Below are 57,671 nucleotides of genomic sequence, written 5' to 3' on the forward strand. Positions count from 1 at the left end.
GGGTTGAGCGCCTGGGGCACGCCAGTCATCAGCACCCGAAGTACCCGGATACTTCCTGGGGCCAGGTGATTTTGCGGTAGGTGCTGCCAACGGACTCGGCGGTGAAGGCACCGGCAGTGATCAGGCCTTGTTTTTCGGCGGTGGCCGGCATGTACGCAGGTGTTGCCACGGGATGCTCTCCTTGCTTGAAAATGACAAACCAACGGGCTCAATTGCTCGCCCCGATAGCAATATGCTATCAAAAAACATGCCAACTATTGTAAAGGCTATATAAATCAAGGCCTCCAGCGTATTAACCCAATGCTTCTGGCTCCTCTGCTCTCATAAAACAGCAAAAAGTGCGCAACTTCTTGCGCACCACTGCGCAAAAAGTTGCGCACTCGCCTACAAGCCCTTATTCACATGACTTGTAGAGATGTATCCACACAGTTATCCACATTTGACTGCGCAACTTCTTGCGCACTTGGCAATCCTCGCAGCTTGAGTAGCAAGGCATGGACTCGGGATACGTTCTGCAAAACCTCCCCCCTCACCCCCCACCCGCCCTCAACTACCCTTGAACCACCGCAGGAAGCGGCCCGCCACTTCAAGGAACCAGCATGTCCCTCGCCATCGTCCACAGCCGCGCCCAGGTCGGCGTTGAAGCCCCTGCCGTTACCGTTGAAGTGCACATGGCCAACGGCTTGCCGTCGCTGACGCTGGTGGGCCTGCCCGAAACGGCTGTCAAGGAAAGCAAGGACCGCGTGCGCAGTGCCATTCTCAACGCTGCGCTGCAATACCCCGCCCGGCGCATCACCCTCAACCTTGCCCCTGCGGACTTGCCCAAGGACGGTGGGCGGTTTGATCTGGCGATTGCCCTGGGGATTCTGGCCGCCAGCGCCCAAGTGCCTGCGCTGATGCTCGATGACGTGGAGTGCCTGGGTGAGTTGGCGTTGTCCGGTGAGGTACGGGCGGTCAAAGGGGTGCTGCCGGCCGCCTTGGCGGCGCGCAAGGCCGGGCGCGCCTTGATCGTGCCCAGCGCGAACGCCGAGGAGGCTTGCCTGGCCTCGGGCCTCAAGGTGATTGCCGTGGATCACCTGCTGCAAGCCGTGGCGCACTTTAATGGTCAACAGCCCATCGAACCGTTTGCCTCCAATGGGTTGCTGTACCAGAGCAAGCCCTACCCCGACCTTAGCGAGGTGCAAGGCCAACTGGCCGCCAAGCGCGCGCTGTTGATTGCGGCGGCAGGCGGTCACAACCTGTTGTTCAGCGGGCCGCCCGGCACCGGCAAAACCCTGTTGGCCAGCCGCTTACCGGGGCTGTTGCCGCCGCTGAGCGAGCAGGAGGCGCTGGAGGTGGCCGCCATTCAATCGGTGGTCAGCCTGGCGCCACTGAGCCATTGGCCCCACCGCCCGTTTCGCCAGCCGCACCATTCGGCCTCGGGCCCTGCGCTGGTGGGCGGCGGTTCCAAGCCCCAGCCCGGCGAAATCACCCTGGCCCATCACGGCGTTTTGTTTCTCGACGAATTGCCCGAGTTCGACCGCAAGGTCTTGGAAGTACTGCGCGAACCCCTGGAGACTGGCGGGTGGTATTCTCACACTTTCTAAAACGTCACAGGAAGCCCGGAATGCCTACTGCCTACGCTTATATCCGCTACTCATCTAAGGCCCAAGGTGAAGCCGGTAGGGACTCCGTAGACCGTCAAATGGCTTCAATCCAAGCCATTACAAAGCAACAAGGTATTGAGTTGCCGCCTGAGAATATCTACTCGGATACGGGCATATCTGCACACGATGGAAGCAACAAACGAAAAGGAAAACTAAAAGAACTCATTGATATGATTAGCGATATGCATATCAAAGAGGGCGATTATATATTCGTTGAAAGTATCGACCGGCTTAGTCGCCAAAGACTTCTACAAGCAAAAGAATTAGTCAATGGCATCCTTGAAAAAGGGGTTATTTTAATAACCACCATTGATGGTCAACGGTATGAAAAACCAAACGAAAAAAACCGTATTGATGACTTACAGCAAGATATCCTTTTAAGTGTTATCGCAAAGCGAGCATACGAAGAAAGTAAGACAAAATCAGTTCGCAGAAAATCCGCATGGAATAGAGCCAAAAAACTAGCGGAAGAAGAAAAGGTCATTTTTAACGCCCATAACCCACCCTATGGCATCCGATACAATACAGAGCTTAACTGCTTTGAAATCGAGGAAGAAGAAGCTCAGGAAATAAGAGACTTCTTTGAGAGCTTGAAATATGTTGGCGTGTCGCTGTCTATTAAAAAGCTCAATGCTTATTCAAAACGAAAATGGTCAAATAGAAATATAAAGCATCTAATAGATACGAAATACGTTCTCGGTGCCTACATGGCTCAACGAAGAGACGAAAACAAAAAGAAAGTATTTGAGCGATACATTGAAAACTATTACCCGCAAATTGTTTCATACGAGCTATTTAATGAAGCAATAGCCGCAATGAAAAACAGAGCACATAGAAAAAATTACGGCAACCAAAGTGTTGGAAGCTTGAACATTTTCCGCCATAGCATCAAGTGCGATTGCTGTGAAGCATCTATGCTTTTTGAAAAACAAACAAACCCCAAAGGTATTGTTTATCCGTATTTTCATTGCTACACACGCAAAGAATTAAAAAATGGATGTAATCAACCACGTTTTCGTTTTGACCTAGCTTTTGGGTTATTTCTTGAACTCATATATCAATCAACAACAAATGAAGACTTCGACGTTCACCCATGGCAAAACGAAGACCCGAATCCCGAACGTCAATATGAATGGATAACTCGTGAAAGCGGGATGACTTATCGTCTCCCAACACAAGAAGACATTGATGGAGAGGAACGGGTAGAGAATTTTAGAGAATTATTAATCAAGCTTCTGTCGAACAGAGAGAGCCAAACCAAAGACAACAAGAAAATTGTGGAATTGAACAACCTTTTGCTTGAACAGAAAAGTTATAGAGACAACCTAATGAAATCTTTTGCCGGTTTCACTAGCGGTATTATCCCAAAAGAATTCTTAGAGGTAGTTAGCAAAACAGAAGCGAATATCAATGACATTGAACAAAACCTTGCAGAATTACAAACACAAATAAATATCAAGAAAACCACCATAAACATTTACTCGGAAAACGACATAATTGATTTGTATAAAACAGAAGATGGCCGTTTAAAAATAAATCAATTCTTTGTTGCTAATGACATCACTTTCAAATTCAACTTCGACAAAACCACAAGAACTTTGTTCGCTAAGATTTTCCAGAATGGCTTTGAAATTGACCGAGTAGCAAAACAGTTCAGCCTACACAATCCACTTAAAGAGTTTGGCATCAACAATCTCAACGAATACTTTAATTGATACCATCACAATCAAAGTAGGCTGCCTAATCAGGTGGCCTTTTTTGTGCTCGCTTGAAAATAAAACAATTCATGGTAACTTGTAGTTAAACAACTCAAATACTTAAAGTATGAGTTTTTATCAACCCGCTGATGAAATCCTCACACTTTCCTGCGGAAAGACGCTTCGCTTGCGAGTATTTCACGGGTTCCTGCCGGAAGGGCAGAAGCAAACAGCAAAATACAACAACCTATGAGGACTAAATGAATGAATTAAAAAATACCACTATGCTATGGAAGAGAATGAACTACTCCGCCCAGCAGGGCAGAGTAAAAAAGACTGCCGGATTGTCTCAATTAAAGAGTTCACTTAATCACAGCCTCCGCACTGTGATGAAGAAAGAGCTCGAATTCAATCAAGACCTGTCTCACCGCAATTTCATCATCCACAACAACAAGATGATTAGACTTGACAGTCTCACTCTTGAAGACAGGCAGGGGCTTGTCAATGAGATAATGTCATCGGTTCAGAGTGACATAGGCACACATGAAGACCTATCAAAACTCAAAGACGACCGTTCAAAATACGCCTACAAGCTTAAAAAGCTGTTAGCCAAGGCTGACGAACCGGAAGCCCTCAAAAACCTTCTAACGAGTGTTCTGGAGGCCCAAAGCAGTCCCCTTTCCCCTTCCCTTGTCGATCAAATTGATTTGATAGGCGTTAAGCGAGCAAGTGACAAAAAGAAGGCCATAGGTACCTATATAGAGCTACACAATAAGATTATTGCACTCGGCAACAACTCATTACACAAAAGCAAAACAGTTGTGCAGGAATGCTTTTTCAAATTCCCAACAAGAAACAACATAAACGAAGTTAGGCCGGTTGACTATTTACGTATAATTTACGACTTCCACAAGAAGCACCTACCTGAATACGACATAAAAACCTGTGTATTTCATGGCGATGAAGTATTAAGTCAGAGCCAAATAAATACTGGCGTGCACCCACACATCTTTATATCTGGAAAGAACTCAAAGACTGGTCAATATGACTTGGTGCAAGCTCAGCTTGATTTAGTTAATAGATATCTAAAAAGCAAGGGAGAGCCAGCAATTGAAAATAGCTCATTCAAAGCATCACAGAAAATAGGCGAAACTTACCAGTGTCTTGTCTATGGATATGTTAACAAAAGGTTGAAAGAATTTGGCTACAACATCGAAGCGTCCATACATGAGAAAACAAAGGAGCACAAAGAAAAACTTGAAGCAATAGCAAAAGACGCTCACAAGGCCAAGATAATGAGGGGCTTTAATTTATTATCACAAACTGAGTCGGCGATTGCTGACGCTGAAAAACACATACAAGAAATAAAACCTATTCTGGAAGAAAGCAGAGCGGATAACAAAACACTTCAAGAAGATAATGAAAATCTCAAGACCGAGGTTAAGGCGAACACTACAACACTCAACAAACAGAAAAGAGAAATTGAGAAGGGCGTCAATGAGCTAAAAAGCCTTGATGATAGATGCAAAAAAACTTTGAAAAACTACCAAAAACTTGAAGAGGCAATCAAGAACAGCCAAGACAAATATCAAGCAATCCAAGATGTTGACATAGCTATTGATGTCATTGCTTTCCGACAAAGTGAGAAAAGGGACATACGAATGGCCTTTTATGCTTACAAAGAAAAGAATTTAGACGCATTGAAGCAGATGACACGAAAGGAGAGGATCGACTTCTTAGAAGCGAATGCCGAACGTTTTAAACGTGAACAACTGGATGCTTTAATATCTACACGCCTTACTTTTGGAGAAAAAACAAGCCTTGCGATTCACGACACTACGCAGGCTATTAAATCTGCTACTAATAAGGTTAGTGCAAGGGTTTTCGGCCCTTGATTTGACTTTATCAAAAAAAATGATACAACATAAGAAAAGGTGAACCCCGAATGTAGTTGCATTCAGGGTTCGGCGTTGATACTGATAGCAGCAGTTTCAACTTGTAATTTAAGTTATATCACATAATTTCATATCTTCAAGTCTCTCCTGCGTAAAAATCACATAACCATAATAAATTCAGTATTCACGCCTGCGTTCAATGTAGGAAATTCAAGAGATTGTTCCGTTGTAGCAGCCTAGATGAATAGAACGGGGATGTTAGGCAATTCATCAGCCCACTAGCCGTGTATGAAAATACATGTTGAACAGGGTGCCAGCGTGGCGTAAATAGCTTGTATAGCCACTAAGTGTTCAATGCTTAAACTTAGTATTTGAGAATTTAAGCCCTGAGAGTAAAACTCAAAAATCAGGTAAGGCGTCACTTGTTTTTTAGACAAAAACGAGGAAGACTAGCTTTGCCTGAGAAAGCAAAGGCGTAGCCTGCTTTCGCAGGCAATGCTGGAATTAAAAAACAAAGCGAAAACCCCCTAGGGTTTTCAAGACACGCACATATACACACACACACACACACACACACATACACACACATACACACACACCCACACCCACACCCACAGCCACAGCCCCCACGAATACACATCCGCCAAGCCAATACTATCTAAAACCTTCAAAATCGGCTCATTATCGAGTGCTTAACATTTGCTTGGCACTTTGGGTATCAAAAACTAAAACAGAACTTTAAATGACCCATTTTGATTATCACATCAATCTAAAAGTACCGCTTCTTTTAAAAATATTTTGTCCAAAACTTCTTGGCTGTTTTTTGATGTTTTTTTAGATAGTGGAAAAATGGCAACTCAAAAAAAGGCCGTTTTTAGAGGGGGTAATATTTTTCCTTTACTATAGTTCACAAGAAACATAATCGGCGGTTTTTGACCTAATTCCACGAACGCACTAAAAAAGTGCATGCTATTTTTTATATGTTTTCATATCATTTTTTTGATATTTCAATTTTCGAGAAGTTTGTTTTATGGCTTAAATTCAACAAAAGAACGTGTCAATAGTGAGGTGAAAATATTTTTTAGGTCGGACGATAATGATGATTTATGGTTGGACCTTAATCAAGTGCTTTATACTAAAATTTATATAGGCTCATTTTTAACGCTTGGACAAGTCCAACCGTTAAAAACAAGCTTGACGACAGACCACTATCCTAACGATTTTTTCTCCGGGCAGTTTTTTGTTGCTTATTACTTTTTTTCTTCTGCCTTCTTAGCTTCGACAGCTCAGTTTCTTCGGTCTTAATCGTGTATTTCAAAATAGCTGATTTAATGTTTTTCAAAAGCCCCAGTTCTTCTCGCAAGAACCTTGCATTCTGGAATTCTTCTTCTGTCCACTCATTCGTATGGACATAAATCAACTCTTCGCTTGCACCCTTATTATTAACTGCGTCCACTGCGATTCCAACTATCGTCTCAAACTGTGGAAACGCATCTTTGCAGGCCATGCAATAGGATGTAATCATCGCTTTGCGATGCTCACGGTATTCGGCATAATCCTTTTGCAGCTCTGAAAATTTAAGAACTAACCATACATAACCTATTTCCGGGTTCGTGGGCGACCCGCAAACTCGAACTCTCGGGCGTGTCTCACTGGATGGGAATGGCTTCCGGGTAACATCCAAAAATGCGTCAGACAGGGTGGCACGAGCCATTCGGCTTTCGGCTGCCATATATTTTAATACTGTAATTTCCTCATCATAATTTTTACCATTTGTTTCGTGCCATTTTCCAGTGAACGCGGCACCACCCATCAACTCAATACATCTATCCCAGAAGTAGGAGGTTCGGCCTATCTCCTTCAACAGCTTATATTCTTCTGTTTTCCTATGCCCTTCATAAAATCCAGTTTGAACGGCTAAAATCTCATCTTTCCGTTGTTTTGGTATTATGAACTTAGGGGAACTGATGTGTTCCGAGTCCTCTCTACTTGAAAGGTAATAACCCAATAGCTCATCTTCTCCCGGAGCGACTAAAAGCATTCCGGCGTTTATTAAATCTTCTTTTTGTGACAAATAATCCGTAAAGTCTTTGATGGTGTCTAGTTCATCGAAAACCTTATCGATACTTTCCTCATCAAAGAAATGCACGTACCCTTTTTTTGAGTCCGCTGTCCCAATCATGAATGGGTTTTCAAAATGGTCCTTACCAACAATATCGGGCCTAATGAATAAAGTCCCGCTATCATCTTTGTAATACTTTTTTGAATGCTCTGTGATTCCGCGTGCCACAGCAATTCTATGGACTTTCATCGTATTTTTATCAGGTATAGCTATAGGGAATTTCTCGGAACATTCTTTATCGAGAAATATCCTATGCGGCATTTGCTTGATCCATTTTTCAGCCCGATAGGTAGAATAAGCCGATTTCAAAAATGCCCGATCTACCCAACGACGCCAGCCCACCTTAATATCATCCGTTGGCCTATATTCAATCTGTCCTTTATCCGAAAAAATAAGAACGTGATTGCCAAACACAACCAACAAGTCACACAGCTCTTCTCCTTGACCCTTTCGCTGACCTTTTTCATCTATCTTTAAACCTTCATCGGTATAAACATTTGCAAAAGACCAGAGTGACAAAAATGCTTTATCACCTAATTTAGCAAGGAGCTTTTCAGACTTATTGAATGTTTCCGATTTCTTTATATTTCTCATGAAGGTCTCAATCCATAGAGGTCTGCTTCATCTTACCAGTCAAGCAGCTAGGCAACATCATTGAGCCAGTATAAATGTGTGATAAATACCCCTACCATTCGAGTCGGGCCATATCGTGATTTCCCGCGCCCGTGACCGGGTGAGTTTCCCGGCGCGCTTTCAATTGGTCGCCGCCATGAACCCCTGCCCCTGCGGCTACCTGGGCGACCCCACCGGGCGCTGTCGCTGCACGCCCGAGCAGATCCAACGCTACCGCAACAAACTCTCCGGCCCCTTGCTGGACCGCATCGACCTGCACCTGACCGTCGCCCGCGAAACCACCGCCCTCACCCCGCCCCGGCAACAAGGCGACGACACCGCCAGCGCCGCCCGCCTGGTCGCCAGCGCCCGCGAGTGCCAGCAACAACGCCAGCATTGCGCCAACGCCTTCCTCGACCTGCCGGGGCTGCGCCAGCACTGCGCGTTGACGCGCGTCGACGAGCACTGGCTGGAAGCCGCCTGCGAACGCCTCACCCTGTCGTTGCGCGCCGCCCATCGGTTATTGAAAGTCGCCCGCACCCTGGCAGATCTGGAACAGGCCCACGCCATCCGCCGCGAGCATCTGGCCGAAGCCCTGCAGTACCGCCCCGCCACGCAATAGCCCAGGCCTCCGCCCGTTTCCCGCCAAACAGCGCGCCTACGACGAATGTCAGATTGACGGCGACATCAGATTGACATTAAGGTCGCCAGCTTAATCATGGAGCGAACACAGGTGTACTACGCCTGTCATTTCGCGCACAGGGATATGGAGTTGGGATGCGCGCGGCACTTCTACGCAGCGGTAAAAGCGGTTCTTTCACGGCCCTTGGCGAAGCCGGCCAGCCGGTTTACCGGGCAGCGCTGCAACTGCGCGAGGCCATTCGCCGCAAAGACCCCGAACTGGTCAAACACCTGGCCATCGTGCAAACCGACGAGTTTGGTGACCAGATCGACTGGTACAGCGAGATCGAGGGCGACGCCGTGCCCTGGAGCAACGCCAGCGAAGCCGAACGCGCGCCCGCACGTGAACAGCTCCAAGCCCTGAACACCCTGCTCAACGACCTGATCCAGCGGTTCGTCGGCCCTGACGGCGACGCGCCCACCGGCGACAAGGCGGTGTTCGCCAAGTTGCTCAAGCACGTCATCCACTTCCCGGATGAAACCTTCGTGTACCTGGTGCAAGGCCAGCCCGTACTGACCTTCTGGGGGTTCGAGCACGCCAACGCCCTACCGGGGCGCGACCCGCTGCAATGCCTCTATCCGCTCAAAGCCGCAGCCCTCGGCGGCCGCGGGGCCTTGCTGCGCAGCGGTCAACGCAGCGCCTTCACCGCCCTGGGCGAAACCGGCCAGCCGGTGTACCGGGCCGCCCTGCAACTGCGCGAAGCGATTCGCCGCCAAGACCCGGAACTGGTCAAGCACCTGGCCATTCCGCAGAGCGACGAGCAAGGCAACCAGATCGACTGGTACAGCAGCGTCGACGGCGATGTGATTCCCTGGAGCAGCGCCACCGAAGCCGAACGGGCACCGGCGCGCCAGCAGCTTGAAGCCCTGAAAACCGCGCTCAAGGACCTGAGCCAGCGCTTTATCGGCCCTGAAGGCCAAGCGCAGACCGGCGACAAGGTGGTCTTTGGCAAGCTGCTCAAGCGCGCCATCCACTTCCCCGACGAAACCTTCGTGTACCTGGTCAACGGCAAGCCGGTGCTGACCTTCTGGGGCTTCGAGCACCCCGACGCCCCCCCGGGCCGCGACCCGCTGCTGTGCCTGTACCCGCCAAAGGGCGCGCCGCTGGACTTCCGCTTGCCGCCCGCCGAACCCGTTTCCCTGCCGACGCCCCAGGTGCCGGTTGCCGTACGCCCCTGGTGGAAAAACGGCTGGTGGTGGCTGCTGCCGTTGCTGCTGCTTCTACTGCTGTTGCTGCTCGGCTTGCGCGGGTGCATTCCCGGGATCGCGCCACACCTGCCGCTGTTCGGCACGCCTCAGGTCGACGTCCCGGCAGGGGAGCCGGTGCAAGTGCCGGTGGTCAACGGCGCGGACGTCACCGGCACCGTGGTCGGTCATGGGGTCACCCACACCGGCGGCGCCGTGAATGGCAGCGCCGTAGCGCCCGTGGCCGGTGAGACCGGCGATGCTGACGCCGCCGTCGCCCCGGGCACCGAACCCGCCCAGCCCTCTGCACCTGCCGCCGAGGCCCCCACGCCGCCCGGCGAAACACCCGCTGCACCTACGGCCCAAGCGCCTGCACCTGAACCGGCGCAAACCCCGGCCACGCCCCAGGCGCCCGGTGCCGGGCTGAGCATCCCGCCTGCCGCCGCCGATGGCGCCGCCGACTTCCTCAACGGCCAGTACCGCGCCGGTGCGGGCATCCAGGACGTCAAGACCGGCAAGCCCCTGCGCCTGGAATACACCTTCAAGGACGGCAAAGGCGACGTCACCGTGCACCGCGCCAACGGCGTGAGCTGCACCGGCCCGGTGTCTGCCGCCATGAAGGGCGGCAGCCTGTCCATCAACAGCCAGGGCCAGGCCGTGTGCGGCGACGGCAGCACCTACGACATGCCCAAAGTCAACTGCCGGCCAGGCGCGACCCGCGTCGCAGACTGCGCCGGCGCGTATGGCAATGACACATTCCCCATGTCCATGCGGCACGCGGGCGAATAAGACTGGAAACCCCTGACAATGCTGCCTGAAGTCACGCAATTCGAAGATACCGTCACCCTCGTCAGTGACACCGGCATCCAGTTCATGGACTTCGCCCTGCGCCTGGACCCCCGCAAGGAACCGGCAGGCGAGTTCGCCCCCATGAACCTGGGCCTGTGCCGCCTGCTGTACAACGAAGAGAAAGACTTCTACTTCTACCAGCCCACGCCCGACAAAATCGAAAAGGCCCGGCCGGTCTTCAGCCTCGACATGAAAAGCAGCCTGGCCCTGCTCGACGGCCTCTGGCTGCCGCTGCCGTTCCTGCGCTTCATGCCGCCGCACCGCTTCGACAACGGCCCGGTCAACTGGTCGCGCATGCGCCTGGTCAAACTGCCCGCCCCGGACATCGACGGCAACACCCACCGCCTGACCCTGGCGTTTGACAGCCGCATCATGCCCAAGCGCAACGGCACCGCGTACCTTGCGCCCAACGAAGAAGACGTCAGCGCAGGCGTGGCGTTCAAGCTCGCCACCCAGGCCACCCAATTGCAGGAATTCCTTGCCCTGCCCTGGGTGAACGAGTGGCTGCAAGAGCTGTTCTGCGAAGGGCACCCGCACCTGTCCCGCGATGAACTGGACGCCGACCTGCGCACCCACTACCACCTGGCGCACTACCTCAACGTGCTGAGCCTGCTGGCCAAGCCGTCCGCGTCCCAGCAGAGCCACTTGACCGCCAAGGTCGAGATCCCGGAAGTCAAGGTGGTGGCCAACGACCGCAACGGCCAGGTCAAGCCAATCCCCGTGGACCTGGTGCTCGACGTCGGCAACTCGCGCACCTGCGGCATCCTCATCGAGAACCATGGCCAGACAGGCTCGGGCCTCAAGCAGAACTACGTGCTGGAACTGCGTGACCTGATCACCCCCGAACATACCTACAACCAGCCCTTTGAAAGCCGCGTGGAGTTTGCCCAGGCCTACTTCGGCAAAGACCACTGCTCGGTCAAGAGCGGGCGCCACGATGCGTTCCAGTGGGCCACCATCGCCCGCGTCGGCAGCGAAGCCGCGCGCCTGGCCAGCCGTCGGCGCGGCACCGAAGGCTCCACCGGCCTGTCGAGCCCCAAACGCTACCTGTGGGACGAAAACGCCTACGGCCATGGCTGGCGGTTCAACTGCGCCTACGTCAAGAGCGACAACGAACCCTACGCCACCGCCGCGCCGTTCTCGCACCTGATCAACGAAACCGGCGAGGCGCTCTACAGCCTCGACGAAGACGACCGTTTGCCAGTGTTCATGCCGCGTTATTCGCGCAGTTCCCTGATGACCTTCATGCTCGCCGAAGTGCTGGCCCAGGCGCTGTCGCAAATCAACAGCCCGGCGCAGCGTTCGCGCCAGGGCCACACCCGCGTGCCGCGCCAGCTCAACAGCATCACCCTGACCGTACCGCCGGGCATGCCCCAGGCCGAGCGCAGCCTCCTCAACGAGCGCATGCAACAGGCCATTGGCCTGGTGTGGAAAAGCCTGGGCTGGCACGCGGGCGAAGAAAGCCCCTACGACGAAGGCGGCACCGCGCCGACCACGCCGATCCCGAGCATTCGCGTGGAGTGGGACGAGGCCTCCTGCGGCCAGTTGGTGTACCTGTACACCGAGGTCAACGAAAACTTTGCCGGGCACCCGGAAGAGTTCTTCGCCACCCTCGCCCGCCCGGACAAGACCGAACGCGAGCGCATCACCCTCGCCACCATCGACATCGGCGGCGGCACCACCGACCTGGTCATCACCGACTACCGCCTGGACCGCGCGGGCAACATGAGCAGCGGCAGCAACGTGCACATCGTGCCCGAGCAGCGTTTTCGCGATGGCTTCAAAGTGGCGGGCGACGACATCCTGCTGGACGTGATCCGCGACTTTATCCTGCCCAGTTTCGAAAGTGCCTTGCAGCAAGCGGGGGTCAAGTCCGCTGACTCACTGATGTCACGCCTGTGCGGCACCGAATCGGTGGACGCCAAGGACGTGATCCTGCGCCAGCAACTGAACCTGCAAGTGTTCGTGCCGCTGGGCCTGGCGCTGCTCAAGGAATACGAGCACTACGACCCGCAACACCAGGTGGACGTCAGCACCCGCACCTACCTGGAACTGCTGGGCGCCGAGGCCATCAGCGCGTCGGTGCTGGAATACGTGCACAACGCCGTGCGCCGCGATATCGGCACGCAGAACGGGTTTGACCTGTACCAGACGCCGATCAGTTTCGACCTGCAACACCTGCACGGGGCGTTTCTCAACGACCGCATCAACATCACTAAAATCCTGGGCGCCCTGTGCGAAGTGGTAGCCCATTACCCGTGCGACGTGCTGCTGTTGACCGGCCGCCCGTCGCGCCTGCCAGGCGTGCAGGCGTTCATTCGCAAAGTGCTGCCGTTGCCGCCGGGGCGCATCCTGGCGCTGCAAAACTACCGCACGGGCGGCTGGTATCCGTTCCACAAAAACGGCCGCATCGACGACCCGAAAAGCACCGCCTCGGTCGGCGCCATGCTGTGCCTGCTGTGCGCCAACCACAGCCTGCCGAACTTCTATTTCCGGGCGGCGGCGCTCAAGCCGTACTCCACCGTCAAGCACATCGGGCTCATCGACCAGGCCAACGCGATCAAAGACGCCGACGTGTTGTACCGCGACATCCAGACCGATCCCGAAAGCAATGCCCTCCAGTTGCCCCTGATCGGCACGGGCGACGATGCCGACACGCCGCCGCTGGAAATGCGCGGCGACCTGCGCCTGGGCTTTCGCCAACTGGCAGCGGAGCGCTGGGCGGCCTCGCCGCTCTACACCTTGCGGTTCACCCCGGCCGGCCGCGAGAAATTCTCCCGCGCCGTCGGCGAAAACGGCGCGGCGCCCCTGCTCAAAGTGCGGTTCGAGGTCAAGGCGCCCAGACGCAATACCGGCCTGATCAGCGACCAACTGGTGGTGCGCAGCATCGAGTCCAACAGCAGCACCAGCTTCAACCCGCGCAGTGACCTGCGACTGGAACTCAACACCATGCTCGATGCGGGCTTGAGCGAAACCAACTACTGGCTCGACAGCGGAAGTGTGAAACGCAAATGAATGACCTGACCCCCGAGCAAACCGAACTTAGCGCCCGCTGGGCCGCCGTGTATGACGGTGCCGGTCAGGCGCTGGACTGGATCAGCCAGACCCGCGGCAACGCCCCGCGCCTGGACAGCGAAGCCGACAACCTCAACGTGCGCCTGCACCGCGCGCGCAACCTGGCGCACAGCCTGGGGCGCGTGGCCGGTACGCCGATGACCATCGGTTTCTTTGGCCTGTCCCAGGCGGGCAAGTCGTACTTGATCTCGGCGTTGGCCGCCGGTCACAACGGCAAGCTGGAAACCCAGTTCGGCGAGCGCCGCGTGGACTTCATCAAGCACATCAACCCGGTCGGCGGCGGCAAGGAAGCCACCGGCCTGGTGACGCGCTTCAGCCGTCGCGCCACCGCCAGTGAAGACCTGCAATTTCCGGTCGAGCTCAAACTGTTTCGCGAAATCGAACTGGCCAAGATCTTCGCCAACTCCTGGTTCAAGGACTTTGACCTTGAGCGCATCAACTACCCGATCGACGAAGAGCGTATCCAGCGCATCCTCAAGCCCTTCGAGGGCCGCGAAAACGCCCAACCGGGCCCGGGCGTCAGTGCCGACGACATCGTGTCGCTGTGGGACTACCTGCGCGAAACCGCACCCAACTCGGTGAAAAAACTCGAGCACCTGTACTGGCCCACGGTGCTGCAACTGGCACCGCGCCTGAACTATCAGGAGCGCGCCGAGCTGTTCTCGATTTTGTGGGGCGAGCAACAGGAACTGACCCGCGCCTACCAGCAACTGGCCGGGGCGCTGCACAAACTTGGCCTGCCCGACACCGTGTTCGCGCCGCTCCAGGCCCTGGTCAGCTTTGATGGCGAGGCGTATCACCAACGCGACAACATCATGAACGTCGACATCCTGGAGCGTTTCGGCACGCCCCAGGACCTGCCGATCAACGTACGCCCGCGCACCGGCGGCCGCCTGCAAAACAGCCAGGGCATCCCCGTGGCGCAGTTGGCGGCGCTGACCGCCGAGATGACGTTTGGCCTGATCGAAGCGCCGATCGACGAGGTGGTCAACCAGGTCGACCTGCTGGACTTCCCGGGCTATCGCGGGCGCAAAAACCTGCTGGACATCGCCGACTCCAACGACCCGCAGTCCAGCACCAAGGACAACTCGGTGGCGCAGCTGATCCTGCGTGGCAAGGTGGCCTACCTGTTCGAGCGCTACACCGACACCCAGGAAATGAACGCCCTGGTGGTGTGCACCAGTTCCACCAAACAAAGTGACGTCAACGACGTCGGCCCCGTGCTGACGCGCTGGATCGACCGAACCCAGGGCGCCACCCCGGCGGTGCGCGCCAAGCGCGAAGCGGGCCTGATCTGGGCCCTGACCATGCTCGACCTGCGGGTGGCGGGCGGCCTTAATCAAACCGCCGACCAGGACGACGAGGGCTGGAACGGCATGGTCAAGCTGACCATGCTCGAGCGCTTCGGCAGCCTGCCGTGGATGATCGACTGGGCCAACGCGCCGTTCCAGAACACCTACCTGGTGCGCAAGCCACGCATGAACGCAGGCTTCATCGAGCAAGACACCCAAGGCTCGGAAACCCGCATCAACCCCAACAACCAGGCGCGTATCGACGCCCTGGGCGCCAGCTTTGCAAACAACACCCTGGTGGCCCGCCACATCAAGACCCCGGCCAAGGCCTGGAGCGAAATGCTCAGCCTGGACGACGGCGGCATCCGCTATTTCGGCAGCAGCTTCAACGGGGTGGCCAACATCGAATTCAAGCTGGCGCGCATCCGCGAGCAGCTCGATGAGTGCATCGAAAGCCTCACCGTGCACGGCCTGGACACCTGGTATCACGCCGATGGCGACGGCGCGGCAGCGGCGAAAAAAGCCAAGGCCCAGGAAATCCTCGGCGGCCTGCTCAAGCGCCCCACGGTGCTGGGCGAACTGATCCACCAGCTCGACATGCCCAGCGAACACATTCGCGACCTGTACCTGAGCGGCGTCTACGAAGACGCCGAAGCGCCGCCCGAAGGCGAAGACGCACCCGCCGCGGCGCCCAGCAGCCTGTACAACGACAACGCCGGGTTCGACTTCGATTTTGGTGAAGACTTCACCGACAGCGCCCCAAGCCAGGCCGCCCGCCCTGCGTCCGTGCCGGCGCAGCAAAGCAACGAGCACCGGTTTGCCAAGGCGGCGTTCAAGGCCTGGGTTGCGCATTTGCGCGAACTCGCCACGCGCCAGAGCCTGCTCAGCCTGCTGGGCCTGGAAAAGTCGCTGATCGAAGCGATGGTGGACGAGTTGATCACCGCCGGTTACCGCTACGACCTGCCGGGCCAGCTCAGCCACGCCGTGCTCAAGCGCACGCAGAGCGGCGCGCGACGCGATCAACTGGTGGAACGCCAAGTGCTGGAAGTGCAGCGGGTGCTGCGCGATTTCGTGTCCTGGTTTGGCTACCTGCAAAAGCCGGTCGACCAGCGCCCGGCCAGCCGCACCGGCGCGCGCAACCCGCTGTTTTCGTTCTACGCCGATGTGCCCGCCGGCCAACTGCCGCAGTTGCCCGCGCAACCCACGAACCAGGCGCAGCTGTACCTGGGCGACTGGCTCTCGGGCCTGGCCTACGTGACGCTGGAAAACGCGGGCCACGGCGCCGGCCGTGAAATCACCCTTGAACAGAATGAACGACTGGGCCAGGTGCTTTCAGTCATCAAAGCGAGATAAGCAATGCCCATTCGTGTAGACCTGCTTGCGCTGGAACCCAATGTGCCGGGCCAGGCGCGGCTGACGGTAAAGAAATGGCAGGGTGGCCAGGAGGCGCTGGAGTTTTCGATCCAGCGCAACCAGGACCACTTCTACCTGCAAAACGGCCAGCAGTGGAGCAACAACCCGTTCTGGTTTCAGGTGAGCCGCTTCGACAGCACCGACGACACGCTGCACACCCAGGTCGGCCCGGACGTGGTCGACCCGCTGCTGGAAAGCAGCGGCAATGCCAATTTCCAGATCGAATTGCGCGAGCAAGGCCCAGGTCACAGTGACCGTGGCGTGGTGCGCCCGGGCCTGGGCCTGTTGGCCTCGACGGCGGGGGGCGAGACACGCTCGACCTACGACGCGACAACGCTGCACACCCCTGCGCCCGAGCCGCAAACCCTCGACGTACCGACGCTGGACCTGCCACAGGAAGAGCACGAAACAGAACTCATCGTGGCCGACCGCGAGCCCGAGCACGAGCCTGCACCGTTGCCGCCCGTGGTGGCCCCGGCCAAGCACAATAAAAAAGCCCTGATCGGCGCCGTGATTGCCCTGCTGGTGCTCATCGCCCTGGCAGTGCTGGCGTGGCTGTACTTCTCGTTCTCCAAACCTGTGGTGGTGCAAACCCCCGCGGAGCCGGTCCCCGAGGCGCAGCCGTGTGACGTGCAGAGCATGAACAGCCAGCCCGAACTGGCCTTTGTCCAGGGCTGCATCAAGGCCGCGCCCGCCAGCGCGAAGTTGCTGGAGATCATCGAAGCGGCCAAGGCCAACAAGCACTGCGGCGTGGCCCAGCGGTTGTACGCCAACCGTGCGCAAGGCGGCGACATGCTGATCGCCAACGCCTACGCCCACGAATACGACCCCAAGTACCTCAAGGCCAGCGACTGCTTCCCGGCGCCCGACAACGCCACCGCCGCGTACTGGTACGAAACCATCCTGAGCCACGAGCCGGACAACGCTGAAGCCAAGCAGCGTTTCGAGGAGCTGCAAAAGTGACCACACCTCTGTCCCTGAGCCGCTTGCTGCTGGGCAGCGCCGCCGTGCTGGCCTTGAGTGTCAGCGCACTGGCCCTGGCCGATGACAAGCCGCTGATCCAGGAAGGCAAGAAGACCCTGTTCCAGCGCGTGCTGACCACCCCTGGCTGCAAACTCAGCCCGGCGGCCGGGGGCACGCCCGGTGCGGTGCAGCCGACCTTCAGCCGCTTCTACGTGTACGAGCGGGCGACGGCGGCAAACGCCGAGTGGCTGAAAGTCGGCCCCGACAGCTACGGCAAGACCATCGGCTGGCTGCCCGCAGCGTGCACCACCGACTGGAAGATGCAACTGACCCTGGCCTTCACCAACCCGGCCAACCGCGACCGCCTGTTGTTCTTCAAGGAGCGCGCCACCGTGGAAGGCATCCTGGATGCGCCGGACCCGGTCAGCAAAGTCGCCCCATTGCGCGCCACGCTCAAGCAAGGCAAGCAGGCGCCCGGCATCCTGGCGCAAGAGCCCGCCTACTTTGTCGACCTGCAAAAGCAGTTCTACCTGCTGCCGGTGCTCAGCGGCGAAGAAGTCATGACCGAAGGCGGCTTTCGCACGCGCCTGCTGAACGTCGCCTCGGTAAGCAAGGCCGAAGACGCCGCGGGCAGCAACGCTGGCGCAGGCGCGGGCAGCGCTTCGGCAGACGGCAGCACCAGCAGCCAGTTGAAAGAGTTCAGCGCGGCGGTGGTGTTTGTCATCGACTCGACCATCTCCATGGACCCGTACATCGACCGCACCCGCGAGGCGATCCGCAAGGTGTACGAGCAGATCGAAGCGCAGCACCTGGGCAAGCAGGTCAAGTTCGGCCTGGTCGCATTCCGCTCCAGCACCAAGGCGGTGCCGGGGCTCGAGTACGTCAGCAAAATGTACGCCGACCCCAACCAGGTCAAAGACAGCGCCGACTTCCTGGCCAAGGTCGCCGACCTCAAGCAGGCCAAGGTGTCCAGCAGCAGCTTTGACGAAGACGCCTACGCCGGGGTGATGCACAGCATCGACAAGGTCGACTGGAGCCAGTTCGGCGCACGCTACGTGGTGCTGATCACCGACGCCGGCGCCCTGGAGGGCGACAACAAACTCTCCAACACGGGCCTCAGCGCCAGCCAGGTTCGCCTGGAAGCGGCCAACCCGGGCGTGGCGATTTACACCCTGCACCTCAAGACCCCGGCGGGCGCCAAAGACCACGCCCGGGCCGAGGCGCAGTACCAGAACCTGTCGACCTACCCGGGCACCAACACCTCGCTGTACTACCCGGTCAATGCCGGTGACGTGCAAGCGTTCGGGCGCAAGGTCGACTCGCTGGCCGCCGCCATCACCTCGCAGGTCAAGGCCGCCTACCTGGGCGAAGACGCCATCGGCAGCGCGCTGAACGCCAAGCAGGACCCGGCCGACCAGAAGATGCTCGAAGACGCCGCGCTGATCGGCCACGCAATGCAACTGGCCTACCTGGGTGAGAAAACCAACAGCAAGGCGCCGCCGGTGTTCAAGGCATGGATCACCGACCGTGACCTGATCAAGCAAAACATCCCGACCACCGACGTGCGCGTGCTGCTGACCAAGTCCCAGCTCAGCGACTTGAGCACGGTGATGCAGCAGATCCTCGACGCGGCCAACGAAGGCCTGATCTCGCCCACCGACATGTTCGACCGCCTGCGCTCGGTGGCCGCGACCATGGGCGCCGACCCCAACCAGCTCAAGGCCAACAGCAACGCCAAAATCGCCGACATGGGCGTGGTGGGCGAATACCTCGAAGGCCTGCCGTACCAGAGTGAAGTGCTCAACCTGGACGAAGACACCTGGAAAAGCTGGGACGGCCTGGCGCAGGAGAAATTCATCCGCACGCTCAACACCAAGCTGCGCCACTACCAGCGCTACAACGCCGATGTGGACCGCTGGGTATCGCTGGCCGACAACAGCGATGCGCGGGACAACGTGTACCCGGTGCCATTGGAAATGATGCCGTAAGCCATGCCCATTCTCGACATCGACAACCTGCTGGTGCGCCGGGGCGAAGGCGCGCAGGCGCATCAGGTGCGCCTGCCGCGTTTGCAGCTGCAAGCCGGGCAGATCATGGCCATCACCGGCGAAAGCGGTTGCGGCAAAAGCACCCTGCTTGAAGCGCTGGGCCTGCTGCTCGCGCCGGTGGAGCTGGGGCGCTTCCAGTTGCAGGCGCAGGACATTGCCCAGCTACTGGCTGCCGATGATCAACCGGCGCTGGCGGCGGTACGTTCGCGGCACTTGGGGTTTATCTTGCAAAGTGGCGGGTTGCTGCCGTTTTTGAGTGTGCGCGACAACATGTTCTTGCCGCGCCGCCTGCTGGGCATGCCGCTCTACAGCGCCCACATCGACCACGCCGTGGACGCCCTGCGCCTGGCGCCGCTGCTCGACAAACTGCCGCAGGCGCTGTCGATCGGCGAGCGCCAGCGCGTGGCCTGCGTGCGTGCCATCGCCCACGAGCCGCAACTGCTGCTGGCCGACGAGCCCACCGCGGCGCTCGACCCGCACACCGCGCGGCGCCTGTTTGAACTGCTGCTGAGCCTAGTGCAGACCTTGGGCTTGAGCGCACTGGTGGTGTCCCATGACTGGGCGCTGCTGAAGGATTTTGGCCTGCCGCGCCTGGGCGCGGTGAGCCGTCAGGGAGAGACACGGTTTGAACCCATGGATTGACCGCCTGAGGCTGCTGGGCAAGCTGGCCCTGGACGACCTCTGGCACGACCGCAAGGTATCGCTGTGCATCGCCGCCTCGCTGGTGGCGGTGATCGCGCCGCTGTTGCTGCTGTTCGGCCTCAAGCACGGGGTGGTCAGCCAGTTGCAGGACGAATTGCTGCGCGACCCGCGCAACCTTGAAATCAAGATGCTCAGCAGCGGCAACTACGACAGCGCCTGGATCGACACCCTGCGCCAGCAGCCCGAGGTCGGTTTTGCGATAGGCCAGACTCGCTCGCTGAACACCCAGGCGGATTTGATCGCCGGGCTGCAGCGGTTCGTCGAAGGCGCAGAAATCATCCCCACCGAAGCGGGCGACCCGCAGTTGAACCTGCCCGGCCTCACGCCCACCGGCACCCAAGTGATCCTCAGCGACCGCGCCGCCCAGCGCTTGCAAGTCAAGGCCGGTGACAGCCTGCGCCTGCGCGTCGAGCGGCGCCTGGCAGGGCACAACGAACGGGGCGAGGTGAGCCTTAGCGTGCTGGCGGTGCTGGACGCGGCGCGCTTTGGCCGGGCGGCGGCGTTTGTCGCACCGCCCCTGCTGATGAGCCTGGAGCACTTTCGCGACGGGTATCAGGCCCTGGGCGTGAGCACCGGTAAACCGCTGGGCGATGCGCCTCCGCTGTTCGCCCGCGCCCGGGTGTATGCGCGGGACATCGACCAGGTCGCGCCGCTGGAGCGCTGGCTCAATCAACAGCGCATCGAAACCTCGAGCCGCCTGGCCGACATCGACAACGTCAAGGCCATCAACCACGTGCTGGGGCTGATCTTTGGCGTGATCGCCCTGGCCGCGCTGATCGGCTGCATCGCCTCGATGGTCGGCGCGTTCCTGGCCAACATCGACCGCAAGCGCAAGAGCCTGGCGGTCTTGCGCCTGCTGGGGTTCAACCGCACGGCGGTCGCAGGCTTCGTGGTGCTGCAAGCGTTGCTGTTGAGCCTGGCCGGTTACCTGGGCGGGCTGGGGTTTTATGGTGTCGGCAGCCAGTTGTTCGACCGCTTGCTGGGCAGCAGCCAGGCCACCGGCACCTTTGTTTGCCACATCACTTTCGGGCATGGCCTTGCGGCCTTGCTCCTGACCTTTCTGGTCGCAGGGCTGGTGGCCGTTATCGGCGCCGTGCGGGCGATCAGCATCGAACCTGCGGAGAGTCTGCGTGAGCTATAAACGTGCCGTCTGGCTGTTGCCCCTGACCCTGGGCCTTGGCGGCGCGCTCGACGCGTCGGCAGCGGGCTGGGAAGAGAAGTATTACAACCCCATGCCCCAGGACAACGACGTGGTCCTGCCGATGCCGTGCGACGGCGCGATGGTGTTTCGCAAGGTGTTTATCCCGGTGACCGGGCCGCTGGACGACTACCCCATCAGCATCGGCCAGGACGGTGCGGAATACGGCTATGTGGAGCAGACGCGGCCCACCTTCATCGCTGGCAGCTTCACCGAGGCCAAGGGTGAAAAGTCGCGCTACTACCTGTTGGCCAAGTACGAGATGAGCGAGCTGCAATACGCCGCCCTGACCGAAGCGACCTGCCCCACGCCCGCCACCAAACTGCGCGTGCCGCAAGTGTCGGTGAGCTGGGTGCAGGCGGTGGACGCGGCCGACAAATACAACCTGTGGCTGCGCAAGAACGCCGCCGACAAGTTGCCCAAGGAAGACGGGGCGCCGGGCTTTTTGCGCCTGCCCACCGAGGTGGAGTGGGAGTTCGCCGCGCGCGGCGGGATCGCCGTCAGCGCCGCCGAATTTCGCGACACCCGCTACCCCATGCCCGAAGGCCTGAACGCTTACGAGTGGTTCGCCGGGGCGCAGTCGGCCAACGGCAAGCTGCAATTGACCGGCCTGCAAAAGCCCAACCCGCTGGGCCTGCACGACATGCTCGGCAACGCCGACGAAATGATGTTTGAACCGTTTCGCCTGAACAAGCTCGACCGCCAGCACGGCCAGGCCGGGGGCTACGTGGTGCGCGGCGGCAACTACCTCACCAGCCAGGCCGACCTGCGCACCGCCCAGCGCCAGGAAGACGCGTACTACAACGCCGACGGCCCGGTGAAAAACAAAACCACCGGCCTGCGCCTGGCCATGGTCGCGCCGACCCTGACCTCACGCGAGCGCGTCGCCAGTATTGAGAGCAGCTGGAAAAAACTCGGCACCGGGGCCAACGCCTCGGCCGAGCCCGGCACCGTGCAGGCGCTCGGCTCACTGGCGTCTGGGGTTGAGGACAAGGCCCTCAAGGAAAAGCTCCAGGCCCTGGAAAGCCAACTGCGCGCCAGCAACCAGCAACAGGAAGAAACCCGCGACCAGGCGATCCGCGCCAGCCTCAACCTGGGGGCGTTTTTGTGCACCAAGATGCTCGATGACGGCCAGTACGTGGACTTCCTGCAAAAGAACTACGCGCTCAACTGCGAAGCCGCCGAGAAGGACCCCAGCTGCGACATGCGCAAGGGCAAGCTCGACGAACAAAAAGACCGCCTGCACAAGCTCAGCCGCTACTACGCCAGCAGCCTGGTGGAGTCCGGCACCTTGTACGGCCAGCCATTGCTTGAGGCGCAGGTGCCGGTGATGGAAGAAATCATCTCGCGCAACAAGCAACTGCAAGACCTCAAGCCCTACTTGCGCACCCACTGGGCCAACCAGAAGACCTTCCTGCAAAAGCAGAAGATCGACACCGAGGCCTGGCTGAAAAGCTGCAAGTCCGTCACCCCATAACAAACAGCCAACACCGCTATCAGGAGCAATACCATGTCACGCAGCCTCTGGACTCGTTTCAAGCTACAGATCATCGTCACCCTCGCCGCCAGCCTGTTGCTGGGCGGTTGTGCCAACACCGGCAGCTCCATGGCCGGCAGCGGCAGCGCCGACCCGCGCCTGACCCAGGGCAGCGACGCGCAGTTCTTCAGCAAGTCCGGCTACCAGGCCTGTGCGGTGGGCGCAGGTATCGGCATCCTCGGGTGCGCGCTGTCCAACAGCAACAACAAGGCGGTGTGCGCCGTGGCGGCCGGTATCGCCTCGTGCGGCGTAGCCATGGGCGCCAACTACTACCTGGACCAGCGCCGCAGCGAGTACTCCAACACCACGCAGCGCCTGTCCAAAATGAACAGTGACGTGCAGCAAGACACCCAGAACGTCGTTGCCCGGACCGCCACCGCCCAGCAAGTGATCAACGACGATCAACTGCGCCTGGCCCAGATCAAGCAAGCCATGGCCAGCCAGCAGCTCAACAAGGCCAAGGCGCAGAACGACATCGCCGAGATCGACCGCAACATCGCCATCATGCGCAAGGACCTGGGCAACATGCGCACCAAGGTCACCGAGTACACCAAAGTGGCCCAGCAAGAGCGCGTGGACGGCGCCACCGGCGACGACATCAAGCAGGTCGACATCAACATCCTGAAGATGAACGAGAAAGTCGCGGCCCTGCAAAAGGAAGTCGACGGCCTGTACACCCAACGCTCCGCAATCACCCTGGGCTAAGCACGTGACCATGACCTTTGTTAAACACGGGCTGGCCCTCGCGGCCATCCTGGCCCTGGCCGGTTGCGCCACCGCCCCCGGCGAGTGCGACGCGACCAACCGCGATGCCAGCATGCTCACCAAGATGAACTGCGACTACTCCGGTGGCTACAGCGACCAGGTCAAGCAGAAGGAAGCGGCCCTGACCGCCTCGCGCGAAGAAAACGCGATGTTCCGCCAGGTCTACGACAACATCACGGCGCAGCAAGCCGCGACCCGGGCAGACCTGGTCGGCCAGCAACAGGCGCAGGCGCAGTTAAACCAGTCGCTGGGCCAACTGCTGAGCACGCTGAAAAAACGCCGCGCCAACCGCAGCGATGTGCAGCAGCAGATCGCCGGCCTTGAGCAGCAGCTCAAGGCCAACCAGGCGCAGGCGGCCACCCAGAACGCCACCCCGGCACAACTGCTGGCCAAGCAAGAACAGTTGAAGACCTTGCAGAAAAAGGTCAACCAGCTGCAGTTCAGCCTGGGCTACGAAGAGTAAGCCCGGCGTTTCACCCTTTGCAGGCATCGTGCGCGATGCCTGCCCTCTTTTTCAGGAATCGCTTTCATGCAACGGGTCATCAGGGATGTGCACGCCACCACGGACACTGCAGACGCACTGCAAGACACCGTCGCGCTGATCCAGAAACACCTGCCGCCGGTGGCCGCCAGCCTGTTTGCGATTCCCCGCACGGGCGCCGACGGCACACTGGAATGGTGGACGGGCCTGGGTGGCCAGCCGACGCCCTACGCCGACCTGGACAGCGACCGCCAACGCCGCCTGCTGCACACCTACGAGCAGCGCCAGAGCGCCCTCATCCACTTGGCCGACGAGTTGAAAAAGCGCGACCAGGCCGACGCCGCGCGCCGCTTGGAAACGCTGATCGGCGAGCCGATCCTGAGCGACCTCTACAGCCTCAATGGCGAGCCCTTGGTGATCCGCTGGAACACCCCGCGCCCGCCCAAGCCGCTGCCGCCGCCGGTCATTGCGCCTGCTGCGCTGGCCCCGGTAGCGGCGGCCGCAGGGGTGCCCCGGGCCTGGCGCTGGGCGGCGCTGCTGCTGGGCCTGTTGTTGCTGTTATTGCTGCTGTTGGCGCTGTGGTGGTGGCTGTGGCGCCCGGTGCCGGTGGTCGAGCCCATGGCACCGGCGGCGGTGGTTGAGCCGGCCGTGGTTGCCGAGCCGCCTGCGCCTGCGCCTGAACCCGTGGCAGAACCTGAGCCCGAGCCTGAGCCGGTGCCCGAACCTGAGCCTGCGCCACCGCCGCCGGTGGTCAAGGCGCCGCCGCCAACGCTGGACAACTACGCCTGCCGCAAAGGCGCGGCCAAAGTCGAGACGCCGCAGTTTGTGGTGGTGCTCGACACCTCGGGGTCGATGATGCTGAATATCAACGCGGTAAAGGCCGATGAGGACTGGTTCTTTGGCAGCCCCGCCAGCCGCTTCCTGGACGAAGACCGCGCGCAACGCATCTTCCAGCCGCCCACCCGCATGGACATCGCCAACGACTCCTTTGGCGGCATGCTCAAGGCCCTGGACCCCAAGATCGACACACGCCTGATCACCTTTGCCGGTTGCGGCAGCACCCCGGACCACGGTGTCTTCAAATTCGGCGACCGCCCACGCCTCATGGCGGGCCTGCGCGGCCTCACCCCCAACGACGGCACCCCGCTGGCCGCCAGCCTGGAAAAGGCTGCCAGCACCGTGGACGGGCGCACGCGTGACGCCATGATCGTGATGTTTATCGACGGCGAAGACGGCTGCGACCGCGACGCCTGCGCCGTCTCCCGCACAATCGCCAAGAACCAGCCACGGCTGCGGGTCAACGTCGTCAACATCGGCGCAGGCGGCGCCTCACGTTGCATCGCCGAAAACACCGGCGGGCGCACCTATGCCAGCAACAACGCGACCGAGCTGGCCAAGGCGATGAAACTGGCCACCCGAGAGGTGGCCAGCAACGCCGACTGCAAGTAAGCGAACGATCAGCGGAAGCGGTCGACTTCCTGGCGCAGTCCGGCGGCCAGGGTTTCCAGCTCTTTGGCGGTGATGGCCAGGTTCGACACCACTTCGCGCTGTTCGCTGTTGGCCAGGGCAATGCTTTGCAAGTTGCTGCTGAGCACGTTGGCAGTGCTGCTCTGTTCCTGGGTAGCGGTAGTAATGGCGGCAAATTGCTCGCCCGCCGAGCGGCTTTGCTCGTCGATGCGCGCCAGGGCCGAGGCCACGTCGGCGTTGCGCGACAGGCCTTCCTGCATCAGGGCGTTGCCCTGTTCCATGGTGTGGATGGCGTTGCCGGTTTCTTGCTGGATGCTCTGGATCATCGAAGAAATTTCGTCCGTGGCCTGACGGGTGCGCGACGCCAGGTTGCGCACTTCGTCGGCCACCACCGCAAAGCCGCGCCCTTGCTCGCCCGCCCGGGCCGCCTCGATCGCGGCGTTGAGGGCCAGCAGGTTGGTCTGCTCGGCAATCGAGGTGATGACCCCCACGATCCCGCCGATTTCCTGCGAGCGCTGGTCCAGGGTGTTGATCACCGCTGCCGTGCTGTTCAGGGCGCTGGCAATGTGTTCCAGCGAGGACGAGGCGTCTTGCATCGAGTTGCGACCGATCTGCGTCTGGCGCGCGTTGTCCTGGGCCAGGCGCTCGGTGCTGCCCATGTTGTCGGCGATGTTCAGCGAGGTGGCGCTGAACTCTTCCACCGCACCGGCCATGCTGGTGATTTCGCCGGACTGTTGCTCCATGCCTTCATACGCCCCGCCCGACAAACCAGACAACGCCTGGGCGCGGCTGTTGACGTCTTCGGCCGCCTTGCGGATGTGCGACACCATGGTCGACAGCGCCTCACCCATCTGGTTGAAACTGCGCGCCAGTTGGCCGATTTCATCGTGGCTGGACACGTTCAGGCGCGCGCTCAAATCGCCAGCGCCCAAGGATTCGGCCTGGCGTACCAGGTCACCCAGGGGCTGCAATTTGCTGCGCAGCAGCCACACCGCGGCGGCCACGGCCAGCAGCATCGCCAGCAGGCTGCCAACCACCAGGCGCGTGCCCACGGTCCAGGTCACGGCGCGAATCTCGGCTGTGGGCATGCTTGCCACCACCGACCACGGGCCGCCGTCGAACGGCACCGCCAGGCTGTAGACGTCCTGGTTGCCGTCGCTCCAGAAGCGGCCTTTACCCGGCGCTTTCGCCAGGTCCAGCATCACCGCGATCGCCGCATCCGGCGCCTGCACGCCGGCTGGCGGCACCAGCCAGTGCTTTTGCTCGTCGAGCAGCGCCAGCGAGCCGGTCTGGCCGATGCGAAAGCGCTTGAGGTTGTTGAACTGCGCGGCTTGCGCGTCGGTGTAGTCGAAGCCGATAAACAGCACGGCGATGACATTTCCGCTCGCATCGCGTACGGGGCTGTACTGGGTCATGTAGGAACGGTCGAACAACACCGCACGACCGATGTACGCCTGACCGGCGAGCACCCGCGCATACGCCGGGCCCTGGCGGTCGAGCACGGTGCCAATGGCGCGGTTGCCGTCCTGCTTGGTCAGGGAGGTGCTGACGCGGATAAAGTCATCGCCGCTGCGCACGAACACCGTGGCCACGCCGCCGGACATCTGCTTGAACTCGTCGACGTCGGCAAAGTTGTTGTTGAGCAACTCGGTGCCCAAATACAGGCTGGGGGTTTGCACACCGGCCACCGTCACCGGCTGGTCGGCGCGCACGCTCAGGCCTACGCCGAAGCGTTTTTCGAACAGCCCGCTCAAGCGCCGGGTACTCTCGCGCAGGGTGCTGTGAAAGGTGTTGAGCTGGTCGGCCAGCAAGCGGGCTTCGCTGGCCAGGTGTTCTTCGCGGATATCCAGGTTGGCGGCATCCAGCGTGCGCAGGGCAAACACGGTGCTGCCGCTGATGACCACGACCAGTATGAGGGCCAGGGCCAGGCCCAGTTGAGAGGCGATCCGAGCGCGAGGTTGAGACATGACAGCTCCTGGCCGAGGCCAGGATCATCCTGATCTCATAGCGCAGCTCGGCAAATTATCTAAAGGGGGCACGTTGAGCCGCTAAACGGGGGGGTTGTCGGCTCTGACACAATTACTTCGGCGGGCCGGGTCAATACTTGAGCGCTTCACCCGGATATCGCACACACGGCGGCCCGCAGGCTTAACCCAGCCGCTCGACCACGGGCAATTGCATGGCCTGCACCTCACCCTGCAGAAAGTCCGCCAGCCTGCGCAGGCGCTCACCGCCGGGCCGGGTTTTGGGCCACACCAGGTAGTAGTTCTCGCCACTGGCCACGGCGGTGGGCCAGGGCAGGCTCAAGCGCCCTTGGGCCACGTCTTCGGCCACCATCAACAGGTCGCCCATGGACACGCCGTAGCCCCGGGCCGCGGCGATCATGCCCAGCTCCAGTGTGTCGAACACCTGGCCGCCCTTGAGCGACACTTGCGGCGAAAGGCCCATGCGTTCGAGCCAGTAGCGCCAGTCGCGCCGGTCGGGCGTGGGGTGCAGCAGCTCGGCACTGGCCAGCCGGGCCGCGTCCCACGGGCCGTCGTCAAGCAGGTTGGGCGCGCCCACCGGGATGAGCAGTTCGGGGAACAGGTAGCTGGCCTCCCAGTCCGGCGGGAAGTGGCCGTGGCTCAGCAGCACGGCGCAGTCGAACGGCTCCTGGTTGAAGTCCACTTGGTCCACGCTCATCCAGGCGCTGGTCAGTTGCACTTCATTGCCCGGCTGCAAGTGGCGGAACCGGCTCAGCCGCGCCAGCAGCCAGCGCATGGTCAGGGTCGAGGGTGCCTTCATGCGCAAAATGTCGTCGTCGCGGCTCAAGGTCTGGCAGGCACGCTCCAGGGCCGCAAACGCCTCGCGCACGCCGGGCAGCAACAGGCGCGCGGCCTCGGTGAGTTGCAGGGTGCGGCCACTGCGCTGAAACAAACGACAGGCAAAATGCTCTTCCAGGGTACGAATGTGCCGGCTCACCGCGCTTTGGGTGATGGACAACTCTTCTGCCGCCCGGGTGAAGGAGTGATGCCGGGACGCGGCTTCAAACGCCCGCAAGGCGTAAAGCGGAGGAAGACGACGAGGCATAGGGAAAGCTCCGACAGCGCAGTGGGCAAACCCTAACAGAATCGGTCACGCATGAGTTTTAATCATGCGAATGATCGTATTTTTCCCTTTGTGCAAAGCGCCAAGAGCGCCGAGAATCGACCCTTCCCCCCTCCCGTGACTTTTTTGAGACTGATGATCATGCAGCATCCGGCGCGTACCGAACTCTGGGCCATTCTGCGGCTGTCAGGGCCGTTGATTGCCTCACAGTTGGCCCACATGCTGATGGTGCTGACTGACACCATCATGATGGCCCGCCTGAGCCCCGAAGCCCTGGCCGGTGGCACGCTGGGCGCGGCGAGCTACACGTTCGTGTCGATTTTCTGCATCGGCGTGATCGCTTCGGTGGGCACCCTGGTGTCCATTCGCCAGGGCGCCGGCGACATCGAAGGCGCCACCCGCCTGACCCAGGCTGGGCTCTGGCTGGCGTGGCTGCTGGCGCTGGTGGGCGGCCTGTTTCTGTGGAACCTCAAACCCTTGCTGCTGCTGTTCGGCCAGACCCCGTCCAACGTGGCGTTCGCCGTGCAATTTCTGTCGATCTTGCCGTTCGCGCTGCCGGGCTACCTGTCATTCATGGCCCTGCGCGGGTTCACCAGTGCCATCGGCAAGGCCACGCCGGTGGTGGTGATTGCCACGGGCGGCACGGTGCTCAACTACGTACTCAACGATGCGTTGATCAAAGGCGCGTTCGGCCTGCCCCAGCTGGGCCTGACCGGTATCGGGCTGGTCACGGCCATCGTCGCCACCGGCATGGCATTGAGCATGATGTGGTACATCCGCCAAAGCCGCGCCTATGACGCCTACCCGCTGCGCAAAGGCCTGGCGCGGCTGAACCTTCAGTACCTGCGTGAGCTGTGGCGGTTGGGCCTGCCGATTGGCGGCACTTATGCGGTGGAGCTCGGGCTGTTTTACTTTGCAGCGCTGTGTGTCGGCACCTTGGGCACCACAAAACTGGCGTCGCACCAGGTGGCGTTGCAGATTGTGTCGGTGGCGTTCATGGTGCCCGCGGGCCTGTCGTATGCCGTCACCATGCGCATCGGCCAGCACTACGGGGCCGGGCAACTGCTGTCGGCGCGCCTGGCCGGGCGGGTCGGCATCGGCTTTGGCGCCGCGATCATGCTTGTCTTTGCGCTGGCGCTGCTGCTGTTCTCTCGCCAGTTTGTGGGCCTGTTGATAGACGTCAACAACCCGGCCTTTGTCGACGTGGTCACCCTGGCGGTCAGCCTGCTGGCGGTCGCGGCGTGGTTTGAATTGTTCGACGGCGTGCAGACCATCGCCATGGGTTGCATCCGCGGCCTGCAGGACGCCAAGACCACGTTCCTGGTGGGGTTGGTCTGTTACTGGCTGATCGGGGCGCCAGCGGCATGGCTGATGGCATTCACCCTGGGGTGGGGCACGACCGGGGTGTGGTGGGGCCTGGCGTTGGGATTGGCGTGTGCGGCGGTGAGCCTGACGTGGGCGTTCGAGGCGAAGATGAAACGCATGATTGGCCGCCAGGCCCGCGCCGCCCAGCCTGTGGGCGGCCAGGCGGCGGAGTTAAATAACCTCACCCAATGAGGTGCGCTGGCCGGCGCCGAAGGTCAGGTACTCCACCAGCTCCGGCAACGGCAGCGGCTTGCTGATCAAGTAACCCTGGGCCTGGTCGCACCCGAACAGGCGCAACAGCGCCAGTTGCTCGGGGGTTTCCACGCCTTCGGCCACCACTTCCAGGTTGAGGTTGTGGGCCAGGTTGATCATGGCGTGCACCAGCTTGCGGTTTTCTTCGCGCTCTTCCATGCCGCCGACAAAGCTCTTGTCGATCTTGAGCAAGGCAATCGGCAGGCTGTTGAGGTGCACGAACGAGGAAAAGCCGGTGCCGAAGTCGTCCAGGGAAAACCGCACGCCCAGGCGGCCCAGGGCGTCCATGGTCTGCTGGACCAGGTCGCTGCGGCGCATCACGGCGGTTTCCGTCAGTTCAAATTCCAGCCACTGCGCTTCCACGCCGCGCTCGGCAATCAAGCGGCTCAGAGTGCTGAGCAACTGGCTGTCCTGGAACTGGCGGAACGACAAATTGACAGCCATGTGCAACGGCGCAATAGCGCGCTCGCGCAACGCTTGCATGTCCCGCAGCGCCCGGGAAATCACCCAGTAGCCCAACGGCACGATCAGCCCGCTCTGCTCGGCCAGCGGCACGAATTCGCTGGGCGGCAACAGGCCCCGCTCGGCGTGACGCCAGCGCACCAGGGCTTCCAGGCCCACGATATGCCCGCCGTTCAGGTCCAGGCGCGGCTGGTAGTGCAGCTCCAGTTCATCACGACGCAAGGCGCGGCGCAGTTCGCTTTCAAGGTCGGCAAGGCTGCGGGCGTTGCGGTTGATGCGCTCGTTGAAGATGTGAAAGGTGCAGCCCTGCGTGCTCTTGGCCTGCTGCATGGCGATGTGCGCGTGCCACATGAGCGGGTCGGCGCCCGCCTTGGCCCGGGCATGGGCCACGCCCAGGCTGCAACCGATCAGCAGGCTTTCGCCGTCGATCCAGTACGGTTCGGACAACGCCTCGACAATGCGCTCGGCCATCCATTCGGCGCGCTGCGGGGCGCGGCGGGTGTCGATCAGCAGGGCGAATTCGTCGCTGCCCAGGCGCGCCAGTTGGTCCCCGGCCTCCAGCTGGCTTTTGAGCCGCGAGACGACTTGCAGGATCAGCCGGTCGCCAGCCTGATGGCCGAGGGCGTCGTTGGCGTGGCGAAAGTTGTCGAGGTCCAGGTGGCCGAGGGCAATGCCACGGCCCTCGTTTTCGGCCAGGCGGGCGGTGAGCAGCGTCTGGAACCCCTGGCGGTTGGCAATGCCGGTGAGCGGGTCTTGTTCGGCCAGGCGTTGCAGGGTGTTTTCCAGCACGCCGCGCTCGCGCACATGGCGCAGGCAGCGGCGCAATGTATCCCAATCCAAGGCATCGAGGACCAGCCAGTCGCTGACGCCCAACGGGGCGGTGGCCGGTTCCTGGTCCAGCAGCAACACGGTGGACAGGCGGCAACGGCCGGGAACGGGCTGAAGACCGGGGGTGGTCAACAACACGGCGCTTTGATCATCGTTGAACAGGGTACTCACCGCGTCCCAGTCCGGCGCGCTGATCAGCACAGCCTTGTCGCCCATCGGCGCCAGGCACTCGCGCAATAACGCCGCCCAGGCTGGCGTCTCGGCCAACAGCAGCAAACGCAAGGGTTCGAAAGGCGTAGACAAGCTAGCTCCCTAGACTCTGCAAAAGGTCGTGGCGCCGGGCGGTGTGAGGCGCACCCGGAGAATGATAGGGGTTATCAATGGCATATTGTGCGGCCATGCACCGAACAATAGCTTTAAAAAAACCCGCACATCCTGCGGCAAAGTAACAAAACCGGCAAATTTAGATCGAGTGGTACGTCACACCGTCGTACGGAGGCGGCAGAATCTTGCCAGCCTGTTAAAATGCCCGCCCTTTTGAATAACGACTCCCGAATTTTCGTATGTCCCGACTCAATCCCCGGCAGCAAGAAGCCGTGAACTACGTCGGCGGCCCTCTATTGGTGCTCGCCGGTGCCGGCTCCGGCAAGACCAGTGTGATCACCCGCAAGATCGCGCACCTGATCCAGCACTGCGGCATCCGTGCCCAGTACATCGTCGCCATGACCTTTACCAACAAGGCGGCGCGGGAAATGAAAGAGCGCGTCGGCACCCTGCTGCGCGCCGGTGAAGGCCGTGGCCTCACGGTGTGCACCTTTCACAACCTGGGCCTGAACATCATCCGCAAGGAGCATGCGCGGCTGGGCTACAAGCCCGGTTTCTCGATCTTCGATGAAACCGACGTGAAAGCCCTGATGACCGACATCATGCAAAAGGAGTACGCGGGCGACGACGGCGTGGACGAGATCAAGAACATGATCGGCGCCTGGAAAAACGACCTGATCCTGCCCGCCCAGGCCCTGGAAAACGCGCGCAACCCCAAGGAGCAGACCGCCGCCATCGTCTACACCCACTACCAGCGCACGCTCAAGGCGTTTAACGCGGTGGACTTCGACGACCTGATCCTGCAGCCCGTGAAGCTGTTCGAGGAACACGCCGACGTGCTCGAAAAGTGGCAGAACAAGGTGCGCTACCTGCTGGTGGACGAATACCAGGACACCAACGCCAGCCAGTATTTGCTGGTGAAAATGCTCATCGGCAAGCGCAACCAGTTCACCGTGGTGGGCGACGACGACCAGTCGATCTACGCCTGGCGCGGCGCCCGCCCGGAAAACCTGATGCTGCTCAAGGACGACTACCCGTCGTTGAAAGTGGTGATGCTGGAGCAGAACTACCGCTCCACCAGCCGTATCCTGCGCTGCGCCAACGTGCTCATTTCCAACAACCCCCACGAGTTCGAAAAACAGCTGTGGAGCGAGATGGGCCATGGCGACGAGATCCGCGTGATCCGCTGTCGCAACGAAGACGCCGAAGCCGAGCGCGTGGCCATGGAAATCCTCAGCCTGCACTTGCGCACCGACCGGCCCTACAGCGACTTTGCGATCCTGTACCGCGGCAACTACCAGGCCAAGCTGATCGAGCTGAAATTGCAGCACCACCAGGTGCCGTATCGCCTGTCGGGCGGCAACAGCTTTTTCGGGCGCCAGGAAGTCAAGGACCTGATGGCCTACTTCCGCCTGATCGTGAACCCGGACGACGACAACGCCTTCTTGCGCGTGATCAACGTGCCGCGCCGGGAAATCGGCTCCACCACCCTGGAAAAGCTCGGCAACTACGCCACCGAACGCAAGATCTCGATGTACGCCGCCACCGACGAAATCGGCCTGGGCGAACACCTGGACAGCCGCTTCACCGACCGCCTGGCGCGTTTCAAGCGCTTTATGGACAAGGTGCGCGAGCAGTGCGCCGGTGAAGACCCAATCAGCGCCCTGCGCAGCATGGTCATGGACATCGACTATGAAAACTGGCTGCGCACCAACAGTTCCAGCGACAAGGCCGCCGATTACCGCATGAGCAACGTGTGGTTCTTGATCGAGGCCTTGAAGAACACCCTGGAAAAAGACGAAGACGGCGAAATGACCGTCGAGGATGCGATCGGCAAGCTGGTGCTGCGCGACATGCTCGAACGCCAGCAAGAGGAAGAAGACGGCGCCGAAGGCGTGCAGATGATGACCTTGCACGCGTCCAAGGGCCTGGAATTTCCCTACGTGTTCATCATGGGCATGGAAGAAGAAATCCTGCCGCACCGTTCCAGCATCGAAGCCGACACCATCGAGGAAGAACGGCGCCTGGCCTACGTGGGCATTACCCGCGCGCGTCAGACCCTGGCCTTCACCTTTGCCGCCAAGCGCAAGCAATACGGCGAGATCATCGATTGTGCCCCCAGCAGGTTCCTCGACGAACTGCCGCCGGACGACCTGGCCTGGGAAGGCAATGACGACACCCCGACCGAAGTGAAAGCCGTGCGCGGCAACACCGCTTTGGCCGATATACGCGCGATGTTAAAACGCTAGAATCGACGACTTTTTAATCTACTTTCGGCGCCAACGGCGCCATTTGAGGAAGCTTTCGTGGAAGCACTGCATAAGAAAATTCGCGAAGAAGGCATCGTGCTTTCCGATCAGGTACTCAAGGTCGACGCGTTTTTGAACCACCAGATCGACCCGGCCTTGATGAAGCTGATTGGCGACGAATTTGCCGCGCTGTTCAAGGATTCGGGCGTCACCAAGATCGTCACCATCGAAGCCTCGGGCATTGCACCGGCGATCATGACGGGCCTGAACCTGGGCGTGCCGGTGATTTTTGCACGCAAGCAGCAATCGCTGACCCTGACCGAAAACCTGTTGTCGGCCACCGTGTATTCCTTCACCAAGAAGGTCGAAAGCACCGTTGCGATTTCCCCGCGCCACCTGACCAGCAGCGACCGCGTGCTGGTGATCGATGACTTCCTGGCCAACGGCAAGGCTTCCCAGGCGCTGATTTCGATCATCAAGCAGGCGGGCGCGACCGTCGCGGGCCTGGGCATTGTGATCGAAAAATCGTTCCAGGGCGGCCGTGCGGAGCTGGACGCTCAAGGCTATCGCGTGGAATCGCTGGCCCGGGTCAAATCCCTGGCCGATGGCGTAGTGACCTTCATCGACTAATAGGCACGGGCGGGTTTGCGCCTTGCACAAATGCGATGGCTGCGAGGCCATCGCAAGCACGGGGCCGCGTCAGTGAGCGGTGGCCTGCAGGCCCGCGAGCAGCAGGCGCTGGTACAGGTCTTGTTTTAAACCGTCGGGCGTGTCCAGCCGCATCCGCTGCAGGTGCGCGGCAAACGCCTCAGGCTCAGGGGCATCGAGCGCCGCCTTGCCCAGTTCCAGTATCTCCGTGAGCTTGAATTTGCTCTTGAGCCAGTTCAACGCACGCAACAGATCCCGCTCTTCGTCACTGAAGTCACAGCCCAGCGGGTACTCCGGGAACAGCCGTGCATGCCGCGCCTGAATCGCCAGCAGCCGCTCGGGGGTGTTGTCGGTAAAGCGGGGGGCCAGCGCAAACCCCTCGGGCAGCTTGCCGGCCTTTTGCGCCGCCTTGATCAATTCGTCCTGAAAGCGCGAGTCGGTGATGTTCAGCAGCGCCTCGATCACCTTGGCATCGGTTTGCCCGCGCAGGTCGGCGATGCCGTATTCGGTGATGACGATGTCCCGCAGGTGGCGGGGGATGGTGCAGTGGCCGTACTCCCAGACGATATTGGAGCTGACCTCACCGCCCGACTCACGCCAGCTGCGCAGGATCAGAATCGAACGCGCGCCTTCCAGCGCATGGCCCTGGGCGACGAAGTTGTATTGCCCGCCCACGCCGCTGAGCACGCGGCCGTCTTCCAACTGATCGGCCACGCCTGCGCCGAGCAGGGTCACGGTAAAGGTGCTGTTGATAAACCGCGCATCCCGGCGTTGCAGGCGCTTGAGCGGTTCCTGGCCGTACAGCTCGTTGATGTAGCTGATGCGGGTCATGTTGAATTCCCGCCGTTTGCTGTGGGGCAAGTCCTGAAGGCGCTGGTAAAAACTGCGCGGGCCCAGGAAGAAGCCGCCGTGGATCGAGATCCCGTCCGGCTGCGCGGCCTCATCCAGGGTGCCCGCATTGGCCTGTTCCTGCGTGGCCACGTCCGGGTAGACCTTGCGCCGGATAATCCCCGCGTCGGCCAGCACCAGCAGGCCGTTGACGAACATTTCGCTGCAGCCATACAGGCCTTGGGCAAACGACGCGACCCCGCCTTCATGGCTGATCAGCGGCGCCCATTGGTACACGTCCAGATCGGTGAGCAGCAGGCGATACGCTTCGTTGTCGGCCTGGCGCGCCAGCAGGGCGGCGGTGAGCGCGTCACCCATGGAGCCGATGCCGATCTGCAAGGTGCCGCCGTCACGCACCAGGGTGCTGGCGTGCAACCCAATGAAATGGTCCTGGAACCCCACCGGCATGTTGGGTGTGGAAAACAGCGTGGTGCTGTCCTTGGCGTCGATCAGCAGGTCGAAGGCGTCCATGCCCAGCTCGGCGTCGCCGGGCATGTAGGGCAAGTCGTTGTGGACCTGGCCCACGACCAGGATCGTTTCCCCCGCCTCGCGGCGCTTGGCGATCATGGGCAGCAGGTCCAGGGTGATGTCGGGGTTGCAGCTCAGGCTCAGGCGGTCGGGGTGTTCGCTGCTGCTGGCCACCAATTGCGCCACCAGGTTCAGGCCTGCCGCGTTGATGTCACGGGCGGCGTGGCTGTAATTGCTGCTCACGTAATCGTGCTGGGCGGGCGCACTGTGCAGCAGGCTGCCGGGCTGCATGAAAAACTGCTGCACGCGGATATTGGCGGGCAGGCTGTCTTTGTGCAGGTCGGCCAGACAGTCGAGCTCTGGGTAATCCCCAAAAACCCGCGCAATGAACGGTTCGAGAAAGCGCTTCTGCAAGCCATCGCCCAACGGGGGCCGGCCCAGGGTCAGCGCCGTGTAAATCGTCAGCGCCCGGTCTGGCAGCTTGGCGATGCGCCGGTACAGCGCGTTGACGAACAGGTTGGGCTTGCCCAGGCCCAGCGGCAGGCCCATGTGAATATGCGCTGGCAGCCGTGCCAGTATGTCGTCGACCGCTTGCTCGATTGAACACAACTGCACCATCCGACTTCTCCCGAACGTTCCATGAATGGGGGTTGGACCGAGCTTGCCGGGTGTTTGCTGCAAAGAACAGCCCGCAATGAAAAACCCCAGGTACAAAAAAGCCGCTGGGCAGCGGCTTTTGGGCAGAGGTCGGTTTACTTGAGGCCCGACATCTTCTCGATCGCACCCTTGAGCTCGTCATCCGAGCAATCGGCGCAGGTGCCTTTGGGCGGCATGGCGTTCAGGCCGGTGATGGCCTTGGCCAGCAGGCCGTCGAGGCCGCCCTGGTGGTCGGCGCGGTCTTTCCAGGCGGCGGTGTCGCCGATTTTCGGCGCGCCCAGCAGGCCGGTGCCGTGGCAGGCGTTGCAGTGTTTGGCGATGATGTCGTCCGGCGTTTTAGCGCCGCCGCCACCTGCGGCCACGGCCACGTCCATGCCCTTGCATTCTTGCCCTTGAACGCAGACCTGGCCCACAGGCTCCAGGCGCTTGGCGATGTCGTCGTTGGTCGCCGCTTGAGCGCTCACGGCCCACAGGGCCAGTACGGTTGCTGGTGCAGCCAGCATTTTCATAATTAGGTTCACGCGTTCACCCTCAATGGTGGCTATTCACGCTTGCGGCCACGGTTTCGCAAGCGGCGAAAGTATAGCGGGTAGCCCGCCGCGCTGAAACAACCCTATTAACCAAAGGGGCATTCACCACGGCGTTTCCTTCATCGGGTTCCTCTGCCGGGCAGGCAGGGCGCCTCTGTTCTTAAAAGTTCGCGGGTGTGGCTGCGCTGATCAGTCGCGCCGGCACGTCGAACGGGTTGCGAAAACGATGGGGCTTGGTGCTTTCAAAGTAGTAGCTATCGCCCGCTTCGAGCACAAAAGTTTCAAGCCCTACCACCAGTTCCAGGCGCCCTTCCACCAGAATCCCGGTTTCTTCGCCCTCGTGGGTGAGCATCTCTTCGCCCGTGTCGGCGCCCGGTGGGTAGATCTCGTTGAGAAACGCGATGGCCCGGCTGGGGTGCGCCCGACCCACCAGTTTCATGGTGACGGCGCCGTCGGAGATGTCGATCAGCTCATTGGCTTTATAGACGATCTGGGTCGGTTTTTCCTGGAGGATCTCCTCGGAAAAGAACTCGACCATGGACATGGGAATGCCGCCCAGCACCTTGCGCAAGGAGCTGATCGAGGGGCTGACACTGTTTTTTTCGATCATCGAAATGGTGCTGTTGGTGACGCCCGCGCGCTTGGCAAGCTCACGCTGGGAAAGACCTTTCAGTTTACGGATGGATTGCAGTCGTTCGCCGACGTCCAATGCGGGAGCCTCCCAGGATTCAGGTCGTGATGAAATTGAGCGTTATCATGGCGACAGCGTTCAGTATTTACAACACTTGGACCTAAATCACGGACGGCGCCATTCGTGCGTAGTGGCTAAAAGCCGGAATAGAGCCTTGGCACCCGGCGCAAATTGCAGAAGAGCTGGTAGGGAATGGTGTCGGCCGCCGCGGCCACGTCGCTGGCCAGGATGTGTTTGCCCCACAACTCGACCGTGGCGCCCAGCCCGGCCTGCGGGATATCGGTGAGGTCGACGCACAGCATGTCCATCGACACACGCCCCAACAGTTGGCTGCGCTGGCCCGCCACCTGCACCGGCGTGCCGGTGGGCGCGTGGCGCGGGTAGCCGTCGGCGTAGCCCATGGCGACCACGCCGATGCGCATCGGCTTGGGCGTGACGAATTTGGCGCCATACCCCACCGGCTCGCCCGCGGGCAGTTCGCGCACGCAGATGATTTTGGACTCCAGGGTCATCACCGGCTGCAAACGGTCGGCCACGGCCTGGTCTTCGCCAAACGGGGTCGAGCCGTAGAGCATGATGCCCGGGCGCACCCAGTCGCTGGCAACGTTCGGCCAGCCCATCACCGACGGCGAATTACGCAAGCTGACCTCGGCCGAGAGGCCCTGGCGCGCCGCTTCAAACACCGCCACTTGTTCGTCACTGCGCACGCAGTCCAGCTCGTCGGCGCGAGCGAAATGGCTCATCAGGACGATCTTGGCCACCTTGCCGCTGGCCAGCAGGCGCTGGTAGGCCGCGTGGTAATCCTTGGGGTGCAGGCCAACCCGGTGCATGCCCGAATCCAGCTTGAGCCAGACGGTCAGCGGCTTGCTCAGCCGGGCGTGTTCGATGGCATCGAGCTGCCACAGCGAATGCACCACGCACCACAGGTCATGCTCGATGATCAGCGGCAATTCGTCGGCTTCAAAAAAACCTTCCAGCAGCAACACCGGCCCACGGATCCCGGCGGCGCGCAGCTCCAGCGCTTCCTCGATGCAGGCCACGGCAAAACCATCGGCCTGGGCCTGCAACGCCTCGGCCACGCGCACGGCGCCATGGCCGTAGGCGTCGGCCTTGATCACCGCGAGGGCACGGGCCCCCGTGACGTCACGGGCCAGTTGGTAGTTATGGCGCAGGGCCTGGAGGTCGATCAGGGCACGGGCAGGACGCATGGCAGCAGGCTTCTAGGCAGCATGGAGAAGAAAAACCGCTGCCGACGAACACCGTCGGCAGCGGGAGAGGAGAGGTTTAAGGCAGCGCGGCCACCACCGACAGCTCGACCAGGATCTGCGGCTCGCAGAGCTTGGCCTCGACGGTGGCACGGGCCGGGGCTACGCCTTTTGGCAGCCACTTGTCCCACACCGCGTTCATGCCGGCAAAGTGCGCGTCGATGTCTTTGAGGTAGATGGTCACCGACAGCAATTTGCTCTTGTCGGTGCCCGCCAGGTCCAGCAAACGCTCGATGTTGGCGAGGGTTTCGCGGGTTTGCTGCTCAATTCCGGCACTCATGTCGTCGCCGACTTGCCCCGCCAGGTACACGGTGGCGTTGTGAACAACGATCTGGCTCATGCGCTCATGAGTGAGCTGGCGCTGAATGGACATGTTTCGCAGACTCCTGGTGGTTGCCATAACGGGAAATATCGAGGCCTTCGGCGCTGATCTGCGGTTTTTTCTTGGCCATCAGGTCGGCGAGGAAACGACCGGAACCACAGGCCATGGTCCATCCGAGGGTGCCGTGGCCGGTGTTCAGGAACAGGTTTTTGTAGGACGTGGCGCCGACAATCGGCGTGCCGTCCGGGGTCGCCGGGCGCAGGCCGGTCCAGAAACTGGCCTGGCTCAAATCGCCGCCCTGAGGATAAAGGTCGTTGACGACCATCTCCAGGGTTTCGCGCCGTGGTTGTTTGAGCGACAGGTCAAAACCGGATATTTCAGCCATGCCGCCCACCCGGATACGGTTGTCGAACCGGGTGATCGCGATCTTGTAGGTTTCGTCGAGAATGGTCGACGTCGGCGCCATCGCCCCGTTGGTGATCGGGATGGTCATCGAGTAGCCCTTGAGCGGGTACACCGGCGCCTTGATCCCCAACGGCTTGAGCATTTGCGGCGAGTAACTGCCCAGGGCCAGCACGTAGCGGTCGGCGGTTTCCAGCTGGCCGTCGATCCACACACCGTTGATACGGTCACCGGCATGGTCCAGGCGCTGGATGTTTTGCTCGAAGCGAAACTCCACGCCCAGCGCCTTGCACATCTCGGCCAGGCGGGTGGTGAACATCTGGCAGTCGCCGGTCTGGTCGTTGGGCAAGCGCAGGGCACCGGCGAGGATGTCGGTGACGCTGGCCAGCGCGGGCTCGACGCGGGCGATGCCAGCGCGGTCGAGCACTTCAAACGGCACGCCGGTTTCCTTGAGCACGGCGATGTCTTTGGCCGCGCCGTCCAGTTGGGCCTGGGTGCGGAACAGCTGCGTAGTACCCAGGCTTCGGCCTTCGTAGGCAATACCGGTTTCGGCCCGCAGCTCGTCCATGCAGTCGCGGCTGTACTCGGACAAGCGCACCATGCGCTCCTTGTTCACCGCATAACGGCTGGCCGTGCAGTTGCGCAGCATCTGCGCCATCCACAGGTATTGATCAATATCGGCAGTGGCCTTGATGGCCAGCGGAGCGTGGCGTTCCATCAGCCATTTGACCGCCTTGAACGGCACGCCCGGCGCAGCCCAGGGCGAGGCATAGCCCGGCGAGATCTGCCCGGCGTTGGCAAAACTGGTCTCCATGGCCACGGCCGGTTGGCGGTCCACCACCACCACTTCAAAGCCGGCCCGTGCCAAATAGTAGGCACTCGTCACGCCAATGACGCCGCTACCCAAGACCAGAACGCGCATTTTTATATCCTCATTGCCGCAAGGGCCGCTGACGTTTGTTGTTCAGAGCAAAGTTGTGGGCAGTATAAAAAGCAATTGCCAGTGCATTTCACTATATAAGTGCCTATATTTGGCGACAATTCTCGGCAAAAAGCCTTTTTACGGAGGAGCATCCCCTATGCGCACCAACACCCAGACCAAACGGGAACTGGACAAGATAGACCGCAACATTTTGCGCATATTGCAAACCGACGGAAGAATCTCGTTTACCGAACTGGGCGAAAAGGTCGGCCTGTCGACCACGCCCTGCACCGAGCGGGTCCGGCGCCTGGAGCGCGAAGGCATCATCATGGGTTACAACGCCCGCCTCAACCCGCAACACCTCAAGGGCAGCCTGCTGGTGTTTGTCGAGATCAGCCTGGACTACAAGTCTGGCGACACCTTTGAAGAATTCCGACGCGCCGTGCTGAAACTGCCGCATGTGCTGGAGTGCCACCTGGTGTCGGGCGACTTCGATTACCTGGTCAAGGCGCGCATTTCCGAAATGGCCTCATACCGCAAGTTGCTGGGCGACATCCTGCTCAAACTGCCCCATGTGCGCGAGTCCAAGAGCTACATCGTGATGGAAGAAGTGAAGGAAAGCCTGAACCTGCCGATCCCGGACTGAGGCCTGTCAGACCAGGACCTGGCGGGTTGAGGCCATGTACGCGTGAATCTGCTTTTCTACCCGCGGATGGATCAACTCAACCGGGCGCCGATCGTTGGGGCACGGCAGGCTGGGCGTGGTGCCGAACAGCCTGCAAATCAGCGGCCGCTCGTCATACACCGTGCAGCCGTGGGGCCCCAGGCGCACACAGTTCAGCGCCTCCAGGGCGGCCGCTTGCTCGGCAGCGGTCTTGCGCGGCAGGCGCGACATTTCCTCGGTCGAGGTGGTCACAGGCCCACAACAGTCATGGCAGCCCGGCACACAGTCGAACGACGGAATCTGCCGACGCAGGGTGCTGATTTTTTCCCGGTTACAACTCATCAAAACAGATTCCATGGGGCGAACAGCGGCGGATTTTGCCGCAAAACGCCGCGCCGAGACAGCTTCGCCCGCGCGCTGTATCCTGCGTCAAATTTTCCAAACAGGGATGCTCCCCATGACCGCCAGCGCCCGGCACACTGATTCCTACTACGCCGCCAGCAGCGTCCCACAGCCCGATTACAAGGTGCTTACAGGCGAACAGGTGGCGGATGTGTGCGTGGTCGGCGGCGGCTTTTCCGGGTTGAACACCGCGCTGGAATTGGCCGAACGCGGGTTTCGCGTGGTGCTGGTGGAGGCCCGCAAGATCGGGTGGGGCGCCAGCGGGCGCAACGGCGGCCAGCTGATACGCGGCGTCGGTCATGGCCTCGACCAGTTCACCCCGGTGATCGGCGCCGACGGCGTGCGCCAGATGAAACAGATGGGCCTGGAAGCGGTAGAGATCGTGCGCCAGCGCATCGAGCGCTCGCAGATCGCCTGCGACCTGACCTGGGGCTACTGCGACCTGGCCAACAAAGCCCGCGACCTGGACCACCTCGCCGCCGATGCCGACGAACTGCGCAGCCTGGGCTATCGCCACGAAGTGCGCCTGTTGCAGGCCGCCGACATGCCCAGCGTGATCGGTTCCAACCGCTATGTCGGCGGCATGATCGACATGGGCTCGGGCCACCTGCACCCGCTCAACCTGGCCCTGGGTGAAGCCGCCGCCGCGCAACAGCTGGGGGTCCAGTTGTTTGAGCAGTCCGCCGTCACGCGCATCGACTACGGCCCCGAGGTCAAGGTACACACCGCACAGGGCTGCGTGCGCGCCAAGACCCTGGTGCTGGCCTGCAATGCCTACATAAACGGCCTCAACCCGCAGTTGAGCGGGAAAATCCTGCCCGCCGGTAGTTACATCATCGCCACCGAGCCGTTGAGCCCGGCCCAGGCCCATGACCTGCTGCCGCAAAACATGGCCGTGTGCGACCAGCGCGTCACCGTGGACTACTTCCGCCTCTCTGCCGACCGGCGCTTGCTGTTTGGCGGCGCCTGCCATTACTCCGGTCGCGACCCCAAGGACATCGGCGCCTACATGCGCCCCAAGATGCTGCAGGTATTCCCGCAACTGGCCGACGTGAAGATCGACTACCAGTGGGGCGGCATGATCGGCATCGGCGCCAACCGCTTGCCGCAGATCGGCCGCCTGGCCGACCAACCCAACGTCTATTACGCCCAGGCCTACGCGGGCCACGGGCTCAACGCCACGCACCTGGCCGGCAAACTGCTGGGCGAAGCCATCAGCGGTGAACAAAGCGGGCGCTTCGACCTGTTCGCCAAGGTGCCGCACATCACCTTTCCTGGCGGCAAACATTTGCGCTCGCCACTGCTGGCACTGGGGATGCTCTGGCACCGGTTGAAAGAGCTGGCCTGACTCAGCCGCGCCAGAACGGCTTCATGCCTTCACGCAGCGCCTGCTCGGCACTCAGGCCGATGTCGCGCAATTGCTCGGGGGTCATGTCCAGCAGGGCCTTGCGCGTATGGCGACGCAGCCAGAACAGCCTCCAGCGGCTGAGTCCGCACAGCGCATAACGCCCCCTGCCCGGCTCTGCCGTCCGTTCCTGATGGCGTAACCCCCGCCGCACATCGCTCAAACCGTTCATTTTTCTGCCCCTCATTTGCCTGTTGCCATGAGGGTCTAGAATGGTCTGTTGAGCCAAACCATGACAGATTCAACCTTTGTGTATTAAAAGCATACAGACACTGCCCGCTCGCCACTGAATCCTGTATTTTCGCCCGTTCTGTACTGGTAAACCCGGAGCCTGCGCCATGAACCTGTACGTTAACCTCGCCCAATTGCTGGGCGCTCGCATCGAACAAGGCTTTTATCACCCCGGCGACCGGCTGCCGTCAGTACGCGCCTTGAGCGTGGAACACGGGGTGAGCTTGAGCACCGTGCAGCAGGCCTATCGCGTGCTGGAAGACAACGGGCTGGCGATGCCGAAACCGAAGTCCGGGTATTTTGTGCCCGTGAGCCGTGAGTTACCGGCCCTGCCCGCGGTAGGGCGCCCGGCCCAGCGCCCGGTGGAAATTTCCCAGTGGGACCAGGTGCTCGACCTGATTCGCACCGTGCCCAACAAAAACACCCTACAGCTGGGCCGAGGCATGCCGGATGTATTGTCGCCCACCCTGGCGCCCCTGTTGCGCAGCCTGGCCCGGGTAAGTCGGCGCCAGGACCTGCCCGGCCTGTATTACGACACCATCCTTGGCAATGAAGCATTACGCGAACAGATTGCCCGCCTGATGCTCGATTCCGGTTGCCGGTTGACCTCCCAGGAGCTGGTGATCACCACGGGCTGCCATGAGGCGCTGTCGGCCAGCGTGCATGCCATTTGCGAGCCGGGCGATATTGTCGCCGTCGATTCGCCAAGCTTTCACGGCGCCATGCAGACCCTCAAGGGTCTGGGCATGAAAGCCCTGGAAATCCCAACCGACCCCCTCACCGGCATCAGCCTGGAAGCCCTGGAACTGGCCCTGGAACAGTGGCCGATCAAGGTCATCCAGCTGACCCCCAACTGCAATAACCCGCTGGGCTACATCATGCCGGAGTCGCGCAAACGCGCCCTGCTGACCCTGGCCCAGCGGTTTGACGTGGCGATCATCGAAGACGATGTGTACGGCGAATTGGCCTACAGCTACCCGCGCCCCCGCACGATCAAATCCTTCGATGACGACGGACGCGTCCTGCTCTGCAGCTCCTTCTCAAAAACCCTGGCGCCCGGCCTGCGCATCGGCTGGGTAGCGCCGGGGCGTTATCTGGAACGGGTGCTGCACATGAAATACATCAGCACCGGCGCCACCGCGACCCAGCCGCAGATCGCCATCGCCGAGTTTTTAGAAAATGGCCACTTCGAGCCTCATGTGCGGCGCATGCGCAGCCAATACCAACGCAATCGCGACGTGATGATCGATTGGATCACCCGCTATTTCCCGGCGGGCACCCGCGCCAGCCGTCCCCAAGGCAGCTTTATGCTGTGGGTGGAATTGCCGGAGGGGTTCGACACCCTGAAGCTCAACCGGGTGCTGGTCGAGGAAGGTGTACAGATTGCTGTGGGAAGCATCTTTTCTGCGTCCGGCAAGTACAGGAACTGCCTGCGCATGAACTACGCTGCCAAGCCAACGCCACAGATCGAAGAGGCGGTGCGCAAAGTCGGCGCCGCCGCCATCCGTTTGCTGGCCCACGCCATGGACTGACCTTTTACGGGAATTGGCCGTCATATGCCGACCACCGCCCTGATCCGGAAACCCCACCTTTGATGATCCGTCGGCTTTTAGCGTTTTTCCTGCTGGGAATACTGGGCGGCTGCGCCAGCCTGGACCCGCCCCGCACCCCCAGCCAGGCGCTGCCAGCGGCGAGTTCCTCGTTCGGGCGCTCGATCCAGGCCCAGGCGGCGCCGTATCGGGGCCGGTCGGGGTTTCGCCTGCTGCCCAACAGCAGCGAAGCTTTCATGGCCCGCGCCGAGCTGATTCGCAACGCCCAAACGAGCCTCGACCTGCAGTACTACATCGTGCACGACGGCATCAGCACGCGCATGCTGGTGGACGAACTGCTCAAGGCCGCCGACCGTGGCGTGCGTATCCGCATCCTGTTGGACGACACCACCAGCGACGGCCTGGACCAGCTCATCGCCACCCTCGCCGCCCACCCGCAGATCCAGATCCGCCTGTTCAACCCGCTGCACCTGGGCCGCAGCACCGGCGTCACCCGGGCAATGGCGCGGCTGTTCGATCTGTCCCTGCAACACCGGCGCATGCACAACAAGCTGTGGCTGGCGGACAACAGCGTGGCCATTGTGGGCGGGCGCAACCTGGGCGACGAATACTTCGACGCCGAGCCCAACCTGAACTTCACCGACATCGACATGCTCAGCGTGGGACCAGTGGCCGAGCAACTGGGGCACAGCTTCGACCAGTACTGGAACAGCGCCCTGAGCAAACCCATCGGCGACTTCGTGAGCAGCGCCACCCCGGGCGACCTGACCCAGGCCCGGGCACGCCTGGCCGACTCGCTGGCCGAGGCGCGCCAGCAACACCACGCCCTCTATAACCGCCTGCGGGCCTACAAGACCCAGCCGCGCATGGACCTCTGGCGCAGCGAGCTGATCTGGGCCTGGAACCAGGCGTTGTGGGATGCACCGAGCAAAGTACTGGCCAAGGCCGACCCGGACCCCAGGTTGCTGCTCACCACCCAACTGGGCCCGGAACTGCAAGGCGTGCACCATGAGCTGATGATGATCTCGGCGTACTTTGTGCCGGGGCAACCGGGCTTTGTCTACCTCACGGGCCGCGCCGACGCCGGGGTGTCGGTGAGCCTGCTGACCAACTCGCTGGAGGCCACCGACGTCCCGGCGGTGCATGGCGGCTATGCGCCGTATCGCAAGGCGCTGCTGGAACACGGGGTGAAGCTCTACGAGTTGCGTCGCCAGCCGGGCGACAGCGGTGGCAGCGGCCCGCACCTGTTTCGCAAGGGCACGTTCCATGGCTCCGATTCCAGCCTGCACAGCAAAGCGATGATCTTTGACCGGGAAAAGTCGTTTATCGGCTCCTTCAACTTCGACCCACGCTCGGTGCTGTGGAACACCGAAGTCGGGGTGCTGGTGGACAGCCCCGAGTTGGCCGAACACGTGCGCAACCTGGCGCTGGAGGGCATGGCGCCTGCCTTGAGCTATCAACCGGTATTGCAGGATGGCCATGTGGTGTGGGTGACGGAAGACAACGGCCAACTGCACACCCTGACCCGTGAACCCGGCAATTGGTGGCGCAGGTTCAATGCCTGGTTCGCCACCACCGTCGGGCTGGAGCGCCTGCTGTAACTAGGCGGGCTGGGCGGCGCCAAATGCCCCCTGGCGCATCAGCAACAGCACCAGCCCCGCCGCTCCGGCGGCCATCAACAACGGCAACGCCTGCCCGCTGATCCACTGGCTACCGGCCCCCGCCACCAACGGCCCGATCAGGCAACCGATGCCCCACAGTTGCGCCACGTGGGCATTGGCCCGCACCAGCGCATCGTCGCGATAACGCTCGCCAATCAGGATCAGCGACAAGGTAAACAAACCGCCCGCGCTGGCGCCAAACAACACCCACACCGGCCAGATCAAAACGGTGTGCAACACCAACGGGATCGTCAGGCTGGAGGCCAACAGCAGCAGCGCACAGCCAAAAAACAGCGCCCGCCGGGGCAGGTAGTCTGCCAGCGCGCCAATCGGCAACTGCAACAACGCATCCCCCACGACCACCGTGCTGACCATCGCCAAGGCAACCTCGGCAGTAAAGCCCTGTTGCAGGCAATACACCGGCAGCAGCGTCAGAATCATCGCCTCAAAGGCGGCGAACAAGGCCACCGCCCAGGCGATCGCCGGCAAGCCCCGGCAAAAGCGCCACAGGTCGCCAAAGGTGACACTGAATGATTCGGCAGAAGGTGCGCCGCTGCGGCCCAACAGCAACAGCGGCGAGACGATCAACAGGCCCACGCCCACCCAGAAACCCGCATCGTTATCGGTGCCCAGCGCGCCCAACAACAGCGGCCCAGACAGCTGGCTCAACGCGTAGCTGCAGCCATACAAGGCTACCAAGCGGCCGCGCCATTGCTCCACCACCAGTTGGTTGATCCAGCTTTCGCCGAGGATGAACACGATGGTCAGGATCACCCCGATCAGCAGGCGCATGACCAACCACACCGGGTAGCTGGGCAGCACCGCCAGCAAGCCGAGAGAAAGCGCCCCGGCCCACAGGCATAGGCGCATCAGGTTCGCGGTGCCGAATCGCGAGGCCAGGCGGCTGGAAATCTTGGCCCCCAGCAGTACACCAAATGCGGGCATGGCAGCCATCACGCCGATCGCGAAGCTGCCATAGCCCCAGCTTTCCAGGCGCAGCGATACCAGCGGCATGCTGACGCCCAAGGCCAAACCGACGCTCAATACCGAGGCCAGGACGGCGAAGTAAGTCGCCCAACGCATTTCCACGCTCCTGTGGATCATGAAACCGTACAAAACAATGTGGGAGTCGGGCTCACCCGCCAGGCAAGCACCTTGCGGTGTTGCGATCGCGGACAAGCCCGACTCCCACACAAGCTCACTCCTACAGCGGAGCGAGGGTATTGCTTACAACTTGATCCAGGTCGCCTTCAGCTCGGTGTACTTGTCGAAGGCATGCAGCGACTTGTCGCGGCCGTTACCCGACTGCTTGAAACCACCAAACGGCGCGGTCATGTCGCCGCCGTCGTACTGGTTGACCCACACGCTGCCGGCGCGCAAAGCCTTGGCGGTCAGGTGCGCCTTGGAGATATCGGCAGTCCACACCGCCGCGGCCAGGCCGTACTGGGTGTCGTTGGCGATGGCGATGGCTTCTTCAGCGCTGTCAAAGGTGATCACCGACAGTACCGGGCCGAAGATCTCTTCCTGGGCGATTTTCATGGCATTGGTCACGCCGTCGAAAATCGTCGGCTCCACGTAGGTGCCACCGGTTTCCTGCAACGTGCGCTTGCCGCCAGCCACCAGCTTGGCGCCATCGGCATGCCCGGCTTCGATATACGACAGCACCGTGTTCATCTGCTGGGTGTCCACCAGGGCGCCGACGTTGGTGGCCGGGTCCAGCGGGTTGCCCGGCTTCCAGCCCTTGAGGGCCTCGATCACCAGCGGCAGGAAGGTGTCCTTGATCGAACGCTCGACCAGCAGGCGCGAGCCCGCGGTGCACACTTCGCCCTGGTTGAAGGCGATGGCGCTGGCGGCCGATTCAGCGGCGGCTTGCAGGTCCGGGGCATCGGCAAACACGATGTTGGGGCTCTTGCCGCCCGCTTCGAGCCAGACGCGCTTCATGTTCGATTCGCCGGAACGGATCAACAGCTGCTTGGCGATTTTGGTGGAGCCGGTGAACACCAGGGTGTCGACGTCCATGTGCACGGCCAGGGCGTTGCCCACGGTGTGGCCGTAGCCCGGCAGCACGTTGAACACGCCTTTCGGGATACCGGCCTCGACGGCCAGGGCCGCGATGCGGATGGCGGTCAGCGGCGACTTTTCCGACGGCTTGAGAATGATCGAGTTACCGGTCGACAACGCAGGCCCCAGTTTCCAGCAGGCCATCATCAGCGGGAAGTTCCACGGCACGATGGCCCCGACGACGCCCACGGGCTCGCGGGTCACCAGGCCCAATTGGTCATGGGGGGTGGCGGCCACTTCGTCGTAGATCTTGTCGATGGCCTCGCCGCTCCAGCTCAGGGCCTGCGCCGCGCCGGGGACGTCGATGTGGAGGGAGTCGCTGATGGGCTTGCCCATGTCCAGGGTTTCAAGCAGTGCCAGCTCTTCGGCGTTGGTCTTGAGCAAGCCTGCGAAACGGATCATCACGGCCTTACGCTTGGCCGGCGCGAGGCGCGACCACACGCCGGAGTTGAACGTCGCGCGGGCGTTTTCCACGGCGCGCTGGGCGTCGGCGACGTCACAGGCGGCAACAGTGGCCAGCAGGCGGCCATCGACCGGGCTGAGGCATTCAAAGGTGTCGCCAGAAACAGAATCGGTGTATTCGCCGTTGATGTAAGCGCGGCCTTCGATCTTCAGATCCTTGGCGCGTTGTTCCCAATCGGCACGAGTCAGGGTGGTCATGCGAATCTCCTCCTCTTGTTGAATACAAGGGTCGGGCCACTGCCCGGACGCCTTTGAAGAATGCTTGCCTCGCCATCTGCTCGGCTCGAGGCAGCTGCCACCCTAAACCAGCGGCCATGAATGTTTCAATATATTTGACAAACACGCGGCAAACGCCCTTGCGATGTTCATTTTAATAAACATAGACTTTGGACTTTCCAACGGCAGGCCAGACGGGACACGCTTATGAACATTCAGACTATCGTGGATTTCAGCCAGGCCAGGACCGACCCTGACCGCTACCGTCCCGCCGCAGAAAAAATCCTCAAGGGCGATCCCGAGCAAACCGTCTACAACCACTACAACAGCCCGTGCGGCCAGATGAGCGCCGGGGTCTGGGAGGGTGACGTCGGCCAATGGAAGGTCAATTACACCGAGCACGAGTACTGCGAAATCGTGCAGGGTGTTTCTGTGCTGCGCGACGCCGAGGGCAACGCCAAGACCTTGCGCGCCGGTGACCGCTTTGTGATCCCTGCCGGTTTCAGCGGCACTTGGGAAGTGCTGGAAAACTGCCGCAAGATCTACGTGGTGTTCGAGCAGAAAGCCTGATCATTTACGCCACGCAAAAAAAAGCCCGTATCGCGAGATACGGGCTTTTTTACAAGGAAAATCAATTACTTGATTTTGCCTTCTTTGTACATCACGTGCTTACGAACAACCGGATCATATTTCTTGATCTCGATTTTGTCCGGAGTAGTGCGCTTGTTCTTGTCGGTAGTGTAGAAGTGACCAGTACCGGCGCTCGAAATCAAACGAATCAATTCACGCATGATTAGCTCCCTTAGATCTTGCCATCGCGGCGGAGTTCGACCAGAACGACATCAATGCCGCGCTTGTCGATGATACGCATGCCTTTGGCAGATACGCGCAGACGCACAAAACGCTTCTCGGACTCGACCCAGAAGCGGTGATGCTGCAGGTTCGGCAGGAAACGACGACGGGTTTTGTTATTTGCGTGGGAAATGTTATTCCCAGTCACCGGACCCTTACCGGTAACTTGACAGACTCTCGACATGCCTCAGCCCTCTAAAACCACATGCCCAACCCGGCATGGGTTGGCCGCTTAATCTCTCAGTCATTTGGCGCCAGGCGCCGCGTTTCTTTAGGGTCTTACCGGCTACACCTACAAGCGAAGGAACCGGGCCCCTAGAAAAGAGCGCTGCTTTATACCAGAAAGACCCCAGTGCAACAACAACCCGTGTGTTTTTACACGCGTAAATATTGACCAGCAACGCCCGGACCGTTGCAGGCAGGGGCCGCTGTCAACGCCGACCATTCGTCGCACGGGGTGGTTTAAAGCCCGCAAAGGGGCCAGGTCAAATGCCCCGGGGCGCCCTCAAAACAGCCTTGAAGGGCCAGGCACTGTTAAAAATAGGCTAGTCATTTGCGATTTCGCCCACTACGGTAGGACTTTTCCAGACTGCACTTGCAGATGGGCCTTCGACCTGCAAAGGAAAACCCAATATGCGTCTCGCAGCCCTACCGCTATTGCTCGCCCCTCTTTTTATCGCCCCCCTGGCTCAGGCGGCCAGTACGCTGAGTGTCTGCACCGAAGCCAGCCCGGAAGGGTTCGACGTGGTGCAATACAACTCGCTGACCACCACCAACGCCTCGGCGGACGTATTGATGAACCGCCTGGTGGACTTCGATGCCGAGCACGGCAAGCTGGTCCCCAGCCTGGCGGACAGCTGGGAGGTGTCGCCGGACGGGCTGACCTACACCTTCAAGCTGCACCCAGGCGTGAAATTTCACCGCACGGACTATTTCACCCCAAGCCGCACGCTGACGGCCGAAGACGTACGCCTAAGCTTCGAGCGCATGCTCGACCCGGCCAACCCGTGGCACAAAATCGCCCAAAGCGGCTTCCCACACGCGCAATCGCTGCAGTTGCCTGCACTGATCAAGAAGATCGACGCCCTGGACCCGCTCACCGTGCGCTTCACCCTCGATCACGCCGATTCGACCTTCCTGGCCGCGCTGAGCATGGGTTTTGCCTCGATCTATTCGGCCGAATATGCCGACAAACTGCTCAAGGCCGGCACGCCCGAACTGCTCAACAGCCAGCCCATCGGGACCGGCCCGTTCATTTTCGGGCGGTTTCAGAAAGACGCGTCGATTCGCTACAAAGCCAACCCGGACTATTTCGCTGGCAAACCGGCGGTGGATAACCTGATCTTCGCCATCACCCCGGACGCCAACGTGCGCTTGCAGCGCCTGCGCCGGGACGAATGCCAGATCGCCCTGTCGCCCAAACCGCTGGATGTAACCGCCGCCCAGGCGGACGCCAGCCTCAAGGTGGAAAAAACCGCCGCCTTCATGACCGCCTTTGTGGCGATCAACAGCCAGCACCCACCACTGGACAAGCCGGAAGTGCGCCAGGCGATCAACCTGGCCTTTGATAAAGCCAGTTACCTGAAAGCCGTCTTCGAGGGCACCGCCGAGGCGGCCAACGGTGTTTACCCGCCCAACACCTGGAGTTATGCCAGCGAGTTGCCGGGTTATCCACAGGACATCGCCAAAGCCAAAGCGCTGCTGGAACGCGCAGGGCTCAAGGACGGTTTCAAGACCACCCTCTGGACCCGGCCTTCGGGCAGCCTGCTCAACCCCAACCCCAGCCTGGGCGCACAATTGCTGCAAGCGGACCTCGCCAAGATCGGCATTCAAGCGGACATTCGCGTGATCGAATGGGGCGAGCTGATCCGCCGCGCCAAGGCGGGCGAGCATGACCTGCTGTTCATGGGCTGGGCGGGCGACAACGGTGACCCAGACAACTTCCTCACCCCGCAATTCTCTTGCGCGGCCGTGAAATCCGGCACCAACTTCGCCCGTTACTGCGACCCGGCACTGGACAAACTGATCAGCGCTGGCAAAACCACCAGCGAACAAGGTGTGCGCAGCAAGCTGTATCAACAGGCCCAGGCCCAGATCCAGCAACAGGCGCTCTGGCTGCCCCTGGCCCACCCCACAGCGTTTGCCTTGACCCGCAAAAATGTGGACGGGTATCAGGTGAGCCCGTTCGGTCGCCAGGATTTTTCCAAGGTGAGCATCAAGCCGTAAACCCTGTGAAGCGCCCGCTTGAGCCTGGCCACTGCGCCCGCTACATCCAGCCGTACTCGGACATCGACAGCGGGTCGCCGTCGCCCACGATGATGTGGTCCAGCACCCGCACATCCACCAGGGTCAGGGCCTTTTGCAGGTCCCGGGTCATTTTTCGGTCGGTCTGGCTGGGTTGCGGGTTACCGGAAGGGTGGTTGTGGCACAGGATCAGCGCGGCGGCGTTGTAGTCCAGGGCGCGCTTGACCACCTGCCGAGGGTAGACGGTGGCACGGTCGATGGTGCCCTGGAACAGCTTTTCAAAGCCCAATACCCGGTGCTGGGAGTCCAGAAACAGGCAACCGAAGACCTCATGGGGCTCATGGCGCAACAGCGCCTTGAGGTAATCGCGCACTGCGATCGGGCTTTCCAGCGCCGAATCGTTGCGCACGCATTCGGCCAGGTGGCGCCGGGCCATTTCCAGTACCGCCTGTAACTGGGCAAACTTGGCCGGGCCCAGGCCCAGGTGTCGGTTGAACACCGGTTGCTGGGCCTCCATCAACGCCCGCAGGCTGCCAAACTGCCCCAGCAGGTGACGCGCCAGGTCCACGGCGCTTTTGCCCGACACACCGGTACGCAAGAAAATCGCCAGCAATTCAGCGTCCGACAAGCTCGCCGCACCCTGCTCCAACAGCTTCTCCCGCGGGCGCTCCGCCGCAGGCCAATCACGAATACTCATGGCACCTCCCTGTGCACGCGCCCCCTGTTGCATGGCGGGCGCTGTGGTATCTTAGGCCGCTCTTTTTGCGTGTGATTTTCCCTGGGGAGGGGAGGTCACAACGCCATCACTGAACTGGAAAGGCAAGCCAATGCAGCGTCTGTATCGGAAACGCATCGTGCTCGGCGTCGGCGGCGGGATTGCCGCCTACAAAAGCGCAGAGCTGGTTCGCCGGCTCCTGGATCAGGGCGCCGAAGTCCGCGTGGTCATGACCCGTGGCGGCAGCGAGTTCATCACCCCGCTGACCATGCAGGCCTTGTCCGGCCACCCGGTTCACCTGGACCTGCTCGACCCGGCCGCCGAAGCCGCCATGGGCCACATCGAGCTGGCCAAGTGGGCCGACCTGGTGTTGATCGCCCCGGCCACCGCCGACCTGATCGCCCGCCTGGCCCAGGGCATCGCCAATGACCTGCTGACCACCCTGGTGCTGGCCACCGACGCCACCGTCGCCATCGCCCCGGCCATGAATCAGGCCATGTGGCGCGACCCGGCCACCCAGGCCAACACCCAACTGCTACAAAGCCGCGGCATCAAGGTGTTCGGCCCTGCCTCGGGCAGCCAGGCCTGTGGCGACGTGGGCCTGGGCCGCATGCTGGAAACCACCGACCTCGCGCTGTGCGCTGCCGAGTGCTTCCAGCACCTGGCCCTGACCGGCAAACACGTGCTGATTACCGCAGGCCCGACCCAGGAAAACATCGACCCGGTGCGCTACATCACCAACCATAGCTCAGGGAAAATGGGCTTTGCTTTGGCAGAGGCTGCGGTCGAGGCAGGCGCTCGGGTCACGCTGATTACCGGCCCGGTGCATTTGCCGACACCTGACCGCGTCACGCGGATCGACGTCGTCAGCGCCCGCGACATGCTTGCGGCCTGTGAAGCGGCGATTCCCTGCGACCTGTTTATCGCCTCGGCAGCGGTGGCGGACTACCGCCCGGAAGTCATCGCACCGCAAAAGCTCAAGAAAGACCCTACAAGCGGTGACGGCCTGCTCCTGCAAATGGTGCGCAACCCGGACATCCTGGCCACGATCGCCACCCGTCCCGACCGCCCGTTCAGCGTCGGTTTCGCCGCCGAAACCGAACACTTGCTGGACTACGCCGCACGCAAATTGAAAGACAAAAACCTCGACCTGATCGTTGCCAACGATGTCGCCAACCCGAGCATCGGCTTCAACAGCGAGGAAAACGCCTGCAGCGTGATTGACCGCGACCTGCACGCCACCCTTTTCGCCCAGACCAGCAAGGGCAAGATTGCCCGCCAACTGATCTCTTTTATCGCCCAACGGCTGAACCAGGTTTAATTCACATGCACGCTTTGCAAGCCAAGATCCTAGACCCGCGCCTGGGCCAGGAATTTCCACTGCCCGCCTACGCCACCCCAGGCTCCGCCGGCCTCGACCTGCGCGCCATGCTCAAGCAAGACACGCTGCTTGAGCCGGGCCAGACCGTCCTGATCCCCACTGGGCTGTCGATTTACGTGGGCGACCCGGGCCTGGCGGCGCTGATCCTGCCGCGCTCGGGCCTGGGCCATAAACATGGCATCGTGCTGGGCAACCTGGTCGGCCTGATCGACTCCGACTACCAGGGCGAACTGATGGTGTCGTGCTGGAACCGTGGCCAGACCGCGTTCAACATCGTGGTCGGCGAGCGCATTGCGCAACTGGTGCTGGTGCCGGTGGTGCAGGCGCATTTCGAACTGGTCCAGACCTTTGACGAGACACAACGCGGTGCAGGCGGTTTTGGCCATTCGGGTAGCCACTGACGATGCGGGACCAGGCCGGGCGCCCTGCCCGGCCTGACACTTACGCACGGACTTTAAGGACAAAGAATGCGCACAACCGGGCACCGATGGCACTTTTGCACCACGAACTCTCTACAAAAAATGCCGTCTTACGCTTCAACTTGAGCCTGCCGCTCTGCAACACTCAGCCCTGCCATGCCCCTTTCAAATGGAGTTTTCCCCGCAATGAGCAACCCAGCCCGAGTCGCCCCAAGCTTTCCCGACAGCATCTTTCGCGCCTATGACATCCGTGGCGTGGTCCCCAAGACCCTGACCGCCGAAACCGCTTATTGGATCGGCCGCGCCATTGGCGCCCAGAGCCTGGCCCAGGGCGAGCCCAACGTTTCTGTAGGCCGTGACGGCCGCCTGTCCGGCCCAGAGCTGGTGGAACAACTGATCCAGGGCCTGGCCGACAGCGGCTGCCATGTGAGCGACGTGGGCCTGGTGCCGACGCCAGCGCTGTATTACGCCGCCAATGTGCTGGCCGGCAAGTCCGGCGTGATGCTCACCGGCAGCCACAACCCGTCGGACTACAACGGTTTCAAGATCGTGATCGCTGGCGACACCCTGGCCAACGAACAGATCCAGGCGCTGCACACTCGCCTGAAGACCAACGACCTGACCAGCGGCCCGGGCACCATCACCAAAGTCGATATTCTTGAGCGTTACTCGGATGAAATCACCCGTGACGTCAAGCTCGAGCGCCGCCTGAAAGTGGTGGTGGACTGCGGCAACGGCGCGGCTGGCGTGATCGCCCCGCAACTGTTCGAAGCCCTGAACTGCGAAGTGATCCCGCTGTTCTGCGAGGTGGACGGCAACTTCCCCAACCACCACCCGGACCCGGGCAAGCCTGAAAACCTGGAAGACCTGATCGCCAAGGTTCACGAAGTGGGCGCCGATGTGGGCCTGGCCTTTGACGGCGACGGTGACCGCGTGGGCGTGGTGACCAACACCGGCAGCATCGTGTTCCCCGATCGCCTGCTGATGCTGTTCGCCCGCGACGTGGTGGCGCGCAACCCGAATGCCGAAATCATCTTTGACGTGAAGTGCACCCGCCGCCTGAGCCCGCTGATCAAGGAATACGGCGGCCGCCCGCTGATGTGGAAGACCGGTCACTCGTTGATCAAAAAGAAAATGAAGGAAACCGGGGCGCTGCTGGCCGGCGAAATGAGCGGGCACGTGTTCTTCAAGGAGCGCTGGTTCGGCTTTGACGACGGCATTTACAGCGCCGCCCGTCTGCTGGAGATCCTCAGCAAGGAAAAATCCACGGCTGAAGAGCTGTTCGAGACGTTCCCCAATGATATTTCTACGCCAGAGATCAATATCCATGTGACCGAGGAGAGCAAATTCAGCATCATTGACGCACTGCACGATGCGCAATGGGGCGAAGGCGCCAACCTGACCACCATTGATGGTGTGCGAGTCGATTACGCCCAAGGCTGGGGCCTGGTTCGCGCGTCCAACACCACCCCGGTGCTGGTACTGCGTTTCGAGGCGGATACCGAGGCGCAGTTGCAGCGCATCAAGGACGTGTTCCACGCCCAGTTGAAACGTGTTGCCCCTGATCTCCAACTACCGTTCTGATTTTTTACCGGAGCCCTGAATGACCCTCGAACGCGAAGCCGCTGCCAACACCGCCAAAGTTCTTTCCGAAGCGTTGCCTTACATTCGACGCTATGTCGGCAAAACGCTGGTGATCAAGTACGGCGGCAATGCCATGGAAAGCGACGAGCTGAAAACCGGCTTTGCCCGCGACATCGTGTTGATGAAAGCCGTGGGGATCAACCCGGTGGTGGTACACGGTGGCGGCCCGCAAATCGGTGACCTGCTCAAGCGCCTGTCCATCGAGAGTCACTTCATCGACGGCATGCGCGTCACCGACGCGCAGACCATGGACGTGGTCGAGATGGTGCTGGGCGGCCAGGTGAACAAGGACATTGTGAACCTGATCAACCGTCATGGCGGCAGCGCCATCGGCCTCACCGGCAAGGACGCGGAGCTGATCCGGGCGAAAAAACTGACCGTCACCCGCCAGACCCCGGAGATGACCCAGCCGGAAATCATCGACATCGGCCAGGTGGGTGAAGTGGTCGGCGTGAACACCGACCTGCTGAACCTGCTGGTGAAAGGCGACTTCATCCCGGTGATCGCGCCCATCGGTGTGGGCGCCAACGGTGAGTCGTACAACATCAACGCCGACCTGGTGGCTGGCAAGGTTGCCGAGGCACTCAAAGCTGAAAAGCTGATGCTGCTGACCAACATTGCCGGCCTGATGGACAAGGAAGGCAAGGTGTTGACCGGCCTGACCACTCAACAGGTCGACGGTCTGATCGCAGACGGCACCATCTACGGCGGCATGCTGCCCAAGATCCGCTGTGCACTGGAAGCGGTGCAGGGCGGCGTGGGCAGCTCGTTGATCA

At 60.9% G+C, this 57,671-nt stretch carries 42 protein-coding genes and 5 pseudogenes (1 of these 47 running past the window's edge); 29 read left to right on the plus strand and 18 right to left on the minus strand.

The genetic code is table 11. From position 1 onward, the window contains the following. Window positions 1-70: 70 nt before the first annotated feature. A pseudogene (locus ACW9H9_RS08400) lies at window positions 71-169 on the minus strand (Hcp family type VI secretion system effector); the annotation flags it as partial. Window positions 170-599: 430 nt separating this feature from the next. On the opposite strand from ACW9H9_RS08400, the pseudogene ACW9H9_RS08405 reads away from it, so the two are divergent. The 3 genes and pseudogenes from ACW9H9_RS08405 to ACW9H9_RS08415 form a co-directional block, all read left to right on the plus strand. Beyond that, window positions 600-1,562: pseudogene (locus tag ACW9H9_RS08405) on the plus strand (YifB family Mg chelatase-like AAA ATPase); the annotation flags it as partial. A gap of 44 nt (window positions 1,563-1,606) precedes the next feature. Further along, window positions 1,607-3,361 carry a recombinase family protein gene (locus tag ACW9H9_RS08410; protein ID WP_186520142.1) on the plus strand — a complete coding sequence of 585 codons (1,755 nt, stop codon included), beginning with the start codon at window positions 1,607-1,609 and terminating at the stop codon, window positions 3,359-3,361. A gap of 242 nt (window positions 3,362-3,603) precedes the next feature. Next, entirely contained in the window at window positions 3,604-5,238 is a 1,635-nt protein-coding gene (locus ACW9H9_RS08415) for a coiled-coil domain-containing protein (RefSeq protein ID WP_186520143.1), read from the plus strand. A gap of 1,213 nt (window positions 5,239-6,451) precedes the next feature. Here ACW9H9_RS08415 and ACW9H9_RS08420 read toward each other — a convergent pair. Further along, window positions 6,452-7,954 carry a hypothetical protein gene (locus ACW9H9_RS08420; protein WP_186520144.1) on the minus strand — a complete coding sequence of 501 codons (1,503 nt, stop codon included), beginning with the start codon at window positions 7,952-7,954 and terminating at the stop codon, window positions 6,452-6,454. A gap of 94 nt (window positions 7,955-8,048) precedes the next feature. Here ACW9H9_RS08420 and ACW9H9_RS08425 point away from each other — a divergent pair. From ACW9H9_RS08425 to ACW9H9_RS08485, 13 genes and pseudogenes are all read left to right on the plus strand, one after another. Then, window positions 8,049-8,594 (plus strand): annotated as a pseudogene (locus tag ACW9H9_RS08425) (ATP-binding protein); the annotation flags it as partial. Between the two features lie 155 nt (window positions 8,595-8,749). After that, window positions 8,750-9,247: pseudogene (locus tag ACW9H9_RS08430) on the plus strand (SrfA family protein); the annotation flags it as partial. 21 nt (window positions 9,248-9,268) lie between these two features. Then, entirely contained in the window at window positions 9,269-10,627 is a 1,359-nt protein-coding gene (locus tag ACW9H9_RS08435) for an SrfA family protein (RefSeq protein ID WP_457342789.1), read from the plus strand. 18 nt (window positions 10,628-10,645) lie between these two features. Then, window positions 10,646-13,702, plus strand: coding sequence for a virulence factor SrfB (locus tag ACW9H9_RS08440; RefSeq protein WP_457342700.1), 3,057 nt, complete (start codon window positions 10,646-10,648; stop codon window positions 13,700-13,702). Then, window positions 13,699-16,407: a putative virulence factor gene (locus ACW9H9_RS08445; RefSeq protein WP_457342701.1), complete on the plus strand. Its 2,709-nt coding sequence runs from the start codon at window positions 13,699-13,701 to the stop codon at window positions 16,405-16,407. The genes ACW9H9_RS08440 and ACW9H9_RS08445 overlap by 4 nt, the downstream gene beginning before the upstream one ends. Before the next feature lie 3 nt (window positions 16,408-16,410). Then, complete coding sequence (locus ACW9H9_RS08450) at window positions 16,411-17,430, plus strand: hypothetical protein (RefSeq protein WP_457342702.1); 1,020 nt, start codon at window positions 16,411-16,413, stop codon at window positions 17,428-17,430. Window positions 17,431-17,444: 14 nt separating this feature from the next. Then, window positions 17,445-19,418 carry a vWA domain-containing protein gene (locus ACW9H9_RS08455; RefSeq protein ID WP_457342790.1) on the plus strand — a complete coding sequence of 658 codons (1,974 nt, stop codon included), beginning with the start codon at window positions 17,445-17,447 and terminating at the stop codon, window positions 19,416-19,418. A 9-nt stretch (window positions 19,419-19,427) separates the two neighbouring features. Next, entirely contained in the window at window positions 19,428-20,120 is a 693-nt protein-coding gene (locus ACW9H9_RS08460; RefSeq protein WP_457342791.1) for an ABC transporter ATP-binding protein, read from the plus strand. Continuing rightward, entirely contained in the window at window positions 20,104-21,321 is a 1,218-nt protein-coding gene (locus ACW9H9_RS08465) for an ABC transporter permease (protein WP_457342703.1), read from the plus strand. The genes ACW9H9_RS08460 and ACW9H9_RS08465 overlap by 17 nt, the downstream gene beginning before the upstream one ends. Continuing rightward, window positions 21,311-22,855 (plus strand): SUMF1/EgtB/PvdO family nonheme iron enzyme, encoded by a 1,545-nt coding sequence (locus ACW9H9_RS08470; protein ID WP_457342704.1) that lies wholly within the window; start codon window positions 21,311-21,313, stop codon window positions 22,853-22,855. Before ACW9H9_RS08465 ends, ACW9H9_RS08470 begins: the two co-directional genes overlap by 11 nt. Window positions 22,856-22,888: 33 nt before the next feature. Further along, the gene (locus ACW9H9_RS08475) at window positions 22,889-23,620 is read left to right on the plus strand and encodes a hypothetical protein (RefSeq protein WP_457342705.1); all 732 of its coding nucleotides are present in this window, start codon (window positions 22,889-22,891) and stop codon (window positions 23,618-23,620) included. A gap of 10 nt (window positions 23,621-23,630) precedes the next feature. Next, window positions 23,631-24,143, plus strand: coding sequence for a hypothetical protein (locus tag ACW9H9_RS08480; protein WP_457342706.1), 513 nt, complete (start codon window positions 23,631-23,633; stop codon window positions 24,141-24,143). Between the two features lie 66 nt (window positions 24,144-24,209). Then, window positions 24,210-25,610 carry a hypothetical protein gene (locus ACW9H9_RS08485; RefSeq protein WP_457342707.1) on the plus strand — a complete coding sequence of 467 codons (1,401 nt, stop codon included), beginning with the start codon at window positions 24,210-24,212 and terminating at the stop codon, window positions 25,608-25,610. A gap of 8 nt (window positions 25,611-25,618) precedes the next feature. Here the strand turns inward: ACW9H9_RS08485 and ACW9H9_RS08490 are convergent, their stop codons facing one another. Then, window positions 25,619-27,595 carry a methyl-accepting chemotaxis protein gene (locus ACW9H9_RS08490; RefSeq protein ID WP_457342708.1) on the minus strand — a complete coding sequence of 659 codons (1,977 nt, stop codon included), beginning with the start codon at window positions 27,593-27,595 and terminating at the stop codon, window positions 25,619-25,621. A gap of 181 nt (window positions 27,596-27,776) precedes the next feature. Continuing rightward, window positions 27,777-28,697, minus strand: coding sequence for a LysR substrate-binding domain-containing protein (locus tag ACW9H9_RS08495; RefSeq protein WP_457342709.1), 921 nt, complete (start codon window positions 28,695-28,697; stop codon window positions 27,777-27,779). Between the two features lie 153 nt (window positions 28,698-28,850). On the opposite strand from ACW9H9_RS08495, the gene ACW9H9_RS08500 reads away from it, so the two are divergent. Next, window positions 28,851-30,272, plus strand: coding sequence for a NorM family multidrug efflux MATE transporter (locus ACW9H9_RS08500; protein WP_457342710.1), 1,422 nt, complete (start codon window positions 28,851-28,853; stop codon window positions 30,270-30,272). Here ACW9H9_RS08500 and ACW9H9_RS08505 read toward each other — a convergent pair. Next, on the minus strand, window positions 30,252-31,925 hold the full coding sequence (locus tag ACW9H9_RS08505; protein WP_457342711.1) for a putative bifunctional diguanylate cyclase/phosphodiesterase: 1,674 nt from the start codon (window positions 31,923-31,925) through the stop codon (window positions 30,252-30,254). The genes ACW9H9_RS08500 and ACW9H9_RS08505 overlap by 21 nt on opposite strands. Window positions 31,926-32,185: 260 nt before the next feature. On the opposite strand from ACW9H9_RS08505, the gene rep reads away from it, so the two are divergent. Beyond that, window positions 32,186-34,195, plus strand: a complete 2,010-nt coding sequence (gene rep / locus ACW9H9_RS08510) for a DNA helicase Rep (RefSeq protein WP_457342712.1) — start codon at window positions 32,186-32,188, stop codon at window positions 34,193-34,195. A gap of 57 nt (window positions 34,196-34,252) precedes the next feature. Beyond that, on the plus strand, window positions 34,253-34,825 hold the full coding sequence (locus ACW9H9_RS08515) for a xanthine phosphoribosyltransferase (protein WP_457342713.1): 573 nt from the start codon (window positions 34,253-34,255) through the stop codon (window positions 34,823-34,825). A 69-nt stretch (window positions 34,826-34,894) separates the two neighbouring features. Here the strand turns inward: ACW9H9_RS08515 and ACW9H9_RS08520 are convergent, their stop codons facing one another. The 6 genes from ACW9H9_RS08520 to dadA form a co-directional block, all read right to left on the minus strand. Next, complete coding sequence (locus ACW9H9_RS08520) at window positions 34,895-36,817, minus strand: acetyl-CoA hydrolase/transferase C-terminal domain-containing protein (protein WP_457342714.1); 1,923 nt, start codon at window positions 36,815-36,817, stop codon at window positions 34,895-34,897. Window positions 36,818-36,951: 134 nt separating this feature from the next. Further along, complete coding sequence (locus tag ACW9H9_RS08525; RefSeq protein ID WP_457342792.1) at window positions 36,952-37,365, minus strand: c-type cytochrome; 414 nt, start codon at window positions 37,363-37,365, stop codon at window positions 36,952-36,954. 181 nt (window positions 37,366-37,546) lie between these two features. Beyond that, window positions 37,547-38,095 (minus strand): cupin domain-containing protein, encoded by a 549-nt coding sequence (locus tag ACW9H9_RS08530; protein WP_017135864.1) that lies wholly within the window; start codon window positions 38,093-38,095, stop codon window positions 37,547-37,549. Window positions 38,096-38,211: 116 nt separating this feature from the next. Beyond that, window positions 38,212-39,285, minus strand: coding sequence for an alanine racemase (gene alr / locus ACW9H9_RS08535; RefSeq protein ID WP_457342715.1), 1,074 nt, complete (start codon window positions 39,283-39,285; stop codon window positions 38,212-38,214). 76 nt (window positions 39,286-39,361) lie between these two features. Next, window positions 39,362-39,715, minus strand: coding sequence for a RidA family protein (locus ACW9H9_RS08540; protein ID WP_457342716.1), 354 nt, complete (start codon window positions 39,713-39,715; stop codon window positions 39,362-39,364). Continuing rightward, a complete protein-coding gene (dadA, locus tag ACW9H9_RS08545) occupies window positions 39,687-40,988 on the minus strand; it encodes a D-amino acid dehydrogenase (RefSeq protein WP_457342717.1) in 1,302 nt (433 codons plus the stop codon). The genes ACW9H9_RS08540 and dadA overlap by 29 nt, the downstream gene beginning before the upstream one ends. A gap of 157 nt (window positions 40,989-41,145) precedes the next feature. Between dadA and ACW9H9_RS08550 the strand changes: the two genes are divergently transcribed. After that, entirely contained in the window at window positions 41,146-41,634 is a 489-nt protein-coding gene (locus ACW9H9_RS08550; RefSeq protein WP_003176896.1) for an Lrp/AsnC ligand binding domain-containing protein, read from the plus strand. Window positions 41,635-41,640: 6 nt separating this feature from the next. Here ACW9H9_RS08550 and ACW9H9_RS08555 read toward each other — a convergent pair whose 3' ends face one another. After that, window positions 41,641-41,994: a YkgJ family cysteine cluster protein gene (locus tag ACW9H9_RS08555; RefSeq protein WP_457342718.1), complete on the minus strand. Its 354-nt coding sequence runs from the start codon at window positions 41,992-41,994 to the stop codon at window positions 41,641-41,643. Window positions 41,995-42,109: 115 nt separating this feature from the next. Here ACW9H9_RS08555 and ACW9H9_RS08560 point away from each other — a divergent pair, with 115 nt between their 5' ends. Further along, complete coding sequence (locus tag ACW9H9_RS08560) at window positions 42,110-43,402, plus strand: NAD(P)/FAD-dependent oxidoreductase (protein ID WP_457342719.1); 1,293 nt, start codon at window positions 42,110-42,112, stop codon at window positions 43,400-43,402. Between the two features lies 1 nt (window position 43,403). On the opposite strand, the gene ACW9H9_RS08565 is transcribed toward ACW9H9_RS08560, so the two are convergent. Further along, window positions 43,404-43,631 (minus strand): DUF1127 domain-containing protein, encoded by a 228-nt coding sequence (locus ACW9H9_RS08565; RefSeq protein WP_457342720.1) that lies wholly within the window; start codon window positions 43,629-43,631, stop codon window positions 43,404-43,406. Window positions 43,632-43,797: 166 nt separating this feature from the next. On the opposite strand from ACW9H9_RS08565, the gene ACW9H9_RS08570 reads away from it, so the two are divergent. Further along, complete coding sequence (locus ACW9H9_RS08570; RefSeq protein ID WP_457342721.1) at window positions 43,798-45,222, plus strand: aminotransferase-like domain-containing protein; 1,425 nt, start codon at window positions 43,798-43,800, stop codon at window positions 45,220-45,222. A 62-nt stretch (window positions 45,223-45,284) separates the two neighbouring features. Next, window positions 45,285-46,841, plus strand: a complete 1,557-nt coding sequence (locus ACW9H9_RS08575; protein ID WP_457342722.1) for a phospholipase D family protein — start codon at window positions 45,285-45,287, stop codon at window positions 46,839-46,841. Here ACW9H9_RS08575 and ACW9H9_RS08580 read toward each other — a convergent pair whose 3' ends face one another. Further along, a complete protein-coding gene (locus ACW9H9_RS08580) occupies window positions 46,842-47,984 on the minus strand; it encodes an MFS transporter (RefSeq protein WP_457342723.1) in 1,143 nt (380 codons plus the stop codon). 144 nt (window positions 47,985-48,128) lie between these two features. Further along, window positions 48,129-49,622: an aldehyde dehydrogenase gene (locus ACW9H9_RS08585; RefSeq protein WP_457342724.1), complete on the minus strand. Its 1,494-nt coding sequence runs from the start codon at window positions 49,620-49,622 to the stop codon at window positions 48,129-48,131. Between the two features lie 225 nt (window positions 49,623-49,847). Here ACW9H9_RS08585 and ACW9H9_RS08590 point away from each other — a divergent pair, with 225 nt between their 5' ends. Next, window positions 49,848-50,210, plus strand: coding sequence for a cupin domain-containing protein (locus ACW9H9_RS08590; RefSeq protein ID WP_457342725.1), 363 nt, complete (start codon window positions 49,848-49,850; stop codon window positions 50,208-50,210). Window positions 50,211-50,275: 65 nt separating this feature from the next. Here the strand turns inward: ACW9H9_RS08590 and rpmG are convergent, their stop codons facing one another. Together rpmG and rpmB are read right to left on the minus strand one after the other, a co-directional pair. After that, complete coding sequence (rpmG, locus tag ACW9H9_RS08595; protein ID WP_016772554.1) at window positions 50,276-50,431, minus strand: 50S ribosomal protein L33; 156 nt, start codon at window positions 50,429-50,431, stop codon at window positions 50,276-50,278. Between the two features lie 11 nt (window positions 50,432-50,442). After that, window positions 50,443-50,676: a 50S ribosomal protein L28 gene (gene rpmB / locus ACW9H9_RS08600; protein ID WP_457342726.1), complete on the minus strand. Its 234-nt coding sequence runs from the start codon at window positions 50,674-50,676 to the stop codon at window positions 50,443-50,445. A gap of 449 nt (window positions 50,677-51,125) precedes the next feature. Here rpmB and ACW9H9_RS08605 point away from each other — a divergent pair, with 449 nt between their 5' ends. Next, the gene (locus ACW9H9_RS08605) at window positions 51,126-52,718 is read left to right on the plus strand and encodes an ABC transporter substrate-binding protein (protein ID WP_457342727.1); all 1,593 of its coding nucleotides are present in this window, start codon (window positions 51,126-51,128) and stop codon (window positions 52,716-52,718) included. A gap of 40 nt (window positions 52,719-52,758) precedes the next feature. Here ACW9H9_RS08605 and radC read toward each other — a convergent pair whose 3' ends face one another. Beyond that, the gene (gene radC, locus ACW9H9_RS08610) at window positions 52,759-53,433 is read right to left on the minus strand and encodes a RadC family protein (RefSeq protein ID WP_457342728.1); all 675 of its coding nucleotides are present in this window, start codon (window positions 53,431-53,433) and stop codon (window positions 52,759-52,761) included. Between the two features lie 130 nt (window positions 53,434-53,563). Between radC and coaBC the strand changes: the two genes are divergently transcribed. From coaBC to argB, 4 genes and pseudogenes are all read left to right on the plus strand, one after another. Then, entirely contained in the window at window positions 53,564-54,772 is a 1,209-nt protein-coding gene (gene coaBC / locus ACW9H9_RS08615) for a bifunctional phosphopantothenoylcysteine decarboxylase/phosphopantothenate--cysteine ligase CoaBC (RefSeq protein ID WP_457342729.1), read from the plus strand. A gap of 5 nt (window positions 54,773-54,777) precedes the next feature. Beyond that, a complete protein-coding gene (gene dut / locus ACW9H9_RS08620) occupies window positions 54,778-55,233 on the plus strand; it encodes a dUTP diphosphatase (RefSeq protein WP_457342730.1) in 456 nt (151 codons plus the stop codon). Window positions 55,234-55,458: 225 nt separating this feature from the next. Next, a pseudogene (locus ACW9H9_RS08625) lies at window positions 55,459-56,835 on the plus strand (phosphomannomutase/phosphoglucomutase); the annotation flags it as partial. Between the two features lie 19 nt (window positions 56,836-56,854). Further along, window positions 56,855-57,671, plus strand: partial view of an acetylglutamate kinase gene (gene argB / locus ACW9H9_RS08630; RefSeq protein ID WP_457342731.1) — the 5' portion only. It continues 89 nt past the right edge of the window; the window shows 817 of its 906 coding nt (coding positions 1-817); the start codon lies at window positions 56,855-56,857; its stop codon lies off the right edge, out of view.

The sequence above is a fragment of the Pseudomonas sp. SDO5215_S409 genome (assembly GCF_054071325.1).

Excerpts from the sequence above, each read along its gene's own strand:
- ACW9H9_RS08560 (WP_457342719.1), top strand. The coding sequence starts at position 42,110 with ATGACCGCCAGCGCCCGGCACACTGATTCCTACTACGCCGCCAGCAGC.
- ACW9H9_RS08555 (WP_457342718.1), bottom strand. The coding sequence starts at position 41,994 with ATGAGTTGTAACCGGGAAAAAATCAGCACCCTGCGTCGGCAGATTCCG.
- ACW9H9_RS08605 (WP_457342727.1), top strand. The coding sequence starts at position 51,126 with ATGCGTCTCGCAGCCCTACCGCTATTGCTCGCCCCTCTTTTTATCGCC.
- ACW9H9_RS08575 (WP_457342722.1), top strand. The coding sequence starts at position 45,285 with ATGATCCGTCGGCTTTTAGCGTTTTTCCTGCTGGGAATACTGGGCGGC.
- ACW9H9_RS08445 (WP_457342701.1), top strand. The coding sequence starts at position 13,699 with ATGAATGACCTGACCCCCGAGCAAACCGAACTTAGCGCCCGCTGGGCC.
- ACW9H9_RS08480 (WP_457342706.1), top strand. The coding sequence starts at position 23,631 with ATGACCTTTGTTAAACACGGGCTGGCCCTCGCGGCCATCCTGGCCCTG.
- ACW9H9_RS08490 (WP_457342708.1), bottom strand. The coding sequence starts at position 27,595 with ATGTCTCAACCTCGCGCTCGGATCGCCTCTCAACTGGGCCTGGCCCTG.
- ACW9H9_RS08565 (WP_457342720.1), bottom strand. The coding sequence starts at position 43,631 with ATGAACGGTTTGAGCGATGTGCGGCGGGGGTTACGCCATCAGGAACGG.
- ACW9H9_RS08415 (WP_186520143.1), top strand. The coding sequence starts at position 3,604 with ATGAATGAATTAAAAAATACCACTATGCTATGGAAGAGAATGAACTAC.
- ACW9H9_RS08580 (WP_457342723.1), bottom strand. The coding sequence starts at position 47,984 with ATGCGTTGGGCGACTTACTTCGCCGTCCTGGCCTCGGTATTGAGCGTC.
- ACW9H9_RS08475 (WP_457342705.1), top strand. The coding sequence starts at position 22,889 with ATGTCACGCAGCCTCTGGACTCGTTTCAAGCTACAGATCATCGTCACC.
- ACW9H9_RS08550 (WP_003176896.1), top strand. The coding sequence starts at position 41,146 with ATGCGCACCAACACCCAGACCAAACGGGAACTGGACAAGATAGACCGC.
- rpmB (WP_457342726.1), bottom strand. The coding sequence starts at position 50,676 with ATGTCGAGAGTCTGTCAAGTTACCGGTAAGGGTCCGGTGACTGGGAAT.
- rep (WP_457342712.1), top strand. The coding sequence starts at position 32,186 with ATGTCCCGACTCAATCCCCGGCAGCAAGAAGCCGTGAACTACGTCGGC.
- ACW9H9_RS08450 (WP_457342702.1), top strand. The coding sequence starts at position 16,411 with ATGCCCATTCGTGTAGACCTGCTTGCGCTGGAACCCAATGTGCCGGGC.
- ACW9H9_RS08440 (WP_457342700.1), top strand. The coding sequence starts at position 10,646 with ATGCTGCCTGAAGTCACGCAATTCGAAGATACCGTCACCCTCGTCAGT.
- ACW9H9_RS08540 (WP_457342716.1), bottom strand. The coding sequence starts at position 39,715 with ATGTCCATTCAGCGCCAGCTCACTCATGAGCGCATGAGCCAGATCGTT.
- dut (WP_457342730.1), top strand. The coding sequence starts at position 54,778 with ATGCACGCTTTGCAAGCCAAGATCCTAGACCCGCGCCTGGGCCAGGAA.
- ACW9H9_RS08520 (WP_457342714.1), bottom strand. The coding sequence starts at position 36,817 with ATGGTGCAGTTGTGTTCAATCGAGCAAGCGGTCGACGACATACTGGCA.
- ACW9H9_RS08590 (WP_457342725.1), top strand. The coding sequence starts at position 49,848 with ATGAACATTCAGACTATCGTGGATTTCAGCCAGGCCAGGACCGACCCT.
- ACW9H9_RS08410 (WP_186520142.1), top strand. The coding sequence starts at position 1,607 with ATGCCTACTGCCTACGCTTATATCCGCTACTCATCTAAGGCCCAAGGT.
- coaBC (WP_457342729.1), top strand. The coding sequence starts at position 53,564 with ATGCAGCGTCTGTATCGGAAACGCATCGTGCTCGGCGTCGGCGGCGGG.
- alr (WP_457342715.1), bottom strand. The coding sequence starts at position 39,285 with ATGCGTCCTGCCCGTGCCCTGATCGACCTCCAGGCCCTGCGCCATAAC.
- ACW9H9_RS08420 (WP_186520144.1), bottom strand. The coding sequence starts at position 7,954 with ATGAGAAATATAAAGAAATCGGAAACATTCAATAAGTCTGAAAAGCTC.
- ACW9H9_RS08500 (WP_457342710.1), top strand. The coding sequence starts at position 28,851 with ATGATCATGCAGCATCCGGCGCGTACCGAACTCTGGGCCATTCTGCGG.
- ACW9H9_RS08495 (WP_457342709.1), bottom strand. The coding sequence starts at position 28,697 with ATGCCTCGTCGTCTTCCTCCGCTTTACGCCTTGCGGGCGTTTGAAGCC.
- ACW9H9_RS08525 (WP_457342792.1), bottom strand. The coding sequence starts at position 37,365 with ATGAAAATGCTGGCTGCACCAGCAACCGTACTGGCCCTGTGGGCCGTG.
- ACW9H9_RS08570 (WP_457342721.1), top strand. The coding sequence starts at position 43,798 with ATGAACCTGTACGTTAACCTCGCCCAATTGCTGGGCGCTCGCATCGAA.
- ACW9H9_RS08585 (WP_457342724.1), bottom strand. The coding sequence starts at position 49,622 with ATGACCACCCTGACTCGTGCCGATTGGGAACAACGCGCCAAGGATCTG.
- dadA (WP_457342717.1), bottom strand. The coding sequence starts at position 40,988 with ATGCGCGTTCTGGTCTTGGGTAGCGGCGTCATTGGCGTGACGAGTGCC.
- radC (WP_457342728.1), bottom strand. The coding sequence starts at position 53,433 with ATGAGTATTCGTGATTGGCCTGCGGCGGAGCGCCCGCGGGAGAAGCTG.
- ACW9H9_RS08485 (WP_457342707.1), top strand. The coding sequence starts at position 24,210 with ATGCAACGGGTCATCAGGGATGTGCACGCCACCACGGACACTGCAGAC.
- rpmG (WP_016772554.1), bottom strand. The coding sequence starts at position 50,431 with ATGCGTGAATTGATTCGTTTGATTTCGAGCGCCGGTACTGGTCACTTC.